The 56,147-nt window shown below is 65.0% G+C and carries 58 protein-coding genes and 1 riboswitch (1 of these 59 running past the window's edge); of the genes, 26 read left to right on the top strand and 32 right to left on the bottom strand.

Annotated features, from left to right (window positions below):
- Window positions 1-229: 229 nt before the first annotated feature.
- The gene (locus CSW57_RS03905) at window positions 230-2,002 is read left to right on the top strand and encodes an MFS transporter (protein ID WP_099381512.1); all 1,773 of its coding nucleotides are present in this window, start codon (window positions 230-232) and stop codon (window positions 2,000-2,002) included.
- A gap of 10 nt (window positions 2,003-2,012) precedes the next feature.
- Window positions 2,013-2,549 (top strand): DUF2771 family protein, encoded by a 537-nt coding sequence (locus CSW57_RS03900; RefSeq protein ID WP_189339122.1) that lies wholly within the window; start codon window positions 2,013-2,015, stop codon window positions 2,547-2,549.
- 67 nt (window positions 2,550-2,616) lie between these two features.
- On the opposite strand, the gene CSW57_RS24795 is transcribed toward CSW57_RS03900, so the two are convergent.
- A complete protein-coding gene (locus tag CSW57_RS24795; RefSeq protein WP_099382027.1) occupies window positions 2,617-3,030 on the bottom strand; it encodes a cold-shock protein in 414 nt (137 codons plus the stop codon).
- A 153-nt stretch (window positions 3,031-3,183) separates the two neighbouring features.
- Between CSW57_RS24795 and CSW57_RS03890 the strand changes: the two genes are divergently transcribed.
- The 5 genes from CSW57_RS03890 to CSW57_RS03870 all read left to right on the top strand — a co-directional run bounded on the left by CSW57_RS03890 (window position 3,184) and on the right by CSW57_RS03870 (window position 6,469).
- Entirely contained in the window at window positions 3,184-3,435 is a 252-nt protein-coding gene (locus CSW57_RS03890) for a hypothetical protein (protein WP_099381510.1), read from the top strand.
- Between the two features lie 8 nt (window positions 3,436-3,443).
- Window positions 3,444-3,956 carry a flavin reductase family protein gene (locus CSW57_RS03885; RefSeq protein WP_031331474.1) on the top strand — a complete coding sequence of 171 codons (513 nt, stop codon included), beginning with the start codon at window positions 3,444-3,446 and terminating at the stop codon, window positions 3,954-3,956.
- A 93-nt stretch (window positions 3,957-4,049) separates the two neighbouring features.
- Window positions 4,050-5,141 carry a GTP 3',8-cyclase MoaA gene (gene moaA, locus CSW57_RS03880; RefSeq protein WP_370623890.1) on the top strand — a complete coding sequence of 364 codons (1,092 nt, stop codon included), beginning with the start codon at window positions 4,050-4,052 and terminating at the stop codon, window positions 5,139-5,141.
- A 2-nt stretch (window positions 5,142-5,143) separates the two neighbouring features.
- Window positions 5,144-5,392: a MoaD/ThiS family protein gene (locus tag CSW57_RS03875; protein ID WP_023955345.1), complete on the top strand. Its 249-nt coding sequence runs from the start codon at window positions 5,144-5,146 to the stop codon at window positions 5,390-5,392.
- Between the two features lie 301 nt (window positions 5,393-5,693).
- A riboswitch (cyclic di-AMP (ydaO/yuaA leader) is annotated at window positions 5,694-5,866 on the top strand.
- A gap of 6 nt (window positions 5,867-5,872) precedes the next feature.
- On the top strand, window positions 5,873-6,469 hold the full coding sequence (locus tag CSW57_RS03870; protein ID WP_099381509.1) for a transglycosylase family protein: 597 nt from the start codon (window positions 5,873-5,875) through the stop codon (window positions 6,467-6,469).
- Window positions 6,470-6,617: 148 nt separating this feature from the next.
- On the opposite strand, the gene CSW57_RS03865 is transcribed toward CSW57_RS03870, so the two are convergent.
- Genes CSW57_RS03865 through CSW57_RS03850 form a run of 4 tightly spaced genes read right to left on the bottom strand, consistent with a single transcriptional unit; the run spans window position 6,618 to window position 8,280 of the window.
- Window positions 6,618-7,055, bottom strand: a complete 438-nt coding sequence (locus CSW57_RS03865; protein ID WP_099381508.1) for a molybdenum cofactor biosynthesis protein MoaE — start codon at window positions 7,053-7,055, stop codon at window positions 6,618-6,620.
- Window positions 7,055-7,549, bottom strand: a complete 495-nt coding sequence (locus CSW57_RS03860) for a MogA/MoaB family molybdenum cofactor biosynthesis protein (protein WP_099381507.1) — start codon at window positions 7,547-7,549, stop codon at window positions 7,055-7,057. Before CSW57_RS03860 ends, CSW57_RS03865 begins: the two co-directional genes overlap by 1 nt.
- A complete protein-coding gene (moaC, locus tag CSW57_RS03855; RefSeq protein WP_099381506.1) occupies window positions 7,549-8,088 on the bottom strand; it encodes a cyclic pyranopterin monophosphate synthase MoaC in 540 nt (179 codons plus the stop codon). Before moaC ends, CSW57_RS03860 begins: the two co-directional genes overlap by 1 nt.
- 3 nt (window positions 8,089-8,091) lie before the next feature.
- Entirely contained in the window at window positions 8,092-8,280 is a 189-nt protein-coding gene (locus CSW57_RS03850; RefSeq protein WP_023955355.1) for a hypothetical protein, read from the bottom strand.
- Between the two features lie 6 nt (window positions 8,281-8,286).
- On the opposite strand from CSW57_RS03850, the gene CSW57_RS03845 reads away from it, so the two are divergent.
- From CSW57_RS03845 to CSW57_RS03830, 4 genes are all read left to right on the top strand, one after another.
- A complete protein-coding gene (locus CSW57_RS03845) occupies window positions 8,287-10,644 on the top strand; it encodes a helicase-associated domain-containing protein (RefSeq protein ID WP_099381505.1) in 2,358 nt (785 codons plus the stop codon).
- A 185-nt stretch (window positions 10,645-10,829) separates the two neighbouring features.
- Window positions 10,830-12,482, top strand: a complete 1,653-nt coding sequence (locus CSW57_RS03840; RefSeq protein ID WP_030169580.1) for a DNA repair helicase XPB — start codon at window positions 10,830-10,832, stop codon at window positions 12,480-12,482.
- A gap of 108 nt (window positions 12,483-12,590) precedes the next feature.
- On the top strand, window positions 12,591-13,448 hold the full coding sequence (locus CSW57_RS03835) for an RNA polymerase sigma factor SigJ (RefSeq protein ID WP_099381504.1): 858 nt from the start codon (window positions 12,591-12,593) through the stop codon (window positions 13,446-13,448).
- Window positions 13,449-13,474: 26 nt separating this feature from the next.
- Entirely contained in the window at window positions 13,475-14,632 is a 1,158-nt protein-coding gene (locus CSW57_RS03830; protein WP_099382025.1) for a pyridoxal phosphate-dependent aminotransferase, read from the top strand.
- Between the two features lie 54 nt (window positions 14,633-14,686).
- Here the strand turns inward: CSW57_RS03830 and CSW57_RS03825 are convergent, their stop codons facing one another.
- Entirely contained in the window at window positions 14,687-15,700 is a 1,014-nt protein-coding gene (locus CSW57_RS03825; RefSeq protein WP_099381503.1) for a hemolysin family protein, read from the bottom strand.
- Window positions 15,697-17,052 (bottom strand): hemolysin family protein, encoded by a 1,356-nt coding sequence (locus tag CSW57_RS03820; protein WP_099381502.1) that lies wholly within the window; start codon window positions 17,050-17,052, stop codon window positions 15,697-15,699. Before CSW57_RS03820 ends, CSW57_RS03825 begins: the two co-directional genes overlap by 4 nt.
- 202 nt (window positions 17,053-17,254) lie before the next feature.
- Here CSW57_RS03820 and CSW57_RS03815 point away from each other — a divergent pair, with 202 nt between their 5' ends.
- Window positions 17,255-17,884 carry an alpha-ketoglutarate-dependent dioxygenase AlkB gene (locus tag CSW57_RS03815; RefSeq protein WP_099382024.1) on the top strand — a complete coding sequence of 210 codons (630 nt, stop codon included), beginning with the start codon at window positions 17,255-17,257 and terminating at the stop codon, window positions 17,882-17,884.
- A gap of 6 nt (window positions 17,885-17,890) precedes the next feature.
- Here the strand turns inward: CSW57_RS03815 and CSW57_RS03810 are convergent, their stop codons facing one another.
- Entirely contained in the window at window positions 17,891-18,778 is an 888-nt protein-coding gene (locus CSW57_RS03810; RefSeq protein WP_099382023.1) for an oxidoreductase, read from the bottom strand.
- Window positions 18,779-18,827: 49 nt separating this feature from the next.
- Window positions 18,828-20,597, bottom strand: a complete 1,770-nt coding sequence (locus CSW57_RS03805) for an adenylate/guanylate cyclase domain-containing protein (protein ID WP_099382022.1) — start codon at window positions 20,595-20,597, stop codon at window positions 18,828-18,830.
- 113 nt (window positions 20,598-20,710) lie between these two features.
- Here CSW57_RS03805 and CSW57_RS03800 point away from each other — a divergent pair, with 113 nt between their 5' ends.
- Window positions 20,711-21,325 carry a TetR/AcrR family transcriptional regulator gene (locus CSW57_RS03800; RefSeq protein ID WP_133248687.1) on the top strand — a complete coding sequence of 205 codons (615 nt, stop codon included), beginning with the start codon at window positions 20,711-20,713 and terminating at the stop codon, window positions 21,323-21,325.
- Between the two features lie 193 nt (window positions 21,326-21,518).
- Here the strand turns inward: CSW57_RS03800 and CSW57_RS03795 are convergent, their stop codons facing one another.
- On the bottom strand, window positions 21,519-22,070 hold the full coding sequence (locus CSW57_RS03795) for a YceI family protein (protein WP_099381500.1): 552 nt from the start codon (window positions 22,068-22,070) through the stop codon (window positions 21,519-21,521).
- Window positions 22,071-22,279: 209 nt separating this feature from the next.
- On the opposite strand from CSW57_RS03795, the gene CSW57_RS03790 reads away from it, so the two are divergent.
- Window positions 22,280-23,902, top strand: a complete 1,623-nt coding sequence (locus CSW57_RS03790; protein WP_099381499.1) for an FAD-dependent monooxygenase — start codon at window positions 22,280-22,282, stop codon at window positions 23,900-23,902.
- A 32-nt stretch (window positions 23,903-23,934) separates the two neighbouring features.
- The gene (locus CSW57_RS03785; protein WP_099381498.1) at window positions 23,935-24,684 is read left to right on the top strand and encodes a pentapeptide repeat-containing protein; all 750 of its coding nucleotides are present in this window, start codon (window positions 23,935-23,937) and stop codon (window positions 24,682-24,684) included.
- Between the two features lies 1 nt (window position 24,685).
- On the opposite strand, the gene CSW57_RS03780 is transcribed toward CSW57_RS03785, so the two are convergent.
- The 19 genes from CSW57_RS03780 to CSW57_RS03695 all read right to left on the bottom strand — a co-directional run bounded on the left by CSW57_RS03780 (window position 24,686) and on the right by CSW57_RS03695 (window position 40,194).
- Window positions 24,686-25,804, bottom strand: coding sequence for an XdhC family protein (locus tag CSW57_RS03780; protein ID WP_099382021.1), 1,119 nt, complete (start codon window positions 25,802-25,804; stop codon window positions 24,686-24,688).
- Window positions 25,805-25,846: 42 nt separating this feature from the next.
- Window positions 25,847-27,076, bottom strand: a complete 1,230-nt coding sequence (locus CSW57_RS03775) for a PP2C family protein-serine/threonine phosphatase (RefSeq protein ID WP_099381497.1) — start codon at window positions 27,074-27,076, stop codon at window positions 25,847-25,849.
- Window positions 27,076-27,882 carry an alpha/beta fold hydrolase gene (locus CSW57_RS03770; RefSeq protein WP_099382020.1) on the bottom strand — a complete coding sequence of 269 codons (807 nt, stop codon included), beginning with the start codon at window positions 27,880-27,882 and terminating at the stop codon, window positions 27,076-27,078. Before CSW57_RS03770 ends, CSW57_RS03775 begins: the two co-directional genes overlap by 1 nt.
- Window positions 27,883-28,027: 145 nt before the next feature.
- Window positions 28,028-28,576 (bottom strand): DoxX family protein, encoded by a 549-nt coding sequence (locus CSW57_RS03765; RefSeq protein WP_099381496.1) that lies wholly within the window; start codon window positions 28,574-28,576, stop codon window positions 28,028-28,030.
- An 88-nt stretch (window positions 28,577-28,664) separates the two neighbouring features.
- Complete coding sequence (locus CSW57_RS03760) at window positions 28,665-29,015, bottom strand: nitroreductase/quinone reductase family protein (protein WP_099381495.1); 351 nt, start codon at window positions 29,013-29,015, stop codon at window positions 28,665-28,667.
- 73 nt (window positions 29,016-29,088) lie between these two features.
- Window positions 29,089-29,451: a TraR/DksA family transcriptional regulator gene (locus CSW57_RS03755; RefSeq protein WP_023955389.1), complete on the bottom strand. Its 363-nt coding sequence runs from the start codon at window positions 29,449-29,451 to the stop codon at window positions 29,089-29,091.
- A gap of 120 nt (window positions 29,452-29,571) precedes the next feature.
- Window positions 29,572-29,823, bottom strand: coding sequence for a hypothetical protein (locus CSW57_RS03750; RefSeq protein WP_099381494.1), 252 nt, complete (start codon window positions 29,821-29,823; stop codon window positions 29,572-29,574).
- Window positions 29,824-29,890: 67 nt separating this feature from the next.
- A complete protein-coding gene (locus CSW57_RS03745) occupies window positions 29,891-30,745 on the bottom strand; it encodes an ABC transporter permease (RefSeq protein WP_099381493.1) in 855 nt (284 codons plus the stop codon).
- Entirely contained in the window at window positions 30,742-31,659 is a 918-nt protein-coding gene (locus tag CSW57_RS03740) for an ABC transporter ATP-binding protein (RefSeq protein ID WP_223249015.1), read from the bottom strand. Before CSW57_RS03740 ends, CSW57_RS03745 begins: the two co-directional genes overlap by 4 nt.
- Window positions 31,656-32,603: a hypothetical protein gene (locus CSW57_RS03735; protein WP_143696465.1), complete on the bottom strand. Its 948-nt coding sequence runs from the start codon at window positions 32,601-32,603 to the stop codon at window positions 31,656-31,658. The genes CSW57_RS03740 and CSW57_RS03735 overlap by 4 nt, the downstream gene beginning before the upstream one ends.
- A 41-nt stretch (window positions 32,604-32,644) precedes the next feature.
- Complete coding sequence (locus tag CSW57_RS03730; RefSeq protein WP_062795441.1) at window positions 32,645-33,256, bottom strand: flavoprotein; 612 nt, start codon at window positions 33,254-33,256, stop codon at window positions 32,645-32,647.
- Window positions 33,256-34,281, bottom strand: coding sequence for an LLM class flavin-dependent oxidoreductase (locus tag CSW57_RS03725; RefSeq protein ID WP_099381491.1), 1,026 nt, complete (start codon window positions 34,279-34,281; stop codon window positions 33,256-33,258). The genes CSW57_RS03730 and CSW57_RS03725 overlap by 1 nt, the downstream gene beginning before the upstream one ends.
- Entirely contained in the window at window positions 34,278-35,408 is a 1,131-nt protein-coding gene (locus CSW57_RS03720; protein WP_099381490.1) for an insulinase family protein, read from the bottom strand. Before CSW57_RS03720 ends, CSW57_RS03725 begins: the two co-directional genes overlap by 4 nt.
- Window positions 35,405-36,562, bottom strand: coding sequence for an insulinase family protein (locus CSW57_RS03715; protein WP_189339121.1), 1,158 nt, complete (start codon window positions 36,560-36,562; stop codon window positions 35,405-35,407). Before CSW57_RS03715 ends, CSW57_RS03720 begins: the two co-directional genes overlap by 4 nt.
- Before the next feature lie 207 nt (window positions 36,563-36,769).
- The gene (locus CSW57_RS03710; protein ID WP_023955406.1) at window positions 36,770-36,976 is read right to left on the bottom strand and encodes a hypothetical protein; all 207 of its coding nucleotides are present in this window, start codon (window positions 36,974-36,976) and stop codon (window positions 36,770-36,772) included.
- Between the two features lie 79 nt (window positions 36,977-37,055).
- Window positions 37,056-37,259: a hypothetical protein gene (locus tag CSW57_RS24230; RefSeq protein ID WP_133248684.1), complete on the bottom strand. Its 204-nt coding sequence runs from the start codon at window positions 37,257-37,259 to the stop codon at window positions 37,056-37,058.
- 111 nt (window positions 37,260-37,370) lie between these two features.
- Window positions 37,371-38,366, bottom strand: a complete 996-nt coding sequence (locus tag CSW57_RS03705; RefSeq protein WP_099381488.1) for a T3SS effector HopA1 family protein — start codon at window positions 38,364-38,366, stop codon at window positions 37,371-37,373.
- Complete coding sequence (locus tag CSW57_RS03700; protein ID WP_099381487.1) at window positions 38,363-39,457, bottom strand: phosphotransferase; 1,095 nt, start codon at window positions 39,455-39,457, stop codon at window positions 38,363-38,365. The genes CSW57_RS03705 and CSW57_RS03700 overlap by 4 nt, the downstream gene beginning before the upstream one ends.
- Complete coding sequence (locus tag CSW57_RS03695) at window positions 39,454-40,194, bottom strand: class I SAM-dependent methyltransferase (protein ID WP_099381486.1); 741 nt, start codon at window positions 40,192-40,194, stop codon at window positions 39,454-39,456. Before CSW57_RS03695 ends, CSW57_RS03700 begins: the two co-directional genes overlap by 4 nt.
- Before the next feature lie 497 nt (window positions 40,195-40,691).
- Between CSW57_RS03695 and CSW57_RS03690 the strand changes: the two genes are divergently transcribed.
- Complete coding sequence (locus tag CSW57_RS03690) at window positions 40,692-41,885, top strand: alpha/beta fold hydrolase (RefSeq protein ID WP_099381485.1); 1,194 nt, start codon at window positions 40,692-40,694, stop codon at window positions 41,883-41,885.
- 120 nt (window positions 41,886-42,005) lie between these two features.
- Here the strand turns inward: CSW57_RS03690 and CSW57_RS03685 are convergent, their stop codons facing one another.
- Window positions 42,006-43,499 carry an MDR family MFS transporter gene (locus CSW57_RS03685; RefSeq protein WP_099382018.1) on the bottom strand — a complete coding sequence of 498 codons (1,494 nt, stop codon included), beginning with the start codon at window positions 43,497-43,499 and terminating at the stop codon, window positions 42,006-42,008.
- A 112-nt stretch (window positions 43,500-43,611) separates the two neighbouring features.
- Between CSW57_RS03685 and CSW57_RS03680 the strand changes: the two genes are divergently transcribed.
- The 3 genes from CSW57_RS03680 (at window position 43,612) to CSW57_RS03670 (ending at window position 45,801) form a co-directional block, all read left to right on the top strand.
- Window positions 43,612-44,229: a TetR family transcriptional regulator gene (locus tag CSW57_RS03680; protein WP_099381484.1), complete on the top strand. Its 618-nt coding sequence runs from the start codon at window positions 43,612-43,614 to the stop codon at window positions 44,227-44,229.
- A gap of 182 nt (window positions 44,230-44,411) precedes the next feature.
- Window positions 44,412-44,960, top strand: a complete 549-nt coding sequence (locus CSW57_RS03675) for a molybdenum cofactor biosysynthesis protein (protein WP_099381483.1) — start codon at window positions 44,412-44,414, stop codon at window positions 44,958-44,960.
- 61 nt (window positions 44,961-45,021) lie between these two features.
- Window positions 45,022-45,801, top strand: coding sequence for an alpha/beta fold hydrolase (locus CSW57_RS03670; RefSeq protein ID WP_099381482.1), 780 nt, complete (start codon window positions 45,022-45,024; stop codon window positions 45,799-45,801).
- A gap of 29 nt (window positions 45,802-45,830) precedes the next feature.
- On the opposite strand, the gene CSW57_RS03665 is transcribed toward CSW57_RS03670, so the two are convergent.
- Window positions 45,831-46,610: an SDR family oxidoreductase gene (locus CSW57_RS03665; RefSeq protein WP_223249014.1), complete on the bottom strand. Its 780-nt coding sequence runs from the start codon at window positions 46,608-46,610 to the stop codon at window positions 45,831-45,833.
- A 125-nt stretch (window positions 46,611-46,735) separates the two neighbouring features.
- Here CSW57_RS03665 and CSW57_RS03660 point away from each other — a divergent pair, with 125 nt between their 5' ends.
- Window positions 46,736-47,608, top strand: a complete 873-nt coding sequence (locus tag CSW57_RS03660; RefSeq protein ID WP_099381480.1) for an LLM class F420-dependent oxidoreductase — start codon at window positions 46,736-46,738, stop codon at window positions 47,606-47,608.
- Window positions 47,609-48,065: 457 nt separating this feature from the next.
- Window positions 48,066-49,631, top strand: a complete 1,566-nt coding sequence (locus tag CSW57_RS03650) for an HNH endonuclease signature motif containing protein (protein WP_099381479.1) — start codon at window positions 48,066-48,068, stop codon at window positions 49,629-49,631.
- 177 nt (window positions 49,632-49,808) lie between these two features.
- Here CSW57_RS03650 and CSW57_RS03645 read toward each other — a convergent pair whose 3' ends face one another.
- Window positions 49,809-51,098, bottom strand: coding sequence for a hypothetical protein (locus CSW57_RS03645; RefSeq protein WP_143696464.1), 1,290 nt, complete (start codon window positions 51,096-51,098; stop codon window positions 49,809-49,811).
- Window positions 51,099-51,352: 254 nt separating this feature from the next.
- On the opposite strand from CSW57_RS03645, the gene CSW57_RS03640 reads away from it, so the two are divergent.
- From CSW57_RS03640 to CSW57_RS03620, 5 genes are all read left to right on the top strand, one after another.
- The gene (locus CSW57_RS03640; protein ID WP_099381477.1) at window positions 51,353-52,528 is read left to right on the top strand and encodes a serine hydrolase domain-containing protein; all 1,176 of its coding nucleotides are present in this window, start codon (window positions 51,353-51,355) and stop codon (window positions 52,526-52,528) included.
- Window positions 52,529-52,610: 82 nt separating this feature from the next.
- Window positions 52,611-52,913: a lipopolysaccharide assembly protein LapA domain-containing protein gene (locus CSW57_RS03635; protein WP_099381476.1), complete on the top strand. Its 303-nt coding sequence runs from the start codon at window positions 52,611-52,613 to the stop codon at window positions 52,911-52,913.
- 38 nt (window positions 52,914-52,951) lie between these two features.
- Entirely contained in the window at window positions 52,952-54,247 is a 1,296-nt protein-coding gene (locus CSW57_RS03630; RefSeq protein WP_099381475.1) for a competence/damage-inducible protein A, read from the top strand.
- Window positions 54,244-54,939 carry an aspartate/glutamate racemase family protein gene (locus CSW57_RS03625; RefSeq protein WP_099381474.1) on the top strand — a complete coding sequence of 232 codons (696 nt, stop codon included), beginning with the start codon at window positions 54,244-54,246 and terminating at the stop codon, window positions 54,937-54,939. The genes CSW57_RS03630 and CSW57_RS03625 overlap by 4 nt, the downstream gene beginning before the upstream one ends.
- Before the next feature lie 130 nt (window positions 54,940-55,069).
- Window positions 55,070-56,147, top strand: partial view of a DUF3556 domain-containing protein gene (locus tag CSW57_RS03620; RefSeq protein WP_099382017.1) — the 5' portion only. 653 nt of this gene lie beyond the right edge of the window; only the first 1,078 of its 1,731 coding nucleotides appear in the window; it begins with the start codon at window positions 55,070-55,072; its stop codon lies beyond the right edge, outside the window.

Here is a 56,147-nt window from a genome sequence, read left to right as displayed (position 1 = left end):
AGTGAACCGAGGAAATCAACCACACGATCCTCGTACGACCTCCTCGGGCAGGGGCAAAGGCACTCGGCGACCCGCCGACCCCGCCGGGCAAGACCCCCGCCAGCCGCCACGACCGGGGCCCGCAGCGCACCCAGGTTCGGCCAACTATCCGGTGGACGGCTCGACGCCGGGAACCCGCCAGCCACGTCCTGGGGGCCAGCCCCCCTATCCGCGCGGCGGCCAGCCTCCCATGCCACCGCGTGGACCGCGACCCCCCAGTGGCCCTCCCAACGGTGGTCCTGCTCAAGGCGGTCCGCCGCCCGCGTCGACCGCTGCGTTCCCCCCTCACGACGACAGCCGCCGGAACGACACCCGCCAGCAGACATCGCGCAACCCGCATCTGCCGCCACTGGACGAGACCGACTATCACCGTGAGGAATCCGGCGGCCGGGCAATGCCCCGCAAACTCACCGTCACTCGCGTTGCCGCGCTTCGAGGCCGGGAGCTGACGTCGAAGGGCCTGGGCAAGATCCATCAGGCCGCCACCGCGGACGGCGCCGACCGTTCCGGCCTGACCGCGTTGACGTATCCGACGGTGGTCAACTTCGCGGTCGACGCCGCGATGACGATCGCGTTGGCCAACACCTTGTTCTTCGCCGCCGCAAGCGCGGAATCCAAAGGCAAGGTCGGCCTCTACCTGTTACTGACCATCGCGCCGTTCGCGATCATCGCCCCACTGATCGGGCCGATGCTCGACAAACTCCAGCGGGGCCGTCGAATCGCGATGGCCGGCACCTTCGCCGGGCGCACCGTGCTGGCCCTGCTGGTGATGGCGAACTGCGGTTGGGACGACGCCGCGAACCAGCTGACCTACGACCCCTGGGTGCTCTACCCATGCGCACTCGGAATGTTGGTGCTGTCCAAGTCATTCGGCGTGCTCAAGTCGGCCGTCACACCGCGTGTCCTGCCGCCGACCATCGACCTGGTCCGGGTCAACTCCCGACTGACCACTTTTGGGTTGGTAGGCGGAACAATCCTCGGCGGTGGTGTGGCAGCACTGTGTGAAGTGTTGCTGGCCAAGGTCCTTCCCCTGCACCTGCCCGGGGCCATGGTGTGGCTGGCCATCATCACCGTCGCCGGCGCCGTGCTGTGCATGCGCATCCCGTCGTGGGTGGAGGTCACCGCGGGTGAAGTCCCCACCACACTGACCTACCACGGTGAACCTGCACGCGATCCGTTGCGGCGCCCCGATCCTGCCCAGTACCCCCAGCCGGGTGGCGCACAGACACCGAGTGCAAAACAATCCGGCGAGAAGGCCTCTCCGGTCAAGGCCCTGGCGGCCACGATGCGTCAACCCCTGGGCCGCAACGTACTCGTCGGTCTCTGGGGCAACGGCACCATCCGCATCCTGACCGGCTTCCTGACCCTGTTCATCGCCTTCTACGCGAAGTCGCAGCAGGGCGGCGGCAGCGGCTGGGCCCAGGTCGCCATGCTCGGCGCGGTCGGTGCGGCCGCCGGCATCGGGAACTTCATCGGGAACGCCACCGGCACACGACTGGAGCTGAAGAACCCCGAGCGCATCATCGTGATGGTGACCGGTGCCTGCGTCGCGGTCGCGGCGTTGGCCGCAGCGTTCGGCAGCCTGCTGTTCGTGGCCATCGCAGCGCTCGTCGCCTCGGGAACCAGCGCCATCGGCAAGGTCTGCCTCGACTCGTCCATCCAGAACGATCTCCCGGACGAGTCCCGGGCCTCGGCCTTCGGTCGCTCCGAGACCGTCCTGCAGATGAGCTGGGTGTTCGGCGCATCCCTCGGTGTGCTGCTCCCGCCGAACCTCACCATCGGCTTCGGAGTCGTCGCAGGATTGCTGGCCCTGGGCCTGGTGCAGACCTTCGTCACCAACCGGGGCTCTACGCTGGTCCCCGGATTCGGTGGCAAGCGGCCAGACATGACCATGCCTACCGGCGCAATCCATGTCGATCCGCACATCCGCGAGGCCTGGAACAAGGGCGGCGGAGACCGATGAGTTGGGATACATGAGCGCACGCTTGACCACAGGCGAGAAGAAGTTCGTCGCGATCGCCGTCATCACTGTTCTGTTGCTCGTCGCCGTCATCGGCGGCTCGGTGGCCGCGCTGGCTTCCGGACACGAGGACAACGACGTTCCGTATCTGCATGTCGCGAACGGCAACACACTGATCACCGTTGAGCCGCTGATCTATTGCTCCATCGAGGTGACGAACTGCGAAGGATCGCCGACCAACAAGCCGGCGCGGATCCCCGTGCCCGTCGGTGACGCGGTGATGGTGTCGCTGTCGAGCGACCTGTCCGTCGGGCCCTGGACGCTTGTGGTGCAGTACCTCACCAGAGACGGGTTCGACAACACCGCCGAGGTCTTCTACCGCAGCGACAGCAAACGCACATTCACCCTCGCCTCGACCCGCGATCGGATCCTGGCGACGATCGAGATCAAGCAGCCGTCACAGAAAGAAGATGCGGGCGGCTTCATCCCACGCGGGATCTGGGGCATCGACACCCTTCCCGACGGTGTCGATGTCCCAGCGTCCGACTAGTTCGAAATCCGGCTGATTCAAGATCCGTCCGGTTGGAGAACCGGCGGCGGTGCCACACGAGAACTGCTTAGGTCTCGAGCTCCCGGGCAACGGCCCGCACCACCTCGGAGATCCGGGCGGCGGTCTTGCGGTCGGGGTAACGCCCCTTGCGCAGATCGGGCTGAATCTTGCCTTCCAGCAACGTGATCAGGTCGGCCACCATGCCGTGCAACTCATCAGGACTGTGCCGCTTGGGCTGTTCCTTGCGCGCTTCCCGCGTGTTCTTGGCAACGCTGGGAGCCGGATCGAGAACCTTGACCGTCAACGCCTGTGGGCCGCGACGACCCGCTGCCATGCCGAACTCGACCCGCTGGCCGGGTTTGAGCGCCTCGGCCCCATCGGGGAGCGCGGACGAGCGCACGTAGACGTCTTCGCCCTCATCTTGCGAGAGAAAGCCGAAGCCCTTCTCCGCGTCGTACCATTTCACCTTGCCGGTAGGCACTGTGCTCACCCTCATCTACTCGCATTGCCCAAAACGAAAGCGCCCGCTGCGGGCAACTGGCCCAGCCGGACGCGTTCGGTCAGTCTAGCGCCTCGGCCAACCCCCGAGCACACGGGTTTTCGGCCGCCTCGAACCTGCACTACCGTTGTCTACATGCGCAAAGCCGAAGGCAGCTTCTTGCTGCGGGCCGCTGTGGGACTGTTCGCCATCGGAGTCATCGCACTGCTCTGGCTGTTTCTGAGTACGCCGATCACCGGTGAGACCGCTCCCCTGTTCGTCTACCTGCTCACCATGTGTGCCCCTCTCGGCTTTTTGCTCGGGCTGATTTTTGCGTTGCGATCAGGGCGACGCCATCGGGACGCCGCTGCGCACCAGGGCGGCGGCTCGAGGTCGCCACTACAGTGACTGACGACATGACGCTCTCAATCGACGGAGCATTGACTCCCACCAGTGACGGCACGGCACTTCGCGCTGCATACAGCTGCTTTCCGACCGGTGTGGTCGCCGTATGCCACCAGGGCGACGGCGACCCCATCGGCATGGCAGCCAGCTCGTTCGCCACGGTGTCGCTCAACCCGCCACTGGTGTCACTCTGCGTCCAGAACGAATCGACGACGTGGCCCAAGTTGCGCAGCGCTCCCGTCATCGGGCTGTCGGTGTTCGCCCATGATCAGGACGCCGAGTGCAAGCAGCTCGCGGGCCGGGCCGATGCGCGATTCACCGGGCTGCGGGTGGAGACGACCGACGACGGCGCCCTCTTCATCGGCGGGGCGGTGGCCCAGCTGTCGTGCACCATCTACAACGAGATACCGGCCGGCGATCACAGCCTGGTCCTGCTCAAGGTCGAGGCGTTGCGCGCCGACCCGTCGCAGGAGCCGCTCGTGTTCCACGCCAGTGCGTTCCGGGCGCTGGAAAGACGGGCTTAGCAATCACGACTTCGACGCCCATCAGAAAACGCGCGTAGTCAGTTTTGCCCGGGGATCCGACCTCGATCGGGCGATCACCGTAGGCTTGTACAGGTGACCGCCATCGCTCTGGGTATGCCAGCCGGCTTATCCGCCCGCCCGCCCGTCGGGACAGACGCCGCCATGCCCACCAGCGGTCCCATGGTGGACACCTTCGGGCGCGCTGTTCGCGACCTCCGCGTCTCGGTGACCGACCGCTGCAATCTGCGCTGTACGTACTGCATGCCCGCCGAAGGCCTCGACTGGCTCGACCGCGACGACGTGCTGACAGCTGCCGAGATCGTACGGGCGGTCTCGGTGGGCGTGCGCGAACTCGGAGTTCGAGCCGTCCGGTTCACCGGCGGCGAGCCACTGCTGCGCAAGGACCTCCCGGAGATCATCGAAGCGGTTGCGGCCCTCGACCCCCGACCCGAGATCGCGTTGACCACCAATGGGCTGGGCCTGGCCCGGCAGGCGAAACGATTGGCAGCTGCCGGCCTGGACAGGGTGAACGTATCCCTGGACACCGTCGACGCCGCCAAGTTCGCTGCCATCACCCGTCGCGACCGCCTTCCCGACGTGTTGGCGGGCCTCGAGGCCGCGGCCGACGCCGGGTTGACCCCGGTAAAGGTCAATGCCGTGCTCGACACCGCCGGCGGCCTCGACGACGCCGCCGCCCTCCTGAAGATGTGCCTGGACAAGGGCTACCAACTGCGGATCATCGAGCAGATGCCGCTGGACGCCGAACACCACTGGTCACGCACCTCGATGATCACCGCCGACCAGATCCTCGCCCGCCTGCAGCAGGACTTCGATCTGCGGCCCGACGACGTGGCGCGTGGGTCGGCTCCGGCGGAACGCTGGATCGTCGAGGGCCATTCCGGGCTCGACGGGAGGCCTGCGCGAGTCGGGGTCATCGCGTCGGTGACCCGCCCGTTCTGCGGCGATTGCGATCGGACCCGGCTCACCGCGGACGGACAGCTTCGTAACTGCCTCTTCGCCACCTCGGAGACGGACCTACGCAGTTTGCTGAAGTCAACTGACGCTACAGATCAGGAAATCGCACTGCGGTGGCGACAGTCCACCTGGGGCAAGCTCCCGGGCCATGGCGTCAATGAGCCAGGCTTCCTCCAACCCGCTCGGTCGATGTCGGCGATCGGGGGCTGACTATGCGTATCTGCGTCCGGTTCTTTGCCGCCGCCCAAGCAGCCGCGGGTGTCGAACAAAGTGTGGTCGAACTCACTGACAAAGCCACTCTTGCGGATCTGGAAATCCAATTGGGTCAAAGCAATCCACAGTTGGCTGAAGTGCTCGAGAGATGCTCATATCTGCATGAGTCCGTCGCCGTTCGCGACCGCTCACGGGTGCTCTCGAGTGGCGACACCGTCGACGTCCTGCCGCCGTTCGCGGGCGGTTGAGCGCATCTCACCGTGCGCGGCGACGGGTCGTTCGACCCACATCGGCGTCTCATTCCTTCGAATGAGGCTGTGACGTTCCTCACATAACGGTTGGGTTACGGTACGGACACGGGACGACAGTCATACCGATGAGCAGCAGTAATGCCGAAACCGCCGAAAACGGGCCCTCCGACACGTCGAAATGGCCGTCGAAGAAGTTATGTGTAACCACTGATTAACCCGTACCGTCTGTTTCGGTCGACCTGATCGGCCAGACCGCAAGTGAATATTCCCGGCTCGCCGCGCCCAACCTCGTCCCGCGAACCGAGAAACTCCAAACGCATTTCAGGGACGAGGACGGGGGACCCAACATCTCCTGGAGATCACCGGGTTCCGAGAAATCGGAACCCTTGGGGTGAAGCCCGCGCAAGCGGACCGAGCAACCTCTCGCTCGAACCCGACAGCTGACTTCGTAGGCGCGTGGAGAGAGGAAGTCAACTCATGTCCGGACGTCATCGTCAGCCGACCACCACTGGTCGCACCATCGCCAAGTTCGCCCTCACCTCTGCCGTCATCGGCGGCGGCGCCACCCTCGCCTTCGCAGGCGGCGGCAACGCCGGTGCAGCCACCGACGCCGAGTGGGACCAGGTCGCCTCGTGCGAGTCGGGTAACAACTGGGCCATCAACACCGGCAACGGCTACCAGGGCGGACTGCAGTTCAGCCCGAGCACCTGGACCGGCCACGGCGGCGGCGAGTTCGCCCCCTCCGCCGATCAGGCAACCCGCGAGCAGCAGATCGCTGTCGCCGAGCGTGTCCTCGCCAGCCAGGGACCCGGCGCGTGGCCGACCTGCGGCACCGGCCTGAGTGGCGCCACCCCGCGCAACGCTCCCGCTGCGGCCCCGAACCTCGAGGTCCCCGCACTGCCCGAGCTCCCGGACCTGTCCGCGCAGACCGACGAGATCGCCAACCAGCTCAAGGCTGCGATCAACGATCCCGCGATCCACGCACTGATCGACCAGGCAAATGCCGCCGGTGACCTCGACGCCGGGCAGATCGCCTTCTTCAACCAGTACAAGGACATCCTGCCCCTCCCCTGATCTCGGGGAGCCCAGACGAAGGGCCTCGCACGCGACCATGAGTCCGTGCGGGGCCCTTTTCCATGTTCCGATGATGGTGGGTTCGGGCGAGCATATGCCCAGGTCGACCCCGCCCGAACCCACCAATTCCGGGGGTGGGGCGCTCGGGTCAGGCCGAGCCGACCCACTCGTCCGTGCCGTCGGCGAAGATCTGGTGCTTCCACACCGGAAGTTGGGCCTTGACCTCATCGACCAGCAGGGCGCAGGTGGCGAAAGCTGCCTGACGATGATCGGCCGCCACGGCTACCACCAGCGCGGCGTCGCCGATCGCCAGCGGACCCACCCGGTGCGACACAGCGACCGCACGTACGCCGGCGGCCCCGGCCGCGATCTCTGCCACGACCTTCTCGACGACCTCGCCGGCCGTGGGATGCGCGCTGTAGTTCAGCGCGGTGACGTCGCGGCCGCCGTCGTGATTACGCACCGCGCCGACAAAACTCACGATGGCCCCAGCTGTTCCGCCTGCCGCCTCGGCCGCGAGGGCCTCATGGGCGGAGGTGGACAGAGGCTCTTCGGTGACCACGGCACGGGCGACCACGGCAGCCATCAGTGGTCGCCTCCGTTGATCTGGTCCAGGGCGTGGGTGAGCACAGGCGCGAGAACCTCGAGGCCGTCACGGACACCGCCCGTTGAACCGGGCAGATTGACGATGAGGGTGCGGCCCGCGACACCGGCCGTGCCCCTCGACAGGACGGCCGTGGGGACTTTGGGTAACCCGCTGTTGCGGATGGCGTCGGCCAGACCGGGTATTTCGCGTTCGATCACCGCGGCGGTCTGTTCAGGGGTCTGATCGGTCGGGTTCAGACCGGTGCCACCAGTCGTGAGGACCAGAGCCGTCTCATCTCCGACTGCTGTTCGGAGCGCAACGCCGACCTGGTCACCGTCAGGAACCACCACCGGGTCGTTCACCACGAACCCGCGGTCACGTAACCATGCGACGATGATCGGCCCAGACCGGTCGGCGTACACACCGCCGGCGGCGCGCGTCGATGCCACGACAACCACGGCGGTGCGGGGATCGGCGACGTGGGGATCGGACATCAGACCCCTCCGTCCGCGGAGCCGGTCTCGTCAACCGGCCGGTCGTCTCGGGTCCAGTGACCCTTCTTACCGCCGGTCTTTTCCTGGAGACAGATGTCGGTCATCTGCGCGCGCGGATCGACCGCCTTGACCATGTCGTGCAGGGTGAGTCCGGTCACCGCCACAGCAGTGAGGGCTTCCATCTCGACGCCGGTGCGGTCGGTGGTGACCGCGGTCGCGCGCACTTCGATGAAGTCCGTGCCGAGTTCGAAATCGACGCTCACGGTGCTGAGTGCGACTTGATGGCACAGCGGGATCAGCTCGGGTGTCTTCTTGGCGGCCATGATGCCGGCGATGCGGGCCGTTGCCAGCGCATCCCCTTTGGGCAACCCGCCCGTCGACAGCAGCGAGATAACGTCGGCGGTGGTGCGAAACACCCCGGTGGCCAGCGCTTTACGCGTGGTGACCGCCTTGCCGCCGACATCGACCATCTGCGCCGCCCCCGCCTCGTCGAGATGGCTGAGACGTCCTGGGCCGGGCCGGTCGGTCGGCGCGCTCACCGATCAGCGATTGACGGTGGTTCGCGGGTGAAGGTAAGGCAGGTCGTCGACCGGGAGCGGGAAGGTGACCTCACCGAACGGTGACAGTGCGCCGGAGACGTGCGCGGCGAACTCACTGACGGCGTGCTCGCCCTCGGGAACCTCGGGCCAACCATTATCGACGTACTTCTTCTTTTCAGCCACGGGCGTCATTCTGCCATGAGTGGCCCGCATATCATCTACTGGATGAGCCCCGACCAGCCAATCAGTCTGGCCGACGACCTCGCCCGCCGCGACGACGATCAACTGCTCGATCTCCTGCAGTCCCGGCCGGATCTGGCGAGCCCTCCCCCACCCGGGGTCGAGGTGCTTGCGCAGCGCGCGATGTCGGCGGCCTCGATCAACCGCTGCGGCGAAGACCTGGACCTGCTGGCGGTGGCGGTGCTCGAGACGATCGCGGCACTGGGTTCGCGATCCGATCAGACCCGTGGGCTGTCGCCTGTGTCCACCGACGCCATCGTCGAGGCGCTGTCTGAGCGAGCCGCACCCGACGCCATCCGCGCGCGCATCGACAACCTGGTCGACCTCGCGCTGCTGTGGGGGCCGCCAGATGCGCTGGTCACCGGACCGCACATGGCTGCGGCGTGGCCGTGGCGTTCACGTCTTGCGACCGCTCCTGTCAACGCGTTGTCGCTCGCCGAGATCCGAGCGAAGATCGACGCCCTCGGCGACCGGGAGCGTGACCTGTTGTCCACGCTGGCGTCCGGACCCGGCCTCGGACGAACCCGTGACGCCGGGCTCGGACCCGAGTCGGATCGGCCGGTCCCGAGGTTGGTCCATCAGGGACTGCTGCTGGTGGTCGATGAGCAGACCGTTGAATTGCCGGTGGTGATCGGCCAGCTCATCCGCGGCGAGGATCCAGCCGAGCCATTCGAGCTGCGGCCGCCGGAGCTCTCCGGTGGCGGTGGACGCAAGGTCGGGCTGGCCGAGGTCGATGCCGCGGCCGGTGGCGAAGCGCTCGAGTTCCTGCGGCACAGCGCCGACGCCATCGAGACCCTCGGCGCCCACCCGGCGGCGGTTCTGAGGGCCGGCGGAATGGGCGTTCGGGAGATCCGTCGACTCGCCAAGGCCTTGTCCGTGGACGAGAAGCGGGTGGGCCTGGTCATCGAGGTGCTCGCCGGACTCCGCCTCATCGATTCCGGGTTCCCCGTGCCCGACCCATCGGACGGTCTCGAACCGTCATGGGCCCCGACCACGTCCGTCGACAGTTGGTCGCATCAGGCACCTGAGCGCCGATGGTTCTCCATCGCCTCGGGTTGGCTGGATCTGCACCGCAGGCCGTGGCAGATCGGCGGACGTACGCCCGACGGCACGTTGATCGGCGCGCTGGTCGGTGCGATGCCCGAAGGTGCTGCCCGCGCCGAGCGGCTTCTTGTGCTCCAGGCGCTGGCCGAGGCCAAACCCGGTGCCGACGTCACACCGGTCGCCCTGGGCAGGCACATCGCGTGGCGCCATCCCCGGTGGCTTCGCCGCATGCCGCAGTCGACGATCATCGAAACTCTCGCCGAGGCCCAGTCACTGGGCCTGGTGGCTCACGGCGCCCTGACGTCGGCGGGCCGCGAACTCATCGCAACCGGCACACCCGACGAGGTCGAGGCGGCCACGGTCGCGGCGATGGCAAAGTCCATCCCCGCTCCCATCGACTTCTTCCTGGCTCAGGCGGATCTGACCGTGACCGCCCCGGGGCCGCTGACCCCGGAACTCGCCGCTGACCTGGCTCTGGTCGCGGACCTGGAGTCCGGCGGCGCGGCCTCGGTGTACCGGGTGTCGGAGTCCTCGGTGCGCCGCGCCCTCGACGCGGGCCGTACCGGCACCGAGCTGATGACGCTGTTCACGTCCCACTCGAAGACCCCTGTGCCGCAGTCACTCTCATATCTCATCGACGATGTCGCGCGTAAGCACGGACAGCTGCGCGTCGGCGTGGCCAGTACATTCATCCGTTGCGAGGACCCGACGACCCTCGCGGCGGTGCTCAATTCACCGGTGGCCGAACAGTTGTCGCTGCGTGCGCTGGCCCCGACCGTCGCGGTGTGCGACGACCCCATCATCGACGTCCTGGACATCCTGCGGGCGGGCGGATTCGCCCCGGCGGGCGAGGATTCGGCCGGTGAACTGGTGGACCTGCGCACGCGCGGCGCTCGGCTACCGACTCCGCGGGAACGCCGAGCGTCGGCACGCAAGCCGTCGCTCAGCTCACCCGCTCGCGATCGGCTGGCTGCGGTGGTGGGTCACATGCGGTCACAGGACGCGGCGAACGCAGCCACGCTCACGGCGGCCGGGGCCGGAGGGTCGTCGGTGACCGGCGGCGGCCTGCCTGCGACCGCATTGCTGCAGACCGCGCTGGCGAACAAGCAGTCGGTACGCCTGGGGTACGTCAACGCCGAGGGCTTTGCGTCCAAACACGTGGTGGTGCCGCGGATGATCGGTGCCGGCCAGGTGATCGCCCTGGACCCGGGCAGCAACGACGAGCACCGGTTCTCGCTTCACCGGATAACCAGTGTGGAGATCGTCGATTGATTCAGAGCGCGGCCACCACGTCGCTGACCTGCGCTTCGGTCCAGTTCGTGGCGGGCCGATGCTCCCGGGAAGTTCGGCGGCCTGCTGCTTGTTGATCACGAAGTGAGTTGCCAGATGGAGCAGCTCCCGATCCCCCGGCCACCGCTCGTGGCACAAACTGCTGCTTCTGAGGAGAATGGTTCCTTGTGACTGACGGACCGTTGATCGTGCAATCGGACAAGACCCTTCTACTGGAGGTCGACCACCCCCAGGCTGCTGAGGCGCGGGCCGCGATTGCGCCGTTCGCCGAGCTCGAGAGGGCTCCCGAGCACGTGCACACCTACCGCGTGACCCCGCTCGCGCTGTGGAACGCTCGTGCCGCCGGGCACGACGCCGAGCAGGTGGTCGATGCGCTGGTCACGTTCTCGCGTTATGCGGTGCCGCAGCCTCTGCTGATGGATGTCGTCGACACCATGGGCCGCTTCGGCCGGCTACAGCTGGTGAAGAGTCCGGTGCACGGATTGACCCTGGTCAGCTTCGACCGCGCGGTGCTGGTCGAGATCATGCGTAACAAGAAGGTGGCGCCGATGCTGGGCGCCCGGGTGGACGACGACACGGTCATCGTTCATCCCTCCGAGCGCGGCCGTCTCAAACAGATCCTGCTGAAGGTGGGCTGGCCTGCCGAGGACCTCGCCGGGTATGTCGATGGCGAAGCCCACGAGATCAAGCTGGACGAGAACGGCTGGGAGCTGCGTGACTACCAGCAGCTTGCCGCCGAGTCGTTCTGGGCCGGCGGCTCCGGCGTGGTTGTGCTGCCCTGTGGTGCGGGCAAGACCATGGTGGGTGCGGCCGCGATGGCCACGGCACAGGCCACCACGCTGATCCTCGTGACCAACACGGTCGCAGGCAGGCAGTGGAAGCGCGAGCTCATCGCACGCACGTCGCTGACCGAAGAAGAGATCGGCGAGTACTCGGGCGAGCGCAAGGAGATCCGCCCTGTCACCATCGCGACCTATCAGGTGATGACCCGCAAATCCAAGGGCGAGTACCGGAATCTTGATCTGTTCGACTCCCGCGACTGGGGGCTGATCATCTATGACGAGGTCCACCTGCTGCCCGCGCCGGTGTTCCGGATGACGGCTGATCTGCAGTCGCGGCGCCGCCTCGGTCTCACCGCCACGTTGGTCCGTGAGGACGGCCGTGAAGGCGACGTCTTCAGTCTGATCGGGCCCAAGCGCTACGACGCGCCGTGGAAGGACATCGAGGCGCAGGGCTGGATCGCCCCCGCCGAGTGCATCGAGGTGCGGGTGACACTCACCGACAACGAGCGCCTCGAATACGCGGTCGCCGAGCCGGAGGAGAAGTACAAACTCTGCTCGACGGCGCACACCAAGATCAATGTGGTGAAGTCGATCCTCGAGCAGCACAAGGACTCTCAGACGCTGATCATCGGCGCCTATCTGGACCAGCTCGACGAACTCGGCGCTGCCCTCGACGCTCCCGTGATCAAGGGGTCGACGAAGAACAAGGAGCGCGAGGAGTTGTTCGCGAAGTTCCGCACCGGCGAGATCCAGACGCTGGTGGTCTCGAAGGTCGCGAACTTCTCCATCGATCTCCCCGAGGCGTCGGTCGCGGTCCAGGTGTCGGGCACATTCGGTTCTCGTCAGGAAGAAGCGCAGCGGCTCGGACGTTTGCTGCGCCCGAAGGCCGACGGAGGTCAGGCGCACTTCTATTCGGTCGTCTCCCGCGACACGGTGGACGCCGATTACGCGGCACACCGCCAGCGGTTCCTCGCCGAGCAGGGCTACGCATACCGGATCACCGATGCCGACGATCTACTCGGACCCGCCGTCGGCTGACGATCTTTCGACTGACGATCTGACAGAGGGTCCGTCGACCGACGACGCGGCGGCGGCGGACCCACCGGCAATGGGCATCTGACGATCAGCAAACTGTAAGCTGTCGAGGTGTCCACTGCGACGTTCGAGCGGAGTGACCCGCAGCTTTTGTCGGTCGGCTATCGGCTCACCGGCAGTGTTGTCGCTGCCCTCGGCATAGCGGCCGACGGCGGTTCCACCTCAGACCCGGCAGACCGCTTGGTCCGCACAGTGCGGGCCGCCCTCGCGGCACTGCAGGCGGTTGCGGTACGCAAACAGACGTACACCGGGCCGTGGCTTCCCGAACCCATTGTCCTCGAACCCGATTCGTTCGAGGACCCGCTGGCGTCGGCCGTGGCAGGCGACGGCGCACGCCTGGCCACAATGGTGGCCCTCGAATCACTGTCCCCCACCACCCGCATCTCGTACGTGCTGCGGGACTGTTTCGGAACAGACGCCGGACAGATCGCCGGCGCACTGGCCATCTCGGCCGACAAGGTCAACCGGCTCGCCGACAAGGGTGCCGGGCTGATGGCCGACACGCTGCAGCCCGACAGCATCGAAGACCACAACGAGGTCGTTGCGCAAGGTGTGCTCGCGCTGACGCTGGGCGACATGGAATCGCTTGCCGCACTTGCTCACCCGGATCTGACGTACCTTGCCGACAGCAACGGGGTCACGAGGTCGGCAACCGGCCCGATCGTCGGCTCGGCCACCGTTCTGCGACTGCTGTCCACCGTGATGACGCGGTACGGCAGCGAGATGACCCGCCACACGCGGCCCGTGCTCATCAACGGCGAGATGGGCCTGCTCACCGACGCCGGGATCCGGGAACAGAGCCCGCTGCATCGGCGGGTGACGGCGCTGGCCGTCAGCGGCGGCAAGATCGTCGCGGTGTACGACCTGTCGAATCCGGACAAGCTCACCGGGACACCACTGTTCCGATGACCAGCGAAAAGAAGCCGGCAGCCCGCATGCGGACGGTCAAGCGCCTACAGCCGTTCTCGTCCACCATCTTCGCCGAGATGTCGCAGCTGGCGGCCGAGCACGATGCCATCAATCTCGGTCAGGGATTCCCGGACACCGACGGCCCGGCGGCGATGCTCGCCGCGGCACAAGAGGCCATCGCGACCGGCCAGAACCAGTATCCGCCCGGTCCAGGCATCCCGGCCCTGCGGGAGGCGGTGGCCCAGCACCAACTCGATCACTATGGCCTGCAGTATGATCCGGCCACCGAGATACTGATCACGGTCGGCGCCACCGAGGCGATCGCCGGAGCGATCATCGGGCTGGTCGAGCCCGGTCGGCGCGTGGTGATGATCGAGCCGTATTACGACGCCTACGCCGCCGCGACAGCGATGGCCGGTGCCGAGCGGGTGACCATACCTCTGATCGCCGACGGCGAGGGTTTTGCACTCGACCACGATGCGCTTCATGCGGCCGTCACCCCCGAGACGGCCATGGTGGTGATCAACAGTCCGCACAACCCCACCGGCACAGTGCTTTCCGATGCGGATCTGAGGGCCATCGCCCAGGTCTGCATCGACAACGACGTGCTGGTACTGACCGACGAGGTCTACGAGCACCTGGTGTTCGACGGGCGGGTACACACTCCGCTGGCCACGTTGCCGGGCATGCGGGAGCGCACGCTGCGCGTGTCGTCGGCAGGCAAGACCTTCAACGTCACCGGCTGGAAGGTCGGGTGGATCAGCGGTCCGGCCGAGTTGATCGCAGCTGCCCGAGCCGCCAAGCAGTTCATGAGCTTTGTCGGCAGCGGTCCGTTCCAGCCGGCCATCGCCGTCGCCCTGGGCACGGAGATGGAATGGGTCCGACGATCGTCGGCCGGACTGCAGCGTAAGCGTGACCTCATCTCCGCCGCGCTGACGGACGTGGGCTTCGGCGTTCACCGCAGCGAGGGCACGTATTTCGTCTGCGCCGACCCCCGGCCACTCGGCTACCACGACGGCACGGAGTTCTGCCGCGATCTGCCCGCTCGTATCGGGGTGGCCGCGGTTCCGGTCAGCGCGTTCGTCGACCACCCCGAGCAGTGGACCCATCTGGTGCGGTTCGCGTTCGCCAAGGAGGACGTCGTGATCGAACAGGCAGCCGAGCGTCTTCGCGCCCTGTCCTGACGGCCGAAGGCCTGGGCAGACAGCCGAAGGCCTGGGCAGACGCCGAACGCCGGGTCAGACGTCGGCGCCGACCGGCAGCAACCGCAGCAGCACATCGTTCACCGTGATGATTCCCGGCTCACCTCTGTCGTCGTCGACCACCACCATCACGTGGTTGCTCTCGGACTTGGCCCTCTGCAGCGCCTCGTAGACCGGAGTCGCCCCGGGCAGTGTCAGCACCGGGCGCATCAGGTCCAGTGCGGGACTGCTCTGCGACATCCCGATGGTGTCGCGCACGTGGACCATTCCGTCCACCGAGTGGCGGCCCCTGATCAGGATTCGGAGATGTCCACTGCCGGCGGCGGCTTCGCGAACCTGCGCCACGGTCGCATCGGCTCGGACACTCACCGGTTCGATGCCCGGTGTCAGCAGCTCCCCGATCGTCACGCTCTCCAACTGCAGAGCTGCCATCAACTGGCCGTGGTAGCGCTCGTCGAGCGTGCCGACCGTCGCCGAGTGTTCGACGAGGTGCCGTAGCGTTGCCGAGTCCTGCCCGGACTCGAGCTCGTCGACCGGCTCGACTCCCACCTTGGCCAGGAACCAGTTCGCCATATGGTTGAGCGCCAACAAGATCGGCCGCGTGAGCACCATGAAACCCCTCATCGGCAATGCGAGCAGCGTCGCCGACCGTTCGGGATGTGCAATGGCCCATGACTTCGGTGCCATCTCACCGACAACCAGGTGCAGGAAGGTGACGATGATGAGGGCGAGCACAAATCCGGCCACGTCCGCGAGCCATGACGGCGCGCCCCAGTCATCGAACAGTGGGGTGAGCCAGTGGTGCACAGCGGGTTTGGTGACCGCACCGAGGGCCAGGGTGCAGACGGTGATGCCCAACTGCGAACCCGCCAGCAACACCGACAGTTCGGACGCACTTCGCAGTGCGGCGCGAGCCGCGCGGCTGTCGGGTGCGGCATCTTCGAGCCGATGACGACGTGCGGCTATCAGCGCGAACTCGACGGCGACGAAGAAGGCACTGGCAGCGATCAACGCCACCGTGATGGCCAGGACAATCCATGGACTACTCATGAGTGGATCTCCGAACCGCTGATCGTCACCAGCAGCGATGACGGGACCCGGTTGTCGACGGCCAGCACCTGTGCCTTCAGAACTCGCGGGGCCGGGGTCGACTCGTCGACCAGGTCGGCCGGGTCGGGCGAAAGTGGGATGGCAACAACGTCGTTCACGGCGGGGAAGTCGGCGAACCTGGAAACCACCAGACCCGAGAGCGTTTCGACATCGCCTTCCGGAATCCGGTGTCCCACCAGTCGCTCCACTTCGTCGAGGTGCACATCCCCGGCGATCGTCCAGCCGTCCTCGCGCGACCCGCTGATCGCGAGGCGACCGTCGTCGTGTTCGTCGGCGATGTCGCCCACCAGTTCCTCGGCGATGTCCTCGATGGTGATGACTCCGGCAAATCCGCCGTACTCGTCCACCACGAGTGCCATCTCCGCCGATGCGCCCACCAATCGCGTGACCACCTGCGGCAGAGGAAGACTGGTGGGTACGATCACCGCTTCGCGCATGCAGGACGCAGCATCTGCACCGTCCGGCTGCGCCGACAGCAGGTCATGCAGGTCGATCACACCCAGCAGATCATCGGAAGTCGTACCGACCACGGGGTAACGCGTGTGGCCACTCCCCATGGTTGTCAGCACCTGCGTCACCGGGGTGTCGGCACGCACGGTGTCCACCCGGGCGCGCGGCACCATCGCGTGTTCGGCGGTGCGATCGGGGAAGTCGAGGATCCGGTCGAGCAGCGCGGAGAGTTCCGCGGGCAACTCGCCGGCGTCGCGAGACCTGGCGACGATGTGCTCGAGATCGCGAGCGGTCGCCGAGTGCTCCACGTCGTGCACCGGCTCGATGCGCAGGGCGCGCAGCAACAGGTTCGATGACTGATCGAACAACCAGATCAACCAACCGAAGAGCGAGAGGTAGATGGTGGTCGACAGGGCCAGCCAGCGCGCGACGGGTTCGGGCCGCGCGATTGCGAGGTTCTTCGGAAACAGCTCGCCGAAGAGCATCTGGACGAAGGTCGAGAACACAACCGCGATGACGGCGCCGACGGCGATGCCCACGCCGGTGGGGATGCCGACTCCGCCGAGCAATTCGCCCAGTCCCCGGCCGATGAGCGGTTCGGCGACATAGCCGACCAGCAGGCCGGTCACGGTGATCCCGAGCTGCGCCCCGGACAACATGAATGACGTGCGCCTTGTGACCTTGAGCGCGCGGGCGGCTCCGGCATCACCTGCCTCGGCCCGGGCCTTGAGACGCGACCGGTCAACTGACATGAATGCGAACTCTTGGGCGACGAAATAGCCGGTCATCGCGGTGATGAGGAGGACAACGCCGATACCGAGAGCGATGGTCAGGACAATCAACGTCGGGTCAACCCCGCTCGCGATTGCTGGCTGGTGATGCTGGACAAGAATGGGCGCGATGCGCTCGACATGACTCTTTCTGGCAGATGGCGCGTTCGTCGGCGACGAACCGTCGTTGGTAAAGAGATACTTTACCTAACGTTTCGTAGTCTCGCCACCGATTGCATTCGCACGCGTGTTCGATGCGAGCTATCCTGGGTTCATGAATGCCGGTCGCCAGGCCTCGTTGTTCGAGGAAGCATCCACGGACCCGGTGCTGTCGGAGCTGGGAAGCGCAGTGGTCAGGCGCCCGCTCACACACGGCGCCTGGGTGGATCTGCGGCCCGGCTGGATAGTCGGCGCGGACGAACTGTTCAACCGCCTGTCTGCCGACGTCCCGTGGCGCGACGAGCGACGCACGATGTACGACCGGGTACTCGATGTGCCCCGTCTGCTGTGCCACTACGGGGAACATGCGCAACTGCCGCACCCCCTGTTGGACAGATGTCGCGACGCCCTCGGCCATCATTACCGCCGCGAGCTACCCGAAGGGTTCGCCACCGCCGGACTCTGCCTGTACCGCGACGGAAACGACAGTGTGGCCTGGCATGGAGACAAGATCGGCCGGGGCAAGACCGAAGACACGATGGTCGCCATCGTGTCCCTCGGCTCACCCCGGCCACTCCTGTTACGTCCGGTCGGCGGCGGCGCGTCGTTGAAATTCACCGTCGGCCACGGCGACCTGCTCGTCATGGGCGGCAGCTGCCAGCGCACTTGGGAGCACGCGGTGCCCAAGACCACCGGTGTGGGACCCCGCGTCAGCGTGCAGTTCCGGCCGCGCGGAGTGCTGTGAGTCGGACTACCGCGACACCTGCTCGAACGAGTACTCGACCCCGGTGAGTGATTCGGACAGGTCCCACAGTCCGGCGGCCATCAGCTCGTCGTGTGATCGCTTGTTCGACTTTGCGGGACCGGGTGCGCCGCGCATCCCGCCCAACTGGGTCGGACCATAGAAGGCACCCGAACGCGCCTGCGGTGACGTTGCTGCATACAGCTGAGGAAGCGCGCCGTCGGCAGCGGACTGGGCGACGTACGAGCCACCCAGCGCCATCACGCGATCCCAGATCGACTCGGTGTGCGACTGCAACTCCGTGGACGCGTAACCAGGGTGCGCCAGAACTGATTTCACGTGCGAGCCCACCGCGGTGAGGCGTTTGGCCAATTCATACCCGAACAGCAGGTTGGCCAGTTTGGACTGACCGTAGGCGGGCCACCGCGAGTACCGACGCTGGCGGTAGTTGGGGTCTTCGAGGTTCATCTTGCCGATCTGGTGCATGGTCGATGACAACGTCACCACCCGGTCGGACACCTTGGGCAAGAGCAGACCCGTGAGCGCGAAGTGCCCCAGATGATTTGTGCCGAACTGCATTTCGAAACCATCTGCGGTGCGCCCCTGCGGGACTGCCATGACACCGGCGTTGTTGATCAGCACGTCGATCGATCCCGTCCGCTCGGCGCATGCGCGGACCGAGTCCAGGCTCGCCAGGTCGAGTTGGGTGATCGTGGCGTTGTCACCGATCCGCGCGGCGACCGGCTCCGCCTTGGCGACGTTGCGGCAGGCGAGGATCACCTGCGCGCCCGCGGCGCCCAACGCGAGTGCGCTCTGCTCACCGAGCCCGCTGTTCGCTCCGGTGATGAAGAATGTCCGTCCGGTTTGGTCAGGAATATCCGATGTGTTCCAGCTCATGCTCACAACCTACCTTCGTTCGGGTCCCGCTCGGTTCGTTCGAAACATCTCATCGTCGAGGACGCAGTCCCAACACCGTCGCCGGTATCTTCAGCGCGCCCTCGACCAGCGTTCGTAGGTTCCACTCTTCCGAATCCTTCGCCACGGCAACGGTGTACAGCTTGGTGGGCTCGGCGCGACCACGTAGCACCAGCGAGCCGATCGAGTGCCACTCTCCGGACTCGACCTCCGACGCCGCAAGCGCCGAACCACTGGCCAGCACATGCGAACGCACCGATTTGGCGGCCTCGGACAGCCGTGCCGATTCGTTGACGGCGTCTCCCACCACGGTGTATTCGTATCGGGTGGTCGCGCCGATGTTGCCGGCAAACACCACACCTGCCGAGACGCCGATCGAAAACCGCAGTGGCCGCAGCACTTCGAGTTCGGCATGCAGATCGCGCGCCGCCGCGAGCGCGGCTCCCGCCGGGTCGTCCACGGTGCTGGGCGCCCCGAAGATCGCCAGCGCCGCATCACCCTCGAACTTGTTGATGAAGCCGCTGTGCCGATCGACGACATCGGCGACGATCGCGAAGAAGCTGTTCAAGATGGCCGCCACGGTGTCAGGGGCTTCGCGTTCGGCGAGTCGGGTGGATCCCTGGATGTCGACGAAAAGGACTCCGACAAAGGTGTTCTCGCCGTGGAAGCCGTCGCCACGTTCCATGGCGAGCTTGGCGACACCGTCGCCCACATGTCGCTCGAAGAGTTCGCGGATCTGTTCGCGCTCGGCGAGTCCGCTGACCATGTCGTTGAATCCCTGCTGCAGGATGCCGAGTTCGGAGGAGTCATAGACGTCGAGCACGGGATACGTGTGCGCCACCTGTACCTCCTCCATACCCACGCGGATCTCACGCAGCGGGTCGGTGATGGACCGAGACACCAAGAAGGTGGCGCGTATTCCGCCGAGGAGGCAGAACGTCGCCAGCACGATGGTGGGGGCGTCCAGCACATAGCGATTCTCGGGCAACCAACCTGTCGCGCGGCCCACGTTGATGGCGATGATGCCCAGCAACGGCACCGCGGAGAACACGATCCACACGGCGAGAAGCCGTTCGCGGACACCCAGCAGCGACCCGGCGAGAACTCCATCACGCATTGCGATGGCGACGATCGGTCGCGAAACACGTTCGACGAGAAGGTAGGTGAGACAACCGGCAGATGTTCCCGCCATCAGGAACGCAGAGCCGAACACCACGAACTCGACTGCGGTACCGCCCAGCCCGAAGGGTATGTAGATCGCCGCCCCGGTTGTCCACGTGACCATGGCCGCACTTGCCTGCTGCAACGGCATCATCTGGATCGATCGTCGCCGGGCGGGTGAGGCCGCGACGGCCTTGGTGAACCACATCAACTGCGGATACACCAGGTAGGCGCTCAGGCTCCCACCGATGAGAAGAGCGCCGACCACGGAGGCGATGATCACCGGAACGTTCGACGTGTCGACCATCCCCCACACACTCAACTCACCGCCGGTCATCACCAGCCGCACCATCACGATCATCTCGATCGACGCAAAGGTGTTGCTGGCGACCAAACCGAGACCGGCGAGGATGAGGAAGCGATTGGCCACATGCCGCCGGCTCGCCGGGCCGTCTTGACTGGGATCGGGCACCCCGATCAGGAACTCATCGATTCGCCGAACCGCCCGTGACGCGCCGACGAGAGGTGAGGAGGCAGCGTGAGCCCGGGCGATGCGGCCGCGACGCGACAACTTGGCCACTGCGGCACGCTTGCCGGAGACGCCACTGAGCAGCGATCGCCAGCCGATCGGGTGCGCCATCGTCGGATTCCGCCTTCTCTCGCCGCTGATCATGCCCCCGGACGTGGCCAGATCGCGATCGAAGTCACGGCTGAGTATACATAGCGCAACTCGAGTTGCGTTAGAGTCGATCAGTGACCCAGTCCAGTTCGCCGAAGCGGCCCGTGCGCTCTCATCGTCGCGGTGCTGCGGTGCGCGACGGGGTCATGTCGGCGGCGGTGCACGAGTTGCTCAACGTCGGGTTCGACGGGCTCACCATCGCGCAGGTGGCCGACCGCGCAGGCGTGCACGTCACGTCGGTATACCGGCGGTGGAAGACCAAGGAGCAACTGGTCACCGATGCGTTGATCAACCACCTCGACCCATCGATACCCGCGCCCGACACCGGTTCGCTGCGGGGCGACCTGATCGCAATGTGTGCCGACCTCAACGTGTCGCTCACCAGCCCACAGATGAAGGCCTTGCTGAGATTGTCTGCGATGCCTGTGGAGATCGATCCACTCGGCGACGCCCGGCGGCGCATCATCGACGCCAGGACCGAGGCACTCAAGACGGTGTTCGCGCGGGCCGTCGACCGGGGTGAGCTCAGTGCGGACAATCAGCCCGACTACTCCATCGCAGTCGAGGTGATCCATGCGCCGATCTACGCGCGGGTGCTGCTCAACCGCGAGCCGGTGACCGGCGACTTCGTGGCCTCACTGGTCGACATGCTGCTGACCGGACTCGGCGGGACCCGCTCCCCCACATGAAACTCGCGCCGCCTGCCTGCGATCGCTCCGGTTGCACCCGGTGCGCACGTCGGCAAGCGGCGCGAATTTTAAGAGGGTGGGGGCGCAGCACACGGCCCACACAACGCCAAACGGCGGCCGCGTCACCGGGTTCATCCGGTCGCGGCCGCCGTGGCGGATGCCTGATCGGGGGAATCAGGCACGAGGAGTGAGATCAGGCTGCGGCTTTGCCGGCCTCGATCTCGAGGGTGATGGTGATCTTGTCGCCGACGACGGTGCCGCCGGTCTCCAGGGGCATGTCGATGTCGATGCCGAAGTCCTTGCGGTTGAGCACAACCGAGGCCTCGAAGCCTGCGACGGGGCCGTTGCCCATACCGGGGTTCACGCCGTTGAACTCGAGCTTGAGGGTGACGGGCTTGGTCACGCCGTGGAGGGTGAAGTCGCCGTCGAGCAGGTAGTCGCCGCCGTCCGGCTTCACCGAGGTGGAGGTGAAGGTGGCGGTCGGGTACTTCTCGACCTCGAAGAAGTCAGCAGACTTGATGTGGCCGTCGCGCTGTTCGTTGCCGGTGTTGATCGAGTTGACGTCGATCTCGGCGGTGACGGAGGGGTTGCCGTTCTCGTCGACCGTGATGGCGCCGGAGAAGTTCTCGAACTTGCCGCGAACCTTGCTCACCATGAGGTGACGGACGGAGAAGTTGACGGCCGAGTGAACCGGATCGATGGTCCAGGTGCCGGTCTCGAGTGCGTTGTTTACTGCAGTGCTCATGTGGTGGTCTCCCTAATCGAGCTGTGGTTTCGCCTACGTGAAGTTTAAACGGACCTTGGTCCGAATAATTCCCAACTCATCGGATCAGTCCGACTGAGGATCGCTGAACTGGGGCTATGTCCGCTGAATGTGACCGGAACCACATTCAGTGAGTCGGATTTGCCGCATAATTCGGTGCATTCAGGCGGCTCGAGAACAGGTGGTTACCCATGGCCGACACGGACGTCCTCATCGCGGGTGCAGGACCGATCGGCCTCACCGCCGCCATCGAACTGCGACGGCGCGGCGTACGATGCCGCATCGTCGACCCGTTGCTCCAACCCCCGCAGTACGCGAAAGCTGTCGGCGTACAGCCGCGCACGCTGGAGGTCTTCGAGGGGATGGGTGTTCTGCGCCAGGTCCTGGACGCGGCCATCCAGATGCGTGGCCAGATCGTGTACGTCAACGGCGAGCGCGTCAATCAACTGGAATTGACACTGCCCGACGACATCCCCTTCGGGTTCACGGCCATTCCCCAGTACGACACCGAGCGCATCCTGCGCGACCGGCTGGCCACCCTCGACCTCCCCATCGAGCGTGGCCTTCGTCTGACCGGTTTCGAGCAGGACGCCGACGGTGTCCGGGCGACGTTGGCCGGCGATGACGGCGAGCAGACGGTGCACGCCCGCTATCTCATCGGCTGCGACGGCGCGCACAGCATCACCCGCAAGACCCTGGGCCTGACGTTCGAGGGCGCGGCGTTCGATGAGCAATACATGCTGGGTGATGTCGAGGTCGACTGGGATCAGCCGGCCGGATTCGGCATCCGGTCCATGCATCAGACCGACGGGGCCACCGACGACCTCCTGGTCTGCATCCCGCTACCCGGCCGCGGCCGCTACCGCATGTCGATGCTGGTGCCCGATGAACTGACGGCGAAGAACACGACTACAGACTCCGGCGCGGTCGCGCACGGTTTCGAAGCCGGCCGACAGCCCGAACTCCACCACATCCAGGACGTCCTGGACCGGCTTGCGCCCGAGCCCACCCGCGCGACGAATCTGCGGTGGTCGTCGGTGTTCCGCATCAGTCATCGCATCGTCGATTCCTATGGCACACAGCGGGTGTTCGTCGCAGGCGACGCCGCGCACATCCATCCTCCGACCGGCGCGCAGGGCATGAACACCGGTATCCAGGACGCCCACAATCTGGCCTGGAAGATCGCCTTGGCGGTCGCCGGGCATGCGTCGCCCGACCTGATCGCCAGCTACGACGCCGAGCGCCGTCCGGTCGGTGAGGAGGTGGTCGGCAGAACTGTCCGCAGCGCGCGCGAAGGCATCGGTGCCGACTCCGACGACGTGACCCACATCATGAAGCGTGAGGCCCAGCTCCTCATCGACTACGCCGGCAGTCCGATCCTCGGGGACGCCCCGACAGGCCGGGCGCTCGTCGCGGCCGGCCTGCGAGCTCCCGACGCCACCGGTCTCACCCGACCGGCCGTCAGCGGTAGCTTTCGACTGTTCTCCCTGCTCGACCGTCTTCGGCACACCGCAATCCTGTACGTGGACAACATCTCCGGCATCGACGACCTCACCCAGCTGGAAGATGTCGCGACAACCGCGGCCGGAGCGGCCCACGACCTGCTCGACTCCTATCTGGTGGTTGCTCCGGGCGTCGATCCTGGGCAGAGCTTGCTGCCCGTCATCACAGATTCCGATGGGCTGTTCGCTGCGGCATACGGTCCGGGTGACAGGTCGCTGTACGTCATCCGTCCCGACGGATACCTCGGATACGCCCAGCGCGGCATCGACGCCGGCGCGGTGGTGGACCACCTGAAGAAGACCTTCAGCTGACTCGTTCGCGTTGCCCCACTCAGACGGCCTGCGTGCGCGATGATGACTCGGTGATCGCGCAATCGCCTGCTGACGGATCAGGACCCCGGTGGTGGGTCAGAGACGTGGTCGTGGCCGGGGTCGTCGCAGTGTTCGTCAGTGTCGCCACGATGATCGGCCAGAAGATCATCGATGATGTGCGCGCCGACCGTGACCATGAGATCTCGGACCGCCAGAGTCTGCGCGCCGAGCGCCTCGAGAATCTCCGCTTCATCCGCGGTCGCTCCAATGCCGACCCGTCTGTGGAACGCCCGTTCTACGGACTGGACCTCGCCGAACTGAGCCTGTCCGGCCTGGACCTACCCGGCGCGAACTTCAGCGAGGCCGACCTGCACGGATGCGATCTGCTCTCCACCAACCTGCAAGGGGCCAATCTTTCCTACGCGAACCTCGCCGACACCATCCTGCTGGGCGTCGATCTGCGGAACGCCAACCTCGTCGGCGCCGAGTTCACCGACGTCACCATCGACAACGAGACGGCCGCCAACCCGGCGCCCGGACAAGCAGGCCAATTGACCAGCTTCGACGGCGCCGCGCTCCAGGCGGTCGACTTCAGCGGGGCGGTGCTGTGGGACGTCAGTTTTTCGGGCCACGACCTCACTCGCGCAAAGTTCACCGGCGCAACATTGTTCGGGGTGGACTTCACCGGCGCCGACCTCACCGACGCCGCTTTCAACGAGGTGACGTACGACGACGCCACCGTGTGGCCTGAAGGTTTCACCCCGCCACCGAGCACCGACTGACTCACTCGTGGTGGATACGGCCGTCGGTCTGCGACAGCGGCCGGCCCGCTCCGCCCCAGCGGCGCGCGATGATCTCGGCGGCGATCGAGACCGCCGTCTCTTCCGGGGTGCGGGCTCCCAGATCGAGACCGATGGGGCTGGCGAGCCGACTCAGTTCGTCGTCGGTGAGTCCGGCGGCCCGCAAGCGCTCGACCCGATCGTCGTGGGTGCGGCGCGACCCCATGGCACCGATGTACCCGACATCCGGTATGCGCAAGGCGACTTCGAGTAGCGGCACGTCGAACTTCGGGTCGTGGGTGAGAACGCAGATGACGCTGCGCGCATCGAGTGCATCGGCCTCCACCTGCGCGGCGAGATACCGGTGCGGCCAGTCGACGATCACCTCGTCCGCAGTCGGGAAGCGTGCGGACGTCGCGAACACCGACCGCGCGTCGCAGACGGTGACGCGATACCCGAGAAACGAACCCTGCTCGGCGACGGCCGCAGCGAAGTCGATGGCGCCGAACACCAGCATCCTCGGCCGCGGCGCGTAGCTGGAGACGAACACCGACATACCGTCGCCGCGGCGCTGGCCGTCTGGGCCATAGGTGAGGACCTCACTGCGTCCGGCAGCAAGCAGCCCGCGGGCGTCGTCGACGACGGCGCTGTCCATCCGGTCCGATCCCAGTGTGCCGCTGACCTTACCCGGGGTGATGATCAGTCGGCGGCCCACTTCGTCGGTGTCGGTGTGGTCGATCACGCTCGCGACTGCCACGGGTCGATGGTTCTCGATGTGGTCGGCGACGTCGCCGAGTTCGGGAAACGTTTGTTGTGAGATGGCTTCGGCGAAGATGTCGATCACGCCGCCGCACGTCAGGCCGACCGCAAACGCGTCGTCGTCGGAGACTCCGTAACGCTGCAGCACGGGAATGCCGGTTCGCGTGGAGTCGATAGCGAGTTCGTAGACGGCGCCTTCCACACAACCACCCGACACCGAACCGCTCACCGTTCCGTCCGATGCGACCACCATCGAGGCACCTGGCGGTCGCGGGGCCGAATGAAAGGTCCGCACAACGGTTCCCACACCGGCCGTCCCGCCTGAACGCCAGATCTTCATCAGATCAGTCAGCACATCCTGCATGTTCACCTTCGTTTGCGCCGAGCTCGTGGACAATTCCACAGATCAGATCGACGTGTTCTCTCGTGCCACGCCCAGCGCCATGACCGCGGTGTCGTCTTCCAAACCGGTTCCGAAGCCGGCCAGCAGTTCCCGCAGATCATCGACGATCTGTTCGGCGGTGGTCGGTGTGTGCGCTGCCGCGAACTCGATCAGCGCACCGTCATCGTCGTATCTCTCTGGGCCAGGCCCGATTCGGGCTTCGGTCAACCCGTCCGTGTAGAGCACGAGGGTGTCGCCGGCCGACAGGTGCACCCGCTTGGAGACGAACTTGGGATCGCGGAGGATGCCGACGAACTGGCCACCCTCGGTGCTGATGTACTCCGCCTCCCCATCGGCGGTGAGCAGCAGCGCCGGAGGGTGCCCGCCACTGGCGAGGTGGACGTCGAATCCGTCGTCGCGACGAGTGAGAACGCCGAAAACAACTGTGCAGAAACGTGGTTCATCGCCGTGGTAGTTCGAGTGCAGAACCGCGTCGAGGTTGTGCAGCACGGCAACGGGGTCGTCGTCGAACACGGCGGCGGACCGCAACGTGTACCGGGTCAGCGAGGTGACCGCCGCCGCGGTTGCCCCCTTGCCGCACACGTCCCCGAGGAAGAACCCCCACTTGTGGTCGGACAGCGCGAACAGGTCGTAGAAGTCGCCGCCGACGTCGTCGGTGGATGCGGGGTGGTAGTAGGCCGCCGCATCCATACCCGCAGGCGGGGTGAGCGATGGTGGCAGTAGCGAGCGTTGCAGGGTCGAAGCGAGTACCTGCACACGCGCCCGTTCGTGCTCTGCCATCCGCCGTTCTTCGAGTAGCTGTTTCTCGTACGTTCTGCGGTCGCGCGCATCCTGAAGGGTGATGCGGACCAGCACCACCGACCCAGTGTCGTCGGTCTTGACATTGGCGGTGACGAAGACAGGAAGTCGTTCCCCCTGTGCGGCAACAAGATCCACAGTGATTCCGCTGAGTTCGCCTTCGAGCTGCAGCAAGGGTGCGAAGTGGGTTTCGTAGTGGATCCGACCGCCTGCGGTGAGCAGATCGGTGAACGGCTCGTCCAGCAGCGCGTCTCGTTCGAATCCGAGCCACGACGCGAGCGTGGCGTTGATCCGAGCGATGCGACCGTCGGGCCAGGTCGACAGGTAACCGCAGGGTGCGTTCTCGTAAAGGTCCTCGAGGTTCTCTTCGAGGATGTCCGCGTGCTCGTCGGAACGGTCGCTCAGTTGCCGGATCTCGCCCGGATTCCGCTGCATCAGCGGCGGCCGGCAAAGGCGGTGATTGCCTCCGTGGTGGCCTCTGGCGCACTGAGTTGAGGACAATGCCCGCTCGCGTCGAGTGTCACCAGTTCACTGCCCTCGATGCGTTCGTGAACATAGGCGCCGACGTGGCGCGGTGCCAGCGAGTCCCTGGCGCACTCGATGACGAGGGTCGGGATCCTCACCCTCGCGAGGTCCTCACGATTGTCGGACAGGAAGGTGGTGCGCGCGAACACCAGCGCCTTGGCAGGATCGGTGCGGCAGAAACTCTCGGTCAATTCGCCGCCGAGCTGGGGTCGGTCGGGATTGCCCATGATGTTCGGGGCCATGGTCTGCGACCACCCCAGGTAGTTGGCCTCGAGCGACTCGAGCAGTTCGTCGATGTCGGCTCGGGTGAAGCCGCCCCGGTAGCCGTCGGACTCGTCGTCCACGTACCGCGGCGAAGGAGTGAGCAGCACGAGTTTGGCGAACCTGCTCGGGTCGGCGGCGACGGCGAGGACACCGATCATCGAGGCGACCGAGTGACCGACGAACACGACATCTCGCAGGTCGAGATCCTCGATCAGGGTCAGAACGTCCTCGGCGTAGGCATCGAGGGTGGAATAGCGCTCGGCGTCCCACGCCGAGGGATCCGAGGCACCGGCTCCCACATGGTCGAAGAGCACAACGCGGTAGTCCGCGATCAGTCGCTCGGTGACCAGCCGCCACAGATTCTGGTCACATCCGAAACCGTGGGCCAGCATGATCGTCGGGCCACCATCCCGCCCGACGATCTTCACATTGTTCTTGGCACGCGCATCCACGTCCCACATCTTCTCATTCGACACCCCGATCGTGGTGACGCAAGTGCCGAAAACGTAGCCGCGCACCGCCGGGCGCCGGCCGCGTCGTCGACGTCGAGACCCGACGCCGACGACACCGAGGCGACCCGGGGACCACCGGGCGCGACTACGCGGTTTCGGTGGACTCCGCTGCAGCGGACGCCTGTGCGACGGCCTTCTGACGTCGCGCCACGACATATCCCGCTCCCGCGCCCGCAGCCGCCAGGGCGCCGACGGCCACTCGGCTGGTGTTGAGCCGATGCCCGAGAGCCGCGTCGACGGAGTACTTGCCAGGGCCGGTGAGAGCCAGCGCGGCGGCGGCAAGGCCCAGCGTGGCCGGGTATTCGTAGCCGCCTGCGGTTGCGAAGAAGCCGGCCGGCTTGTGCACTGCGGCAGCGCCGATCATCGCGCCGACAGCACCGGCGGCCGCCACCGGGGTGGCTGCGCCGATTGCGATGAGCGCTCCCCCGGCTTCGCTGATACCCGCGACGGTGGCGGAGGGCTTCCCCGGTTTGAACCCCATCCCGTCGAACGCACCGGCGGTGGCGTCGAGGCCGTGGCCGCCGAACCAGCCGAAGAGTTTCTGGGTGCCGTGGGCGAACAAGGTGCCGCCCACGCCGACTCGCAGTGCCAACAGACCGATGTCCAAGGTGGACCGTTTTTGTGCAGATGCCATGGTTTTGTCTCCTAACGACACCGAAAACGATACTCCGGTCCGTTTAGGGCAAGGCGTGACCACCCCCGGCATCCGGGGGCGACGTCGTTCAGGCGCTTTTCTCGTCGAGCGTCACCTTCACCGAGACCTGGCCGCGATCGTTACGCCGACTGACCGCATGTCCGGTTCGTTCCGCGCCGTGAAGCGTCACCGTCACAGGCCCGCCCTCGCCGGAGAAGTTCCGCCACCAGTTCTTCTTGTCGGGGAGCGCAACGCCGATGAGCAACTCGTCACCCCGCTGCTTGTAGCTCACCGGCAGACTGAAGGTCTTTCCCGACTTGCGGCCCGTGTAGGTGAGCGTCAGCATCGATCCGCCGGCGATTTTGTCGACCCCCGGCGCCTTCATCGCCGCAACGACAACTTTGTTGACCGCGCCGGCGACCTTCTGAAATGTGTTCACGTCCGTACCTCTTCTCGATCGGTCGATGTCGTCCGATCTCACCGTAATCACACCGACCCGCGACGGCCCTGATTCACCACTGCCTCGATTGGGACCGCGATGCGCAGGTGATGCACAGTCGGGCTGCGGGGAGGGCTTCGAGCCGGGCTTCGCCGATCTCGTTCCCGCACTGTTCACAGATGCCGTAGGTTCCGAGTCCGAGCCGCGCCATCGCGGCATCGATCTCCGTCAGGCGCGCCTTCGAGCGGGCCACCTGCGCAACCAGTTGTCCGCGTTCGAATGCGAGGGTGGAACCTTCCGGATCGTGTTCGTCGTCCGAACTCGCGTCGGCGCCGGCCTCCACCACCGACCGCAGCCGTGCCGACATGGTCTCGATCAGAGCCAGCGTCGCCGCGCGTTCGTCGACCAGTGCCTTGCGATCGAGATCGTGATTCATCCTGCGATGGTACGGATCTGCACTGACACCGGGTGCATATTGCCCGGTCGCGACGAGCATCCACACAAACGTCCGGCCCTGCGCCGTCGGTACAGGGCCGGACGTCTCGCCTTGCGGGCCCTACTTCTTGAGCAGCGACGCCAGGTGGGTCGCCGACTTGAGACCCAGACGTGGCTCGGCCCTGCGGATTTCAGCGATCGCCTCGACCTGCTTGTCGGCGGGGATCCCAGCGGTGTTCAGCACACCCTGCGCCCATGTGGTCGCGCGAGCGATCGCTTGTGGGTCGCCGGCGCTTTGATGTTCGCCGAAGATCGCGACAATCTCTTCTCGGGGGTTGCGATGGTCACCGACGATCAAGTCCTTGAACGACATCGTGTTTCTCCTTTCGGTTCCCCGACATGCGATTTGCACGCCAGAACTACAAACCGGTGCTCGGAGGTCAGTAACCCCGCGCGGCACGACGCTGCGCGAGGGCTTCCAGGCGAGCACCTGACTGGCGGCGGGTCATCACCCGCAACGCCCGCGGCGCCAGGACAAGCCCCAGCACCGCCCACGCCACGGGTACCCCGATCGCCAGCCCCACCTGTCCGACACCGTCGAACGTGGTACCGGGGACCAGCGTCACCCGTGACAACAATCCCAGCCAGTAGACCGGGAAGAACTTGATGGGAACCGTCAGCCAATCCGGGAGGTCCCCGATGGAGAAGAAGATGCCCGACACCGACATCAGGGCGTACGCCACCAACGAGATCGGGAAGATCGCCAGCGGCGACTTCACCAGGCTTCCGGCGACAGCGCCGATGGGCACGGTCGCGAACAACGTCAACGCCGCGACACCGGCCAACGCGACCCATCCCGCGAACGTCCCGGGCAGGATCGGTGCAACGAAGATGTGGGCTGGGATGAGGATCAGCAACGCGGTCACCACACCGGTCACCAACAGACTCAACGTCTTTCCGATCAGATGCCCTGCGAGCCCATAGGGCAGCGTCCGGACCCTGAGCATGGTTCCGTCGTCCTGTTCGGAGACCAGCTCCCCGCAGATCCCGACGAATCCGCCGACGAACAGCGACGCGACCGCGATCCCGGCGAGCATCCCGACGGCGCCTTGCCCACCCAGGACATCGCTGACGTCCACGTTGGTGAAGATCAGGACCAAAGCGATCGGAACGATCAGGTGACCCAGCGCACTCGGCCGGGTGAAGCGGATGAGCAGTTCCACCTTGGCCTGCAACGCCCCGAACTTCACCACACCGAGGCTGCGGGCGCCCGCTCGCGAAGTGATTGTTGTCATGGCCGGACCTCCTCGGCTGTGTTGTTCTCGCGCACGATCGAGAGATACACCTGCTCGAGGGTGCCGCGCTGAACCTCGAGACTCCAGGCGCGCTCAGGACCCGTGACCAGTTCGCGCACCAGCGAATCGGAGTCCGCGACCACACGACGCCGTGGACCCTGCTCTGACATCCACGACACGGTGCTGGTCGAGGCCAGCGTGGCGCGCAGTTCGGTCGGACTCCCGTCGGCCACCACCCGACCGTGATTCAGGATGATGATGCGCTCGCACATCTCTTCGGCCTCGTACAGATTGTGTGTGGCCCAGATGATCGTCGTGGAGTGCGCCAGGCTTCGGACGAGTTCGTAGAACGACTGCCGGATCTCCGGATCGAAACCTGTTGTCGGCTCGTCGAGAAAGAGTAGTTCCGGCCGGCTGATCAATGCGGCTGCAACGTCCACCCGACGACGTTGGCCTCCTGAGAGGGATCGAATCTGCTGATTCGCGCGGTCGCCCAGTTCGACTGCTCCGAGCAACTCGTCCACCGGCCAGAGATTCGCTACACCCGCTGCCCGATGGGCCGCACTGATGTACCGCAGGAAGTCACCGATCTTCCACGTCCCGTGGTCCCGCCACGCCTGCAGCACCACGCCGAGGCGCGACCGCCACTGCTCGGGCGCATCGTCGGGGCGGTGACCGAGCACGGATACGTTGCCCCCGGACGGCTTTCGCAGACCCTCGAGGATCTCGATCAGCGTGCTCTTGCCGGCACCGTTGGGGCCCAGTACGGCGACCTTCTGGCCGGAAGGGATCTCGAAACCCACGTCTTTCAGCACATCGGTTGTGCCATAACGCATGGTGAGTCCGTCTACGCGAACGCTCGTCGATCCGGTTCGACTCGAATCGAGGACGTTCATGGACGTCTGGCTTGTCATGATCGTGTCCCATCGTCGGGTTCGGTGTTGTCGCGCATGTGTTGTCGTCGGGTCAACCACGTCACAAACGGGGCAAGGCCCGCAAGGTGGTCCGTACGGCCGGTGGTCCGCACGAAGTCGAACATGTGGAGTGCGATGCGAGCAGCAACCACATCGTCCAGGCGGCGTTGATCGACTTCTCGACCGGATTCAGCCGAGTAGCCGTCGAGCAGGGCCTGCGCTGCTCGTCCGAACGGCGCCGAGTGCACGGCACCGAGCGACTTACCCGAGTTCGCGGCGGTGTATTCGAACTCGGTCAGTTCACCGATCATCCAGCCCAGATCGAGTTCAGGAGGCCCACTGCACATCTCCGGCCCGATCGCGACCTGCACGGTCTTGTGATCGTCGTCGGTGAACACCGACCCCAGGCTGAAACCGCCGTGGCAGGTCAGGTGCGGCCCATCGGTGATCGTCCGGGCGATCGACCGGAGCGCGCCCAGCGTCTCCTCTGGTAGCGCTGCGTGCACTGCCGACACGTCCATCGGGGAATTGGCGGCCGACAAGTAAGAACGCAGTCGTCGCACGTGCGGACTACCGAGATCCCCGGGCGGAGGCGGACCGCTGCCGTGCAGGCGAGCCACGAGTCGCCCGAGGTCGGCCATACTCTGCAACCCGTTGTCGGTCAGGAACGTCGGGCTCACCACAGGCCACAGCTGGTTGGCGAGTTGGTCGCCGACTGCCAGGTCGAACCGGAACTCGCTGTCATCCACCCGTACCCCGCGAACGAACGCGACTCGTCCGACAGACGGGGCCACGGTCTGGCCTGATTGGCGCTCGGCCTCACACTGTTGCCGATAGCGGCGGGTCAGCCCGAACGACGAGCCGGTGTGCATGAGCCGCTGGTACCAGGCCGCGGTGTCGAACTCCCAGACCGTGGTGGCAGTGTTCAATTCAGCGGTGTTCAAGTCAGCAGTGTCCAGTTCGGCACTGTCCGTCCCTGTGCCGTTCATTCCGAGCTCTCCAGCTGGGATTGATCGGCCAGTGCGGACGACAACGCCTGCGCCGCAATCGGAAACAGCACCGGCGGCAGGCCTTCCAGATCCGGATCGCTCACGCTGAAGCCCTTCATCGGCGCCAGCAACTCGACGTTGGGACGGTCCTCCAGGGCTTGGCGGTGCCGATGCCATACCGGTGTCTGGGTGAAACCCGGTGGCGCCGAGGCGGCCACCACCACCGGGGCGGTACTACCCTGAATGGCCAGCATCGCCGGCGAATCACAGAGTCCGGCAGAGAGCCTGGACACGAAGTTCATGGTGGCCGGGTGAACGAGATACCCCTGCGCCCACTGTGTGAGATCCACGTGAATCGGCCGGTGCTCGTTGTCCTGCCAGCTGTCGATCACCGGTTCGTACCCAAACCCTCGGATGGTGCCCAGCCCGACGAACTGCAGGGAGGCTGGGGTGAGGACCACTCGGACCTGCGTGGACGGGGATGTCGAGCGCAACCATCCCAACCACGAGTGCAGGAAGGCCGAGCCGAGGGCTCCCGTAGCCATCACCACGATCCGGCGTTCGGCGAGCCCGTCGATGCGGTACGACTGTGGGTCCGCGCCATCCATCAGGCAACCACCCCGGTGGTTCGGGCGGACATCCGCGGGATCGCGTGCTCGGGGATCGTCAGGCGCGCAGATGATTTGGCGTGGAGCGCGGCCAGGATCTCCTCGAGATCCTCGACCGCCTGGCCGGCTCCATGGAGTTTGGCGACACCGAAGACGTTCAGGACAACCTCGTGCACGCCACGCCGGTGCAGGTCGGCGACCGAGTCGACGAGTTCGTCAGCAGACCCGTACAGGTAGGTCCCGGACGAGACCAGTTCACCGGCGCCCGCCCACGGATCGGATTGATCGACGGCGACACCACCCTGTCGGAGCATGTCAGTGTAGTGCGGCGCGCTCAGGTGAGCTCCGACAGCGGCATGCGCGAGCTTCTGCGGATCTCGTCCCGGACGGCGGATGGCCATGTGGACCACAGCGGCGACGCGAGGTGCGGGTCGGTCGTGTTGTGCTGCGCTCTCCCGGATCTCGGGGATCAGGACATCCTCAAGGTATCCGGCTGGGGTGAGCCAGGTGATCGCCCATTCCGCGGCCCGACCCGCACACCGGGCCATGCTCGGACGAAGAACCCCTAATCCGGTTTCGACGGAGCCGAACATCTTGTCAACTCGCTCCGGTCCGTCGGCCGGGCCCGTCTGCAGAGGTCCGGGAATGATCTCTTTCACCTGATCGAGGAACTTCCGCGCCGAACCGACCGGCGCCTTCATCGGCGCGCCATAGAGGCTCTGCTGCAACTGCGCACTTCCGGGGCCGATCCCGGCCACGTAGGTTTGGCCGGTCAGCCGCCCAACCGACTGGGATTGGACAGCAAATCCGTGAGGCTGGAACAGGGGATAAAGCGCCACGGCACTGCCGAATTGGAGCGAATATCCCCGGCCGGCCAGCGCGGCCATCGTGAGATGGGAATCGACTGTCGACGAGTGACCGAACCACAGACGATGGCCGCCTCTGCGGGCCGCCTCCGCATAAGGCACCACCGGACCGATGGCAACAGGCATCTCCGGATACATGATTCCGATGTTCGAGTTCACAATTCAACCCACTTTCCAATGGAGCGGTCAGGTGAGAGCACCACAGCACCGAACCCGTCTGGCTCGTACATGGTTTCAACCGTGCGGGTCAGTGTGTCGACGCCGGCGCGAGCGACCAGATCCTCTGGCGACCCGGTGGTGTCCAGCGCCGAATCCAGAGAACCCTCGTATATCGCCGCGCGTTCGTCCACCGCCGACTGCAAGGAATCACGGTCGACGATGGTGCGACCGATGAGATAGCGCGCCGCGTCCACCATGCTGGGCCGCGTGAGCTTTCGATGCGCGAACTGGTCGAGAGCGGTTCGGATGGCATCGTCGCAGGCATCTTCATCGCCCGGCGTGGTTTGGACATCAACGACCAGCAGATGCTGTCCGTCGCGCTGCAACAACGTGGACTGAGGGCTGTAGCTCAAACCGCGCTGTCGCCGAACACAATCGACGAGGTGTGAGCCGTACACGCCCCCGAAGGCCACATTCACCAGACTCCGCGCGAATCGCTCCCCCGTGTCTGTCGGTGGGTCGATGAACCGATACCACCGCACCCACGATGACCTGACCGGCACCTGGGCCCAACGCCGTGCCGGTACGTCCGGCCGCCGAACTGTTCGGCGCGCGGATTCCCACTTCGGCTTTACGCCGTTCTGGACTGCGGTGTTGGCCACGTCGCAGATTCGGTCACGGGCTGAGCGGAGCGCGGATTCGCAGTCGCCGCCCCCGACAACCACGTCGAAGGACAGCGTGGTCAGGATGGACGTCAATTCACCGTCGGTGGGGTCGGTCTCATCGTCGGTGTCGAAGGTCAGTGCGGTGATCAGTTCGGCCGACGACGTCGGCGGAGATGTGGGTGCGATCATGGTGTCTGCAAACGCATTTCGCCAACTCTGGAGTCTGGCCACCAGGTCGTCGACAGCGCGGGGATCCGATCGCCACGTCGCGGTGACAAAGATCCCTTCGGACCCGGCGTGGGCGCGCCCCGACACGATGCCCGCCCGGTGTAGCCCCTCGGTGAGGGTACGTGCCAGACGCGAGCGCGCACCCCATTCCACCGCCGGCGTCGCCACGAGCGATACGTACATCAGGTCGGTGCTGCCCCGCACCAGTACGTCGTCGGTCAGCAGACCCGTCATGATCGCCCCATCCCTGCCGGTGCTGTCGAACTCAATGTCCCGGCGGGAGCCGCGTGAGCACGCCGGAGGTACTGATCGATATCTTCAGGTGTTGTCTGTGCGACAGCGCAGCGGCGTGCCCACGTCTGTACGCCGAATGCGCTGTCTCGAGCCAGCATCGCGGCGTGGGTCGCCGTGCTCGACAGTTCCTTGTCGATGTTGTCCAGCGCGCGCTGCTGTGCGTGCACAAACAGCTCGGAGCGGCGGTCCGAGGGCACATCGGCCCACTGTGGCACCGCGATGTCCGCGCCGTGAGATCGACTTCCGATGAGAACGCAATGGTCTGGCCCCATCGTGGCACCGAACAGTCCGACTTGCCAGTGCGTTCCGGGCGAAACCGCGTTGGCCCATTCGACCGCGATCATGGAATGCGCTTGTGTCGATTCCGGGGTGGCCCCGTGTGCGTCGGCTACGTATCGAACCGACGAGAACATGGGAATCTGGGTGGCGACAGAACTCTGCCGATGGTGCGGACCATCGATCAAGTCGCCGAAAGCCGCGGTGTAGGCGTCCGTTACGGCTGTTGTCGGTTCACCCTCTTCGCAATCAAGGAGATCCAGCACCAGATCGGGACTCCACGGCCCGGCAACACCCACGGCCACCGGCGCTGACCGGTACGTGCGATTCAGGAAGTTCTCGATTGCCTCCGGCGTGGCCGCTTCGATGTCGGCAAGATCCGAGAACCCGTTGTGGCGCAGCCGGAAGTCGGTCGACAACGCTCCCAGTGCGTCGATCCAGGGAAACCCCGCTGTCGGCGAGGTCGACATCCGGCGTGCCACCTCCTGCCGGATGATTCGGCCCTCGCATTCGATGTCGACCGATGTGATGCGCGGTGGTGCAACCCGTGCGATCGCCCGGTCGATCCAGTCCGGGATCTCGGCTTCGACCGGCGCCGGGATGGCAAAGCTGTATTCGGTGTGAATCGGGTAGGTTTGTGCGTTGGAGATGCCGCCGACACGGACTATCTGGTCTTCGGCTGTCTCTCCCCATTGATCCCGAGCGTACTGATGCATCAGATGCTCACTCAGATGGGCGAAGCCGGCCTCTCCGGGCCGCTCATAGGCGGTCCCTACCGGGATCACCACACTCAGTCCCATCGTGCGCGCGGACTGCACTCGGCTGACAGTGATGTGACACCGACCTCGACTCCTGCTGGTCATCGTGAACACATCATGTCTCGGCATGGTCTGGACTCCACTGCTGTTCAACGCTTCTGCCGTCCCTTCGTGTGCTCGACTGGACTGTGTTCGGCGCAACCCGATCACCCGGCGCCACCACGGAGACGGCGACGCGCGTCTCCGTGGCAGGCCTGGAGTGCTACCTCAGCAACCTGCGCCGACGGTGATGCTGGTGCTGGTGACAACACCGGCGCTGGCACCGACCGAGAAGGCAGCGCATTCGGGGCTGGAGGCCGACACGAACGCCGAGACCGGGCTGATGCCGGGTGCTGATTCCGCGTTGACGTGAGCGAGCTCTTCGCTGCGGACGTAGTTGGCGTATCCGGAGATGAGTGACTGGGAATTGGTCATGATGCTCCTTCGAGAGTGGATGGTCTGATCTTTGATTCTCGGATCGAGAGGGTCAGGCGTGTCGAGCGTGGTGGAGCGGTCAGCAACCCCAGGTGATGGTTGCCCCGACTCCGCCGGAGCTGATGACGCTCACCGCGGTTCCACACGCGGTCGACGAGGTGCCGATGAAGCTCAGAATGCCGGGCGTCGCGGACGGAGCTGCTTCACTCATCTCGGTCAATTCCGGTGCTGCCGCGTAGCTGCGGTATCCAGCCACCAGGGACTTCGTAACTGCCTCTGACATGATGTCCTTCCTTTCGTTCGTTCGGTCATTTCCTGATGTCGAGGGGCAGATGCCCCTCGCCTGGCCGTGCGGCCAAGTCTCTGGGTCGCCGACTCTTCCAGTGCGCCACGTCTAATGCGCCGGAGAGTCGAGATTTCGGTACACCGCGGCAGGGTCGATGTTGGCCGTGATGAGCTGCCGTCGAACAGCTTTGGCGAGATCAGGTGCGGCGGTCAGACCCTCGGCCACGATCGCTTTGGCAATGGTGTTGCTGCGGTGTTCTCCGAAGCTCGTCCCACCGCGTGGGGTCGAGATGTCGGCAGGCTCCCACGCCATGGATACGCCGTTGGTCACCTGACGGCAGAACAGTGAGCCCGGGGCGTGCGGCCGGTCGCTGCGGAGATGGTCCGCGATCTCGTCGACCGCGTGCCAGCTCTCGGACGGCAGGTACACCACCATGCCGTCGTTGCGCGGGAACCCCGAGCGCCGCGACACGATCTTGACACGCAACGGCAGGCGTCGCTCCTCGATCCATCTGGTGAACGATCCCCACACCTCGACGGCTTCTTCGGCGTCCCCGAGGTGGCGGTACAGGCGGAGCAGACGGGACGTGTGCCCGGCACCCGCTGTGGAGGTGTAGAACATGAACCCCAACGACAGTCGACTCTCCACCGAGGGCACCGCGGCCACAACGGTGTGCTCGCCCTCTGAAAGGATGGTGTTCGATTCGAAGAACACCCGAACACCGTTGATCGACAACACAACTCCGGAGTCGCCGGGAGCACGTTCGACGAGGGTCATCGTGGAAGCACGATGTTTGACCGGCGTTGCCTCGTACAACCGCAACTCGAGTTCGGGATCTTCGAGAAGCGCCGGGATGAACTCGCTGTCACCGGCGCCTGCGGACATGCCGGCATGCAGGTTGCGGTAGAGGTGCCCGCCGAGATCGCGCTGCAGCTCGGCCGGGGACTCGGCACTGAGTTCGGTTCCGTCGAAAGTAACCTCGCAAGAGCCGGAATCAGCAACGGTCAACGCGCTTGTCCGCGCGATCAACCACCGGACCGCCTGATCGAGTTCGACGTGTGAGGTGTCGGCGGCAGGTTGCTCATGTCGTTGCACTGTGGTCACGCCGCGACCCTCCCCTCGGTCATGCCGAGGGCCTCGGCGTAGTCGCCGCCGCCGAGAATGGCCTCGCGGCCGATGCCTGCCAGCGCCCGATCGAGTGCAGACAACCGACCGAAGTACGTTCCGGCCGCAAGCGCCCGATCGAACAGTTGCCAGCCGAAGTACTGAACACTTCGAGCAACGAACTCCGGGGCGGCCGCGTCGGCCCGGACCGCGCGGTACGCGTCCCATACCGCACGGGCACCCGGCGTCGCCTCGGCCAGTGCAGCCGTACCCCGCTCGATGATCTCGGTGTCGGTGACCGATTCTTCGTCACCACCTGCAAACGAGGCCAAGCTCTTTCGCATCCGATGGTAGAACACCTCCCCCATCAGAGCGCCGACGTCGCGGGCACCGTCCTGGAGCCGAAAATCCTCCCAGTCGAGGATCCAGTTGGTCTCGCCGGCCAGCAGTATCTGGTCTCCGCGCAGATCTCCGTGGATGGGCACCTTCGGCGTCGGTGTGGTCGCGAGCTGGTCGAGCGCTGCCCGTAGACCTGAATCGGACTGGATTATTCGCCACATGTCGAGCTGGCCCATGGTGGACCCGTAGTACATCTGGGTGGAGATGGCGTTCGGTCCGTGTGGTGGGAAGAACGGTGTGCTGTGGTCGGTCACCGAGGCATCGCGCACCGGCAGACAATGCAGTCCCGCGACGCATCGGCCGACGCGCTCGAGGGTTGCGGAGTCGATGTCGTCGTCTCGGAGCAGTTGACCCGCACTGACCCCGTTGTCGATGAACTCGTACACCACCGTGTGACTGTCGTTGTCGCGAGCGAGAAGCGCGGGCGTCGCCGTGTGTGCGGGCGCATCGGACACGTCGATCGCATCGTGGAACGACACACTTCGGATGTACCGGTCCGCCGCGCCCAGTCCGGTCATGCGTTTGATGAACACGGTGTGCGAGCCCTCGAAGGTGATCTGGCCGCTGATGTTGCGGCCGAGCAGGGGTTTGACCTCAGTGATCTCATCGACATCTCGGCCCAACTGCGGGATCACGTGCGCGATCGATGAGAGGAGTTGCTTCTCTTGCCGCCGGAACACGGGTTTTGTCATGACGGCACGTCTTTGCGGTACAGCGACAGGCAGCGTGGGCTGTCGGGGCCGAAAGGTGTACTGCCCCAGTCGGCCCAGCGCTCGGCCAACGTCAGACCCGCGTTGCGGGCGACGGCGTCCATCTCGTAGGGGAACAGGTATCTGAGGACGTGTGTGTAATTGAACTGTTCGCCATCTCGGAAGACGAGGTTCTGGGCGATCAGCAACTGCCGGCTCGGCTCGGCCACGTACTGCTCCAGCTGGGTGGTGGAGGCGTCGAGCTGGCGCATCTGCACGTCCGGTTGCCGAAGACCATGGTAGTGGTTGGGATTGAAGGTCTCCACCAGGAAGAACCCGTCGTCGGTGAGATTGTTTGCGGCATTGCCGAATACGGCGATCTGCTCGTCCAGGGTCTTCGCGACGAACAGGGTGTTGATCATGAGCAGGACGGCATCGAATGTTCCTTCGACCCTCTCGGTGATGAAGTCTTGCTCCACCACCTTGACCCGCCCATCGACGTCTTTCTCCTTCAACTTCGCCAGCATTTCACTGGAGACATCGATGCCGGTCACCTCAAAGCCCTTTTCTGCCAACGGCATTGCGATCCGGCCCGTGCCCACTCCGAATTCGAGAACGCGGGTGCCCTTGGCTCGCGACCTGACGAACTCACAGAATGTTGCGGTGTCGTTGAAAAAGTCCGGGTACAGCAGATCGTAGATCTGCGCGATCCGGGCGGGATAGAGATCTTCTCCAGACATGCGAAAAACCCTCTCTCACACCGATTGTTGGCGGTTGCACTCTGCGGTGACTCGTGACGGAAGTGCCGGTTCAACCAAGGCCTTGCTTCGTTCTCGCCGCGACCCACGTTATTGATGAACTACCCGGGCTTCAACGTAGATAACGCCCACACGGGCCTATTCAGGAGTTGTTCATATTGCATCCACGAGAGCTTTACCGCGAGCGGCAGCAACCGGACCGGCGTCTCACATATTCTTTATGACTTCGAATGAATGCGAAGTATTCTTTGCGATTATGTGGATTCAGTTCATCCCGAATTGACGCACCGAATTGCTTTTTTGCTTTTTCTAATCCCGAGGCTCGTCGGCGCCCGCGCCCCGGTTCCGACGGGCCCTGCCGCCCGCGCGTCCGCGGCCCGTTGACATCCACAACCGCGGGCCCCGACGGAGGCTGCGGCCGCACCGACGGCTCGTCGCTCGGGCCGGACGCCGGCTGTGGCCACGTAGACTGGTTGCAAATGATTAATGTCGAGCGTCATTCCATTAATCCAGTCACCGACTGGAGCGATGCTCGACGCGTGGCTCGCCTTCGATCGACCCGGCTCGGCAGCAATTGGCGACGGTTCGGCCGTCTGCGGCGCGGAGCTTTGCGTGCGGGGCTCTTGCTCATCGCGCTGTCGATCCTGTGTGCCCATTACTACGCGCTGGATGTGCAGCCCGAGCGCCAACGTCTGGCGATGACCCATCCTCGTCTCCATCACATCTACGACGCTCAGAACCCGCTCGACGGCGGTACCGCAGTGGTCGACCTGGTCGGACTGGGAAATGTCGACGCCAGCGATACGACGCGGTCGCTGCCGGCATTCACGGGCATCGGCCAGGTGTGGGCGGTGCAGTACGACAACGCCGGTCTGGACACGGCCGTCATCAGCCGGCTGGTCACTCAGCACGCCCGTCGGGCCGGTGTCAGCAGGGTCGTCGTCGCGGGCCACAGCATGGGCGGCATCATCGCGCTGGAAGTCGCCGAGCACCTGTACGAGGACGGGGACCTCGACGTCCGGGCCGTGATACTCGACTGCACACCGATCGATCTCCACGCCGTGCGTGCGGAGAGCCGCGACGCAGGCGAAGACATGCTGCGCTGGATGGGGTGGGTTCCGGGTGCCCGCGAGAGCCGAGCTCTGCGCCTGCTGGTGGAGACCGCCGCGCGCAGAGATCGATACCTCTTCCGCCCGTCCAGTGGACATCCGCTGGTGGATGTCGGAGAGCTCACCGGCGTGGTGAAAGAAGTGCTCCGCAAGAAATTGTTGTCCGACGATACGGCCAGCAACGGGTTGATCGAATCCCAATTCAAGGCAATTGTCGCCTCGGGTGCACAGAATGATCTGCAGACCCTCACCACCGAGTCGGGTGACCGCACTCCCCCGGCGATCATCTTCATGCGTCCGGCATTCGGCGCAGACGACCCGGTGGTCGACGTCGACTACAGCCAGCAGGTGCTGCTCGACGACATCGCCGGCACCGACGCCCGACTACTCGTGGTGCGGATGGCCGGGACCGGACACGCGAATCCCAAGCAGCAGCCGGGGATCTACAACGCTGCCATCGACACCAAGGTGGCACCGTTCCTCGACCGGATGGACGAGCGTGCGGACACATCGGTGACGATCACGCGGAACATGGACGTCGCGGGCGCAGTCAGCTCGCCGTGAGGCAGTGCCTGACGCAGAAGAACCTTTGACGCAAAAACCTCCGACTCCTGCTTCATCCTCCGGTTGCAACCGGAGGATGAGACAGATGTCGGAGGTTCTTTGCGGGTGATGCCGGCCGATCTACTCGGCGGCAGCATGCTCCGGCTTGACGTCGGCCTCGGCTGTCGCCGGTCGTTTCGCTGATCGGACCATCGTCGCCGCGAGGACGAGGACCACCGACATGATCCCGCCGACGAGGAACGCGAGGTGGATACCGTCGGCGTTCGCGACGACCGCATTGCTGCCGTCGTCGAAGGACGACTGCGTTCCCCGCGTCATCAGGGTGATGAACAAGGCGGTACCCGCGGCTCCGGCGACCTGTTGAACGGTGCTCACGGTCGCGCTGCCGTGCGAATACAGCTCCGGTGGAAGCGATCCCAGTGCCGATGTCATCAACGGGGTGAGACCGAAAGCGATTCCCGCGCTCAGGATCACGTGCGCGATGATGACGGTGTACAGCTCCGATTCGGAGTCGAGGGTGGCCAGCAGCCACGTACCCGCGCTCATCGCGATCGCGCCAGGGAGCACCAGTGGCCGGGCACCCCACTTGTCGTAGAGACCACCCACCAGAGGTCCGAGCAGACCCATGACCAGACCACCGGGCAGCAACACCAAACCGGTTGTCAGGACGTCTTTGTCGAGCACGTTCTGCAGGTACAGCGGCAACAGGATCAGCGCGCCGAACAACGTCAACATGAATCCGCCCATCAGGCCCACGGCCAGACGGAACGAGCCGACCGCGAAGGTGCGCAGATCGAGCAGCGCGCGGCCCTTCTGGACGAGCTTGAGCTGGCGGGCGACAAACAGTGCCAGCGACACCACGCCGATGGTCAGCGGCAGCCACGGTGGCACCGGTGCATGCCCGGACGCCGACTCACCAATGCTGCTGAGTCCGTAGACGATTCCACCGAATCCGAGGGCGGACAACGGAACAGAGATCACGTCGAGGTGAGCGGCCCGCGGTTCGGTGACATTGCGGACGAAGATCCCGCCCATGATGGTGACCACGACGGCGATCGGCAGGACGATCCAGAACATCGCCCGCCAGCTCAGCGACTGGAGGATCAAACCGGACACGGTGGGCCCGATCGCCGGTGCCACCGAGATGACGATGGTCACCAAGCCCATCACCCGCCCGCGGGAGTGCTCGGGTACGACGGTCAGGATCGTGGTCATCAGCAGCGGGATCATGAGCGCGGTGCCCGAGGCCTGGATGACGCGGGCGACCATCAACAGCTCGAAACCGGGCGCCAACGCAGCAACCAGGGTTCCCACGGTGAACGCGGCCATCGCCGCGATGTAGACAGACCTGAGCGCGAACCGCTGCAGGATGAACCCGGTGGTCGGGATCAGGATCGCCATGGTCAGCAAGAAGCCACTGGTCAACCACTGCGCTGTGGGCGCGCTGATGTCCAGATCCACCATCAGGGTCGGTAGTGCAACGCTGAGGATCGTCTCGTTCAGGATCACCACGAAAGTCGCCACGAGCAGGAGGCTGATCAACAGCACACTGCCCGACGGACTTCCGCCATCCTTGCGTGGCGCCTCGGCGCCCGTGGCCACGTTTTCGGTCATAGGTTTCATCCCCCACTAGTCCTTCACAACCCGTGCAGCATATATCAACTGTCAGTCACTGCCACATTGGCAGCGCGTGACGAAAAACCATTTGACAGCTAAGCTCCGCACCATGACAGCCCAGCCGCTCGCGGTGCCCGATCTGCGTACGCGGCGTCGCACCGAGACACGCCTGCAGATTCAGCAGGCCGCGCTGGACCTGTTCGAGCAGCAGGGTTTCGAATTGACCACGGTTGACGAGATCGCGGCCTCCGCGGGTGTGTCCGCACGCACCTTCTTCCGGTACTTCGCCACCAAAGAGGACTCGGTCCTGTTCGACATGTACGGATTCGACGAGGCCTTGCGCGCCTGCGTCTCGGGCGCCGAGCCCGGCCGATTTGAACTCGCGGACGTCGAGCGCGCTCTCACCGGGGTCATCGCGAGCATTCGCGAAGAGCAGGGCGAGTTGGCCACCACGATCCTGCGGATCCAGAAGCTGGTGTCGGCCAATCCGTCGTTGAGCAAAGCGGCCATGGGTCGGTGCGCGGATTCGTCGCATCACCTGCTCACCCTGATCGACGACGACGGGACGCCCGGGCGTCGCTCCCACGTCCGGATGATCCTCGAGATCGCGCAATTGGCGTTGCAATGCGCCTTCGACGAGTGGGTGAACTCGTGCGCTCCGAGCCTGCCCGATGCTGACCTGCTGACCATCTACCGCCAGGTGTGCGCTCGTTTGCGCCGGCTCTGAGGGCCTGTCCGCCTCACCTATTCCCGCCTGTTCGTTCGCCCTCGATCGCACGAGCACACGAACTCTTGACTCGGACAATGTGTGTCTGGGTAAGTCTTCGCCGGGTTGGTCCCGAACTGACGCCGGCGGGTTGACGCGGCGCCCCTCGAACGAAGGGATGCCGCATATGCCACGGTGGTCCCATGCTCTACGAATACCGCTTCGACGTGGTGTCGTTCCTCATCTCTCCCGCCCACGCATACTTCGGCCGGGCGAAAGACGGACCGGCGGCCCACGTTGCCACCCAGACACCCGGCTCCGTCGAGATCGTGGCCGACAAGGGAATTCGCGGCGACCGCTTTTTCGGTGTTCGTGCCCATACCGAAGCTGCGGTGACCTTTCTGGCGCTCGAGGCGTGGGAGGCCGCGGCCGGTGGTGTCGATCCCGCTGTGGCCCGGCGCAACGTGATGGTGCGCGGACTCGAACTCGATCCGTTGCGCGCCGAGGAGTTCGAGATCGACTCCGGTGACGGCCCGGTTCGGTTCCGTGGCGGCCGGCCCGCACATCCGTGCAGCTGGATGGATTCGATGGCCGGCGACGGGACCAGAAAGGCGCTCATCGGCCGGGGCGGGTTGCGTGCGCAGCCGCTGACCTCCGGGATGCTCACCACGGGCCCCGCCATCATTCGATGCAACACGGAACTGGAACCTTCCCGGGCCGCCGAACAGGTGCGCCGGGCGCAACCGACTTGAGTGCGCTGCCATCTGGACGGTGCGGCCCCGCACATCACCGGAGACGTGCCAGACTTCGCGCATGACCGAGAGCAAACCCGACCTGGTCCTTCTCCACGGCGTGACGATGTCCGGATCGGCGTGGGCCGACGTGATCCCACTGTTGTCGCACGCTCACCGAGTACATGCGCCCACCGCACTCGGTCATCGAGGTGGTGCGCCCGCGCCGGCCAGACGGCCGGTCACCATCGGCGACATGGTCGACGACGCCGAGCGCATCCTCGACGACCTCGGTCTCGACCGACCACATCTGGCAGGCAACTCGATGGGCGGCTGGATGTCCATCGAATTGGCACGCCGTGGTCGCGCTGCAAGCGTTTGTGCGCTGTCTCCGGCCGGATTGTGGTCGATCGGGAGCGCAAGCCAGGATCACGCGGTTGCGCGGCTACGTCGTGAGGTCGCTTTGACAAAGGTCAGCAGGCCCATCGCCCCACTGGCACTGAAACTCGCAGCCGTGCGGCGAATTGCCATGCGCGACATCGCCTGGCGCGCGGATCGACTCGCACCTGCCGCGGCTCTCACTGCGGCAGATGACCTTCTGGGGTGCGCGGTGACCGTCGACCTCCTCGGTACCCGCGAGCACCTCGAACCGCTCGACCCCCTGCCGTGCCCGATCACCGTCGCATGGGGGCAGCACGACCGGATCTTCCCTGTCGACGTCAACGGCGCCATCGCGCGGGATCGCATTCCGCAGGCCACGTTCACGGTGCTGACCGGCGTCGGTCACGTTCCGATGATCGACGACCCGGCTCTGGTGGCCGACACCATCATCGGCACCACCGGTGCGGCCCGTTTGAACTGAATCGTCAGGTTCTGTTCACAGGAGGTGCGCTACAGCGTTGTCGCGATTCCGCCGTCCACCGGAATCACGGTGCCGGTGAGATAGGAGCCCGCCCGGCTCACCAGGTAGACGACGGCGCCGACCATGTCATCGGGGCGGCCGATCCGTCCCAACGGCGCCGCGGCCTCGATCTCGGCGCGAAGGTCTTTGAGGATGGGCGCCATCATTCGCGATTCGAATGGCCCGGGAGCGATGGCGTTGACGGTCACGTGACGCTCGCTGAGATCGCGGGCGAGGTGGCGCGTCAGCTGATGTATGGCGGCCTTGCTCGCCGAGTAGGAATAGGAAGCTGTGCGCGGCACGCGAATTCCGTCGATGCTGCCGATCATGACGACCCGCGAAGGATCGTCTGCGGTGGCCGTTCGCTCCAGCATCGGGAGCAGGGCCTGCGTCAGGACAAACGGCGCCCGAACATTCAGATCCAGGACGCGGGACCATGCCGAGTCGGGGAACTCGTCCAGCGGGGCACCCCACGTGGCGCCGGCGTTGTTCACCAGGATGTCCAGATCGCCCACCCGGTCGGCGACCTTCTCTGCCAGTTGACGACAGCCTTCTGGCGTCGACAGATCGGCCTGGATCGCCATCAAGCCGCCGGCCTCGGCCGCATCGAGAGCCGGTTGCTTTCGTCCTGCGATGACGACGCGTGCGCCGTGTTCGTGCAATCCGTGGGCGATCATCGCCCCTATGCCGCTGGTACCGCCGGTGACCAGCGCAGTCTTGCCTGCGACATCAAATAGGTTGCGGCTCATACCCTGAGTCACTTCAGTCATATCTTCAGGTTCTATCATCAGGGCGCGCTCCACGTGCCGCTTCTAGCGCCCCGGTGTCGGCATCAGCTCAGGGTAGGACTGCCAGTCCCTGACTAGGTCCCACGATCGCGGATACCGTGGCGACCATGGAACTCGGATTGCATATCGCGGACTTCACCTACCCTGCCGGACCGTCCGGACTGGCGGACGATCTGGTCACCATCGCGCAGACAGCTGAGGCGCAGGGATTCGCCAAGCTCAGCGTGATGGACCACCTCTGGCAGATCGGCCCGGTCGGCCCTGTCGACACCGACATGCTCGAGGCTTACACGGCGCTTGGCTACCTTGCCGCGGTCACCGAGAAGGTCGACCTCCTGGCCTGGGTGACGGCCACCGTCTATCGCGAGCCCGGACTGCTCGCAAAAGCAGTGACGACTCTTGATGTGCTGTCCAAGGGTCGGGCCTACCTGGGCATCGGCGCGGCTTGGAACGAGGAAGAATGCGTGGGCCTGGGTCTGCCGTTCCCGAGCACGGCCGAGCGGTTCGAGCGCCTCGAAGAGACCTTGCAGATCTGCCTTCAGATGTGGAGCGATGACAACGGGGCCTACGACGGCAAGCACTACCGCCTCGGAAGCACACTCAATGTGCCACAAGCGTTGCGCCGGCCTCACCCGCCGATTCTGATCGGCGGTAGCGGAGAAAAGAAGACCCTGAGGATGGTTGCCCAGTATGCGCAGGCATGCAACCTGTTCGGCGAACCCGATGTGGAACACAAGCTGAATGTGCTTCGCTCGCACTGTGAGTCAGTCGGCACCGACTATGACGCGATTGAGAAAACCGTCATGTTCCCTCTCGACCCGGGGGCAGGCGGCGCGAACGTCGACGAGCTGCTCGGGCAACTCAAACCTCTGGCAGATCTGGGTGTCACCCACGTTCACGGCTGGGTTCCGGGGGTTGCCGAGATCACCCCGTTGGAGATACTCGGCGATCGCGTCATTCCGGTGATCGCGGACTGGTAGAGGTAGGACGAGGGCCCGATCGGGATCGCGGGTGAACGAAAGCTCAACGTAGACAGGTTTTTTGAACCACCTATTGCTACTACCTTCTGGTGTTCCCACTCCCACTCGGCACCGGCAAGCGCTTTTCAGTAAGCCGGACAAAGACACAACCAAACTTCGCCTGGTCGAGCACGAGGTGTACGGCAACGGCATCCAGAAGCAAGTCTTCGACGTGGTGCGGTAGGTCGAGCCGATAACGGTTCTAGCGCAACGCCGTTCGTAGCATGCGCAACTCTGCTGCGGGCTGTAGCGCAATCACACGCAGGGCTTTTGTTCGCCTGCAGGCGTTGCAACACCTGCAGATGAACGCAAAGCCTGCAAGGAAGTCAGAGCCTATCGAACTCGAACACATGTTCGACAATGTCGGATTCTGTTGGTAGACTTGGCGTAAGGGGTTCGAGGGCTGGGGGGCTTGTCGATGAGTGATTCGGTGACGGTGGATCCACCGCCGGTTGCGGTGTTGGTGGCGAAGTATCGGCAGTTGCAGGATGTGTTGGCTGATATTGCTGCGGCATCAGCAACCGATGTTGATGATGTGCAGGTTGCCGAGTTGGTGCGGGTGAACGAAAGAGTTGTTCGGGCACTGACATTTCAAGGCCTCAAGCGGTTGCAGGAGGTAAATGATCGGGGTTTGTTTCGTAAGGCTGGTCATTCGACGTTGCACCGCTTTGTGATGAGTGAGCTGCGGATCTCTCGCGGTGATGCCTCCTCACGGTTGAAAGCACTCGATGCTGCCGGCGAATTGTTGTCGATGCAGGGCGAGGCGCTGCCCCCGAAATGTCCGGCCGCCGCCGAAGCGCTGGCTGAGGGTGTTATTGGGTTGGCGCACATGGATGTAATGCTCAAAGTCCGCGACAAAATCCCACACAAGTCAGCGCCAGAAGTGTACGACGTGGTCGATGCCTGGATGACCGACAACGCCCGCACCCTGGGCCCCACCGAACTCGAAGTCTGCGGACGAGAAGTGTTGGCCCGGGTGGACCCGGACGGGACACTCACCGACGACGTCGACCGCAGACGCAACCGGGGTTTGTCCGACGGTGCACAAGGGTTGGACATGATGGCCAAGCTCACCGGCAACCTTGATCCGGCAACGTTGGCACTGTTTCGGACGGTGATGGATGTGTGGGCAGCACCCGGGATGAACAATCCTGACGACCCGAACTCACCCACCGGGGCCGTCGATGACCCGACCATGGACCCAGCAATCATCGAGGCCGCGGCCGGGCGTGACACCCGTTCCCGTGCCCAACGTCAACACGACGCATTCAAAGCAATCCTCAAAACCATCCTCGAGTACAAACTGCTCGGCACCTCCCACCGTGGGCTGCCGGTGCAGGTCATCATCACGATGACCAAACAACAACTCGATGAGGCCGCCGGGATTACCCACACCGCCTCCGGCGTCGACCTGCCGGTCAAAGATGCTCTCGAACTCGCCTCCCGCGCGGAGTGGTCGCTGGCGGTGTTCGCCAACCACTCCGCCGACGTCCTCTACTTCGCCCGGGCAAAACGCACCGCACAACAAGGCCAACGGATGGCGCTGTTCGCCAAAGACCGAGGCTGCACCAGTCCGGGCTGTCGTAACCCCATCTCCTGGACCGAAATCCATCACACCACCGCCTGGGCCGACGGCGGCCTCACTGACATCGACGAACTGGCGCCCGCGTGTCCGCCTCACCACAAGATGATCGGACCCGGCGAAGACCAATGGCAAACCATCATGCTCCGCGACGGCCCCGACGCCGGCCGAGTCGCATGGATCCCACCCACATACATCGACCCCGACCAACAACCAAGAATCAACCGAGCCCACCACACCGACCACACCATCGAAGCGGCCTGGCAAAACATCATCGCCGAACGCCAACACGCACTCGACGAACGCGAACAACGCATGCAGCTACAGCAACACAACCCGGCCGAGGCAATGGCAAACCCAAACGACACCGCCGAAGACTCGGCAGAACAGGTCGAGGAATAGCGGCGCAATCAAATGCAGGACTTTTGTTCGTCTGCAGGTGTTGCAGAGCCTGCAGATGAACACAAAGCCTGCAAGTGCCCATGCCGAGCCCACCAAGCGCTTCGCGCTGGGTCTGAACACCGCTGTTGCACAGAGACTTTGACGTCAGAGGCGACCGCGTCCAACAACGGTCTTTGACTATGCGAGCCGACCGTTCTCGTCGAGGTCGCTCGGCGGTCGGCGGCGAGTCAGTAAAGCAAGTGCAATTCCGCACGCAGCAACGGTGACCGCGGCGAGGATCACTTCAGTGGTGGTGGACTGGTAGCCGTCGAAGCCCGATGAGCTCGTTGAGTTCGAGAAGCTGTAGGCGACCGTGATGCCGACGACGGGGAACAGTGTGGCCGGCCCGGCGACCGCGATCGTGCTGATAGGTGCGGTCGTGGGTAAGCAAGCTGCGACCACGTGCGCGCCGGCTACGGGAACGATGAATGCAGCGACGATCCCCGCGGCATTCCAGGACGATTCGTCTACTGCGGTCAGAAGTGTGCAGGCGAATAGCACGCCCATGGCGACCATGGGGTGTGCCCATTGGCGTCCGGACACCAGACCACCAGCGATCAATAGGACGAAGACAAGGAGCATCGGCCATGATCCTTGCCATTTGGGTAGGCCAGCTGCAGTGGTCAACGTCGCGAGCATCGCCACCAACACCAGGCCGTTGCGGTGCGGCAACCACCACACGCCGACGATGACCACCGGCAGCAAAACTATGCCGTATGCCCACGTACCGCCCTCGATGCCGTCGCCGGAAGCCAGGGTGGCGATGAACCACCACCATGACAACAACGCGACGACTGGCACGCCGATCCCCAGCGTCAAAGTGGGCCCCAGAGGAGAACGCTGCGTAGCTGATCGGCCGTTCTCGTCGGGCAATCGGGAGTGTGGAGGTCTGGTGAACCTGGCGGCAGCGAACAGCACGAGTGCGACAACTACACCGACAACCAGCGGCCAGTCAGAGGGCGTGCCGGTTGAGGTGTAGGCGCCGGAGTACGTGGCCGATGAACGGTACTGCTCGAGTGGCCGGGCCAACCAAGCGCCGACCAGGGCACCAGCAAAGAGCCAGCTCTGCAACAACTTTCCGCTGTCCTCTTGCACTGTCAACGATCCCGTCGCAGCGATCAACAGTCCTGCGGCCACGGCGCTGACGTAGCTTGCCCAATCCGCAGAGGTGCCAACGGCAGCCACGACACCAAGGGCCACCAAACCGGCGCCGCCGACGAAGAATGCAACAGAGTGACCCATCAACACACTGACGACAACCGCGACCACTGCGCACAACGCAACACACGCGACGTCGCCCTGGTACAGCACTCGCCATGGATCTGACCCGAACACCGAGTGTCCGCCACCGAGACGGGTCAGGAGCACCACCACGGAGATGAACGCACCCCCTGCAACCGCGGCCGAGACCAGTACCCTATTCACCACGCTGAATCCTCGATATGTGCGCAGCAGTGGTCTCGCGTCTGCGACTCATATGCCGCAGTGTGTCAGAAAGCCTCAGCTCGCAGGCGCCAGGGCCGTACCGGCACCCCTCCAGCCGGTCGATCTCTGCAAGGCACGCGATCTACACCGGCTCGCCGACAGCTTTTTGGCGCGTGTTTGCCCAAACATGACGAACATGCCACTCGCGGACGGCATTATGAGACGGTTCTGACGCGCTCACCCGACCCAAGGGCAACATGAAAACACACAACCGACTTGGTTCAGCCATCACCGTGATGGCGTTGGTCTCACTGGTACTCAGCGGCTGCTCGTCCTCATCAGAGGAGTCGACAGCATCGTCGACGACAACGCCCACAACGACTGTGGCCCCCGCCGAGGCCGCCGCTTTCCAGAAGGTTCTCGACGACACCCGTAGCCAGGCAGGTTTTCCCGGCGTCATCGCGCAAGTCGCCTCACCCGACGGAACCTGGACCGGCACATCGGGAACCGTCGGTCAGGGAAAGACCCAGACGCCCGCGGTCACCGACAAGACCCGGATCGGTTCCTTGACCAAGACGATGACCGCGACGGTCCTGCTGCAGTTGGTACAAGAAGGCAAACTCTCCCTCGATGAGACCATTGGCAAGTACGTGCCGGGTATGCCCAACGGCGACGTCGCAACCCTGCTGCAACTGTCCGACATGACCAGCGGTATCCCGAGCTACACGAAGTCCGATGCGATCGTCAACAAGTTCTTCGCGAATCCCGAATATGCCTGGCCTCCACAGGAACTGGTGGACGGCGTCAAGGGACTCCCGGCCGACTTCGCTCCGGGCCAGGGTTGGGAGTACTCGAACACCAATTACGTGCTCTTGGGCATGGTGATCGAGAAGGTGCTGGGTCAGCCGATTGCCGATGTGTTCGAACAGCGACTGTTCGACCCTCTGGGGATGGCCGACACCTCGTTCCCCGGCGGCTCCACCGAGATCGGCAATCCACACATGGACGGCTTGACCGACCAGAACCAGCCGCCCGGGCAAAACGTCGACTCCACCCGTTGGAACCCATCGTTCGCCTTCACCGCGGGCGCGGTCATCTCGACTCTCGACGACCTGAAGAAATGGGGCCACGCTCTGTTCACCGGCGAAGGCGTCCTCGACAGTTCGACTCAGCAGTTCCGGAAGGATTCGATCATCCGCGACATCCCCCCGAACACCGCGACTGCGGGGTACGGCATCGGGATCGGCGATCGGGGCGGCTGGTGGGGCCACGACGGCGACATCCCCGGGTACAACAGCGTGCTGTTCCACAACTACGACTCCGACACCACGATCATCGTGCTCACGAACAGCGACAACACCTTCACCGTTGACGGCAAAGAAGCCTTTCCGGCACCGGCTGTCTCGGCGGGGCTACAGCAGGCAGTGGGCTGACGCCCCATCACAACCGGCCCGTTTGTGAAACCTCGCGGGTGGGTAAAGGCTCTTCGCCTCTGACAGCACCGGAAAGGACGCCATGAGCAACCCCCATTACGATGCAGCCCCACCCGCGACGACCACCACCACTGCCCCCACGTCCGGCAGCGGCCGAAAGATCTCCACAATTCTCGGACTCATTCTCGCTGCGCTCCTGGTGATCGCACTGCTCGTCTTCGTAGTTCAGAACACCGAACAGGTACACATCGAGTTCTTCGGACTCAACCTCGACATGGCACAAGGTGTTGCCCTGCTCCTCGCGGCCGTGGTCGGATTTCTCATCGCACTGCTCGGCAGCGGTTTCTTGCGTCTGCGACGCAAGGTGCGAAATCGACATCACTGACGCCCGACCGCCCTCCCCCCACCACTAAGCTCAGCAAGATGACAGTGCGGGCAGGAATCGTGGTGACCGGTACCGAAGTCCTCACGGGCCGGGTCACCGACCAGAACGGCCCGTGGGTCGCTCAGCATCTCCTCGACATCGGCGTCGACGTCGCGCACATCACTGTGTGCGGTGATCGCCCGGATGACCTCACCGCACAGCTCCAGTTCCTGGCCGACCAACGCGTGGACCTCATTGTCACCACCGGCGGCCTCGGCCCTACCGCTGACGACCTGACCGTTGCAACGGTCGCCGCGTTCTGCGGAAGCGAACTGCACCTCGACGTCGAGCTCGAAAAGCACATTGATTCCATCGTGCAACGGTGGCGCGGACGGATGACTTCTGCGCCCGACGCTGCGCCACTGCGCGAGGGCATCCGCAAACAGGCGATGGTTCCCGAAGGCGCAGAATCCATTCCGCCCACCGGCACCGCACCCGGGGTGGCCATCGCCGCCGAGGTGGACGATTCTGTTCCGGTTCGGCCCGCCATCCTGGTGTTGCCGGGCCCACCCCGAGAACTCCAAGCGATGTGGCCGGCAGCGCTCGACACCGCGCCGGTGGTCGAAGCTCTGGCAGGACGGTCGGAGTTCAACCAGTCGACGATTTTCGCGTATGGCTTGTCCGAAGCAGATCTGGCAGCAACGCTACGGACCATCGAGCATGAGGTCAGCGGCTTCGATGATCTGGAGATCACCACCTGCCTGCGGCTCGGCGAGCTCGAAATGGTGACTCGCTACCCAGAGTCTGCTGCGGAGGCATACTCCCGATTGGCGGAGCAGATCACCTCCCGTCATGGAGCCCAAATCTTCTCGACCGATGGGTCGACCATCGACGACCTGGTGGCGGCAGCGCTCGCCGGCCGTCGTGTCGCGACCGCCGAATCCTGCACTGGCGGGCTCGTCGCGGCACGACTCACCGAACGGCCCGGATCGTCGGCGTATGTGATGGGCGGTGTCGTCTCGTACGCAAACGAGGTGAAGTCCGGGCTTCTCGATGTCCCCGCGCAGATGATCGCCGAGCACGGGGCGGTCAGCGAAGAGGTCGCTGCACGGATGGCCGAGGGCGCGCTGGGCCGGGTCGGCGCTGACGTGGCGGTGTCCACAACCGGGATCGCCGGTCCCGGCGGTGGATCCGAACTCAAACCGGTGGGCACGGTCTGCTTCGGGGTCGCAGTGGCTGGTCAACCGACCGTCACGAAAACTCGACGCCTACCCGGTGACCGAACGAGTGTGCGGGCACTGTCCACAACCGTCGCCATGCACCTGCTCGCGGAAGTGCTGGGTGTACGGGGATGAGAACACTTGGTTTGATCGGCGGGATGAGCTGGGTGAGCACCGCGGAGTACTACCGCACGGTCAACGAACTCGTCGCGGAGCGGCTCGGCGGGCTGCATTCGGCACACATCATCCTGGAGTCCGTCGATTTCGGTGAGATCGAGAAGCTGAAGCTTGCCGGGCGATGGACGGACGTCGGGGCCCACCTCGCCGCAGCAGCCGCGCGGCTGGAGTCGGCCGGAGCCGACGCAATCGTGCTGTGCACCAACACGATGCACTTCGTATCCGAAGCCATCGAGCGTGCGATTTCCATTCCGTTCATCCACATCGCGGACACCACGGCCGACGCCATCATCGCGACGGGTTCATCACGGGTGGGTCTACTCGCCACCGCCTTCACGATGGAGTCCACGTTCTACCGTGACCGCGTCGCCTCGCACGGTATAGACGTGATGACACCCGATGCGGCGGACCGCGATCACGTCAGTTCGATCATCTACGACGAGCTGTGTCACAACGTGATTCGTCCAGAATCCCGCGCTCTCTACCTCGGCGTGGTGGACCGGTTGCTGGCTGAGGGTGCTGAAGGCATCATCCTCGGTTGCACCGAGGTCGAACTGCTCATCGGGCCCGACGACGTCGCAGTCCCTGTGTTTCCGACGACACGGCTGCACGCGCAGGCTGCAGTCGACTTTGCATTGTCCACGCCGTAGCTCGGCGGCTGCTGCAAACGTCTGAGCACCGTGCCCAACTGACAAATCGCATTTTGCTGCCCACACACAATCACTTCGTTTACGGTCGCGACAGAAGATGGCCGCGATACGTCAAGAAGGTGATTGTGCAATGGGATTCACCACGCCTACTCTGCCCAGCGTCGAGATGGACGAGTGGAGCCGCGGGACCCGCGCGGAGAAGATCCGCCCCATGGCCCGCCATTGGGCGGAGGTCGGCTTCGGCACACCCGTTGTGCTGCACCTCTTCTACGTGGTCAAGATCCTTCTGTACATCGTGGTGGGTGGGCTGATCGCCGGGTCGACGTCCGGCCTCGGCGGCGTCACGCAGATCAGCAGCTGGTGGGACGAGCCCATCGTCTTCCAGAAGATCGTGATCTACACCCTGCTCTTCGAGGTGCTCGGGCTCGGCTGCGGATTCGGCCCACTCAACAACCGGTACTCGCCGCCGATGGGGTCCGTCCTCTACTGGCTGCGGCCGAACACCATTCGACTGCCGCCATGGCCTCGGGTGATCCCATTCACCGCCGGCAGCAACCGAACTCTCGCCGACGTACTGCTCTACGCTGCGCTCCTCGTGACGTGCGTGCTCGCTTTGATCTCGGGCGGTGATGGACCGGCGCCCGATCTCGGCAGCGATGTCGGCCCGCTCCCCCTCTGGATCCCGACCGCCGTGCTGGTTGCGCTCGCGCTGATCGGACTAAGGGACAAGACGGTTTTCCTCGCAGCTCGCGGCGAGGTCTACGGCGCACTCGTCGTGACCTTCCTGCTCGCAGGCGCCGACATGATCCTTGCCGCGAAGATCGTCTTCGTCATCATCTGGATGGGTGCCGCCACCTCCAAACTGAACAAGCACTTCCCGTTTGTGGTGTCCACGATGATGTCGAACAACCCGATCGTGCGACCACAGAGGATCAAGCGGAAGTTCTTCGAGCACTTCCCCGATGACCTGCGCCCTGGCCGCCTCTCACGTGTGGTGGCGCACGGCGCCACGGTGATCGAGATGGGTGTGCCCCTGATCCTCTTCTTCTCGCACGGTGGCTGGCCCACCGCCCTGGCGGCCACCGTGATGGTGGTCTTCCATCTCGGTATTCTCAGCGCCATCCCGATGGGCGTGCCGCTGGAGTGGAACGTCTTCATGATCTTCGGTCTGCTGTTCCTGTTCGTCGGCCACGCGGACGTCGCGCCCT

Origin of the sequence: Williamsia muralis (assembly GCF_002735905.1) — a bacterium.
In the GTDB taxonomy this organism is placed as follows: Bacteria; Actinomycetota; Actinomycetes; order Mycobacteriales; family Mycobacteriaceae; genus Williamsia; species Williamsia muralis_A.
Note: the sequence above shows the minus strand (reverse complement) of the source record. Positions and strands in the feature narration are given on the sequence as shown.

Excerpts from the sequence above, each read along its gene's own strand:
- CSW57_RS03730 (WP_062795441.1), bottom strand. The coding sequence starts at position 33,256 with ATGGATGGCGCGGACCCACAGTCGTACCGCATCGACGGGCTCGCCGAA.
- CSW57_RS03710 (WP_023955406.1), bottom strand. The coding sequence starts at position 36,976 with ATGACCAATTCCCAGTCACTCATCTCCGGATACGCCAACTACGTCCGC.
- CSW57_RS03660 (WP_099381480.1), top strand. The coding sequence starts at position 46,736 with ATGGAACTCGGATTGCATATCGCGGACTTCACCTACCCTGCCGGACCG.
- CSW57_RS03755 (WP_023955389.1), bottom strand. The coding sequence starts at position 29,451 with ATGAATCACGATCTCGATCGCAAGGCACTGGTCGACGAACGCGCGGCG.
- CSW57_RS03780 (WP_099382021.1), bottom strand. The coding sequence starts at position 25,804 with ATGCAGGATGTGCTGACTGATCTGATGAAGATCTGGCGTTCAGGCGGG.
- CSW57_RS03885 (WP_031331474.1), top strand. The coding sequence starts at position 3,444 with ATGACGCTCTCAATCGACGGAGCATTGACTCCCACCAGTGACGGCACG.
- CSW57_RS03850 (WP_023955355.1), bottom strand. The coding sequence starts at position 8,280 with ATGACGCCCGTGGCTGAAAAGAAGAAGTACGTCGATAATGGTTGGCCC.
- CSW57_RS03795 (WP_099381500.1), bottom strand. The coding sequence starts at position 22,070 with ATGAGCACTGCAGTAAACAACGCACTCGAGACCGGCACCTGGACCATC.
- CSW57_RS03900 (WP_189339122.1), top strand. The coding sequence starts at position 2,013 with ATGAGCGCACGCTTGACCACAGGCGAGAAGAAGTTCGTCGCGATCGCC.
- CSW57_RS24230 (WP_133248684.1), bottom strand. The coding sequence starts at position 37,259 with ATGTCAGAGGCAGTTACGAAGTCCCTGGTGGCTGGATACCGCAGCTAC.
- CSW57_RS03845 (WP_099381505.1), top strand. The coding sequence starts at position 8,287 with ATGAGTGGCCCGCATATCATCTACTGGATGAGCCCCGACCAGCCAATC.
- CSW57_RS03765 (WP_099381496.1), bottom strand. The coding sequence starts at position 28,576 with ATGGCATCTGCACAAAAACGGTCCACCTTGGACATCGGTCTGTTGGCA.
- CSW57_RS03665 (WP_223249014.1), bottom strand. The coding sequence starts at position 46,610 with ATGACTGAAGTGACTCAGGGTATGAGCCGCAACCTATTTGATGTCGCA.
- CSW57_RS03810 (WP_099382023.1), bottom strand. The coding sequence starts at position 18,778 with ATGAGCTGGAACACATCGGATATTCCTGACCAAACCGGACGGACATTC.
- CSW57_RS03790 (WP_099381499.1), top strand. The coding sequence starts at position 22,280 with ATGGCCGACACGGACGTCCTCATCGCGGGTGCAGGACCGATCGGCCTC.
- CSW57_RS03680 (WP_099381484.1), top strand. The coding sequence starts at position 43,612 with ATGACAGCCCAGCCGCTCGCGGTGCCCGATCTGCGTACGCGGCGTCGC.
- CSW57_RS03695 (WP_099381486.1), bottom strand. The coding sequence starts at position 40,194 with ATGTCTGGAGAAGATCTCTATCCCGCCCGGATCGCGCAGATCTACGAT.
- CSW57_RS03720 (WP_099381490.1), bottom strand. The coding sequence starts at position 35,408 with ATGACGGGTCTGCTGACCGACGACGTACTGGTGCGGGGCAGCACCGAC.
- CSW57_RS03700 (WP_099381487.1), bottom strand. The coding sequence starts at position 39,457 with ATGACAAAACCCGTGTTCCGGCGGCAAGAGAAGCAACTCCTCTCATCG.
- CSW57_RS03750 (WP_099381494.1), bottom strand. The coding sequence starts at position 29,823 with ATGTCGTTCAAGGACTTGATCGTCGGTGACCATCGCAACCCCCGAGAA.
- CSW57_RS03740 (WP_223249015.1), bottom strand. The coding sequence starts at position 31,659 with ATGACAAGCCAGACGTCCATGAACGTCCTCGATTCGAGTCGAACCGGA.
- CSW57_RS03775 (WP_099381497.1), bottom strand. The coding sequence starts at position 27,076 with ATGCAGCGGAATCCGGGCGAGATCCGGCAACTGAGCGACCGTTCCGAC.
- CSW57_RS03685 (WP_099382018.1), bottom strand. The coding sequence starts at position 43,499 with ATGACCGAAAACGTGGCCACGGGCGCCGAGGCGCCACGCAAGGATGGC.
- CSW57_RS03625 (WP_099381474.1), top strand. The coding sequence starts at position 54,244 with ATGAGAACACTTGGTTTGATCGGCGGGATGAGCTGGGTGAGCACCGCG.
- CSW57_RS03830 (WP_099382025.1), top strand. The coding sequence starts at position 13,475 with ATGCGGACGGTCAAGCGCCTACAGCCGTTCTCGTCCACCATCTTCGCC.
- CSW57_RS03675 (WP_099381483.1), top strand. The coding sequence starts at position 44,412 with ATGCTCTACGAATACCGCTTCGACGTGGTGTCGTTCCTCATCTCTCCC.
- CSW57_RS03650 (WP_099381479.1), top strand. The coding sequence starts at position 48,066 with ATGAGTGATTCGGTGACGGTGGATCCACCGCCGGTTGCGGTGTTGGTG.
- CSW57_RS03745 (WP_099381493.1), bottom strand. The coding sequence starts at position 30,745 with ATGACAACAATCACTTCGCGAGCGGGCGCCCGCAGCCTCGGTGTGGTG.
- CSW57_RS03670 (WP_099381482.1), top strand. The coding sequence starts at position 45,022 with ATGACCGAGAGCAAACCCGACCTGGTCCTTCTCCACGGCGTGACGATG.
- CSW57_RS03635 (WP_099381476.1), top strand. The coding sequence starts at position 52,611 with ATGAGCAACCCCCATTACGATGCAGCCCCACCCGCGACGACCACCACC.
- CSW57_RS03870 (WP_099381509.1), top strand. The coding sequence starts at position 5,873 with ATGTCCGGACGTCATCGTCAGCCGACCACCACTGGTCGCACCATCGCC.
- CSW57_RS03815 (WP_099382024.1), top strand. The coding sequence starts at position 17,255 with ATGAATGCCGGTCGCCAGGCCTCGTTGTTCGAGGAAGCATCCACGGAC.
- CSW57_RS03630 (WP_099381475.1), top strand. The coding sequence starts at position 52,952 with ATGACAGTGCGGGCAGGAATCGTGGTGACCGGTACCGAAGTCCTCACG.
- CSW57_RS03905 (WP_099381512.1), top strand. The coding sequence starts at position 230 with ATGCCACCGCGTGGACCGCGACCCCCCAGTGGCCCTCCCAACGGTGGT.
- CSW57_RS03890 (WP_099381510.1), top strand. The coding sequence starts at position 3,184 with ATGCGCAAAGCCGAAGGCAGCTTCTTGCTGCGGGCCGCTGTGGGACTG.
- CSW57_RS03860 (WP_099381507.1), bottom strand. The coding sequence starts at position 7,549 with ATGTCCGATCCCCACGTCGCCGATCCCCGCACCGCCGTGGTTGTCGTG.
- CSW57_RS03690 (WP_099381485.1), top strand. The coding sequence starts at position 40,692 with ATGATTAATGTCGAGCGTCATTCCATTAATCCAGTCACCGACTGGAGC.
- CSW57_RS03805 (WP_099382022.1), bottom strand. The coding sequence starts at position 20,597 with ATGGCGCACCCGATCGGCTGGCGATCGCTGCTCAGTGGCGTCTCCGGC.
- CSW57_RS03640 (WP_099381477.1), top strand. The coding sequence starts at position 51,353 with ATGAAAACACACAACCGACTTGGTTCAGCCATCACCGTGATGGCGTTG.
- CSW57_RS03825 (WP_099381503.1), bottom strand. The coding sequence starts at position 15,700 with ATGAGTAGTCCATGGATTGTCCTGGCCATCACGGTGGCGTTGATCGCT.
- CSW57_RS03875 (WP_023955345.1), top strand. The coding sequence starts at position 5,144 with ATGCGTATCTGCGTCCGGTTCTTTGCCGCCGCCCAAGCAGCCGCGGGT.
- CSW57_RS03865 (WP_099381508.1), bottom strand. The coding sequence starts at position 7,055 with ATGGCTGCCGTGGTCGCCCGTGCCGTGGTCACCGAAGAGCCTCTGTCC.